General features: G+C 55.8%; 55 protein-coding genes and 1 pseudogene. 17 read left to right on the top strand and 39 right to left on the bottom strand.

Going from position 1 to position 57,306, the window contains the following annotated elements:
* The first annotated feature begins 273 nt into the window (after positions 1–273).
* The gene (locus tag QQJ87_RS09610) at positions 274–1,416 is read left to right on the top strand and encodes an NAD(P)/FAD-dependent oxidoreductase (protein ID WP_284281464.1); all 1,143 of its coding nucleotides are present in this window, start codon (positions 274–276) and stop codon (positions 1,414–1,416) included.
* Between the two features lie 20 nt (positions 1,417–1,436).
* Positions 1,437–3,098 (top strand): energy-dependent translational throttle protein EttA, encoded by a 1,662-nt coding sequence (ettA, locus tag QQJ87_RS09605; protein ID WP_284281463.1) that lies wholly within the window; start codon positions 1,437–1,439, stop codon positions 3,096–3,098.
* 71 nt (positions 3,099–3,169) lie between these two features.
* Here ettA and QQJ87_RS09600 read toward each other — a convergent pair whose 3' ends face one another.
* From QQJ87_RS09600 to QQJ87_RS09560, 9 genes are all read right to left on the bottom strand, one after another.
* Positions 3,170–3,544: a hypothetical protein gene (locus tag QQJ87_RS09600; RefSeq protein WP_284281462.1), complete on the bottom strand. Its 375-nt coding sequence runs from the start codon at positions 3,542–3,544 to the stop codon at positions 3,170–3,172.
* 277 nt (positions 3,545–3,821) lie between these two features.
* Complete coding sequence (locus QQJ87_RS09595) at positions 3,822–4,229, bottom strand: cytochrome c-type biogenesis protein (protein WP_284281461.1); 408 nt, start codon at positions 4,227–4,229, stop codon at positions 3,822–3,824.
* The gene (locus QQJ87_RS09590; RefSeq protein ID WP_284281460.1) at positions 4,226–4,759 is read right to left on the bottom strand and encodes a DsbE family thiol:disulfide interchange protein; all 534 of its coding nucleotides are present in this window, start codon (positions 4,757–4,759) and stop codon (positions 4,226–4,228) included. The genes QQJ87_RS09595 and QQJ87_RS09590 overlap by 4 nt, the downstream gene beginning before the upstream one ends.
* A complete protein-coding gene (locus QQJ87_RS09585) occupies positions 4,752–6,773 on the bottom strand; it encodes a heme lyase CcmF/NrfE family subunit (protein WP_284281459.1) in 2,022 nt (673 codons plus the stop codon). Before QQJ87_RS09585 ends, QQJ87_RS09590 begins: the two co-directional genes overlap by 8 nt.
* Positions 6,770–7,177 carry a cytochrome c maturation protein CcmE gene (gene ccmE, locus QQJ87_RS09580; protein ID WP_284281458.1) on the bottom strand — a complete coding sequence of 136 codons (408 nt, stop codon included), beginning with the start codon at positions 7,175–7,177 and terminating at the stop codon, positions 6,770–6,772. The genes QQJ87_RS09585 and ccmE overlap by 4 nt, the downstream gene beginning before the upstream one ends.
* The gene (locus QQJ87_RS09575) at positions 7,174–7,347 is read right to left on the bottom strand and encodes a hypothetical protein (RefSeq protein WP_284281457.1); all 174 of its coding nucleotides are present in this window, start codon (positions 7,345–7,347) and stop codon (positions 7,174–7,176) included. Before QQJ87_RS09575 ends, ccmE begins: the two co-directional genes overlap by 4 nt.
* Positions 7,344–8,048 (bottom strand): cytochrome c biogenesis protein CcsA, encoded by a 705-nt coding sequence (ccsA, locus tag QQJ87_RS09570; RefSeq protein WP_284281456.1) that lies wholly within the window; start codon positions 8,046–8,048, stop codon positions 7,344–7,346. The genes QQJ87_RS09575 and ccsA overlap by 4 nt, the downstream gene beginning before the upstream one ends.
* Before the next feature lie 2 nt (positions 8,049–8,050).
* Positions 8,051–9,391 (bottom strand): ATP-binding cassette domain-containing protein, encoded by a 1,341-nt coding sequence (locus QQJ87_RS09565; RefSeq protein ID WP_284281455.1) that lies wholly within the window; start codon positions 9,389–9,391, stop codon positions 8,051–8,053.
* Positions 9,391–10,692 (bottom strand): tetratricopeptide repeat protein, encoded by a 1,302-nt coding sequence (locus QQJ87_RS09560; protein WP_284281454.1) that lies wholly within the window; start codon positions 10,690–10,692, stop codon positions 9,391–9,393. Before QQJ87_RS09560 ends, QQJ87_RS09565 begins: the two co-directional genes overlap by 1 nt.
* Positions 10,693–10,900: 208 nt before the next feature.
* On the opposite strand from QQJ87_RS09560, the gene QQJ87_RS09555 reads away from it, so the two are divergent.
* Genes QQJ87_RS09555 through QQJ87_RS09545 form a run of 3 tightly spaced genes read left to right on the top strand, consistent with a single transcriptional unit; the run spans position 10,901 to position 14,138 of the window.
* Complete coding sequence (locus QQJ87_RS09555; RefSeq protein WP_284281453.1) at positions 10,901–11,638, top strand: hypothetical protein; 738 nt, start codon at positions 10,901–10,903, stop codon at positions 11,636–11,638.
* 8 nt (positions 11,639–11,646) lie between these two features.
* Positions 11,647–13,122 carry a cytochrome c3 family protein gene (locus QQJ87_RS09550; RefSeq protein WP_284281452.1) on the top strand — a complete coding sequence of 492 codons (1,476 nt, stop codon included), beginning with the start codon at positions 11,647–11,649 and terminating at the stop codon, positions 13,120–13,122.
* 35 nt (positions 13,123–13,157) lie between these two features.
* A complete protein-coding gene (locus QQJ87_RS09545; protein ID WP_284281451.1) occupies positions 13,158–14,138 on the top strand; it encodes a heme-degrading domain-containing protein in 981 nt (326 codons plus the stop codon).
* On the opposite strand, the pseudogene QQJ87_RS09540 reads toward QQJ87_RS09545, so the two are convergent.
* The 9 genes and pseudogenes from QQJ87_RS09540 to QQJ87_RS09500 all read right to left on the bottom strand — a co-directional run.
* A pseudogene (locus tag QQJ87_RS09540) lies at positions 14,078–14,635 on the bottom strand (two-partner secretion domain-containing protein); the annotation flags it as partial. The gene QQJ87_RS09545 and the pseudogene QQJ87_RS09540 overlap by 61 nt on opposite strands.
* A 15-nt stretch (positions 14,636–14,650) precedes the next feature.
* Positions 14,651–14,893, bottom strand: a complete 243-nt coding sequence (locus QQJ87_RS09535; RefSeq protein ID WP_284281449.1) for a hypothetical protein — start codon at positions 14,891–14,893, stop codon at positions 14,651–14,653.
* Positions 14,894–14,903: 10 nt separating this feature from the next.
* The gene (locus QQJ87_RS09530; RefSeq protein ID WP_284281514.1) at positions 14,904–15,743 is read right to left on the bottom strand and encodes a ShlB/FhaC/HecB family hemolysin secretion/activation protein; all 840 of its coding nucleotides are present in this window, start codon (positions 15,741–15,743) and stop codon (positions 14,904–14,906) included.
* Positions 15,640–16,527, bottom strand: a complete 888-nt coding sequence (locus tag QQJ87_RS09525; protein WP_284281448.1) for a POTRA domain-containing protein — start codon at positions 16,525–16,527, stop codon at positions 15,640–15,642. Before QQJ87_RS09525 ends, QQJ87_RS09530 begins: the two co-directional genes overlap by 104 nt.
* A gap of 4 nt (positions 16,528–16,531) precedes the next feature.
* Positions 16,532–17,311, bottom strand: coding sequence for a 3',5'-cyclic-nucleotide phosphodiesterase (locus QQJ87_RS09520; RefSeq protein ID WP_284281447.1), 780 nt, complete (start codon positions 17,309–17,311; stop codon positions 16,532–16,534).
* 21 nt (positions 17,312–17,332) lie between these two features.
* Positions 17,333–19,078: a patatin-like phospholipase family protein gene (locus QQJ87_RS09515; protein WP_284281446.1), complete on the bottom strand. Its 1,746-nt coding sequence runs from the start codon at positions 19,076–19,078 to the stop codon at positions 17,333–17,335.
* A gap of 14 nt (positions 19,079–19,092) precedes the next feature.
* On the bottom strand, positions 19,093–19,809 hold the full coding sequence (dnaQ, locus tag QQJ87_RS09510; RefSeq protein WP_284281445.1) for a DNA polymerase III subunit epsilon: 717 nt from the start codon (positions 19,807–19,809) through the stop codon (positions 19,093–19,095).
* 3 nt (positions 19,810–19,812) lie between these two features.
* Complete coding sequence (gene rnhA / locus QQJ87_RS09505; protein WP_284281513.1) at positions 19,813–20,262, bottom strand: ribonuclease HI; 450 nt, start codon at positions 20,260–20,262, stop codon at positions 19,813–19,815.
* 26 nt (positions 20,263–20,288) lie between these two features.
* Positions 20,289–21,071: a class I SAM-dependent methyltransferase gene (locus QQJ87_RS09500; RefSeq protein WP_414674880.1), complete on the bottom strand. Its 783-nt coding sequence runs from the start codon at positions 21,069–21,071 to the stop codon at positions 20,289–20,291.
* A 38-nt stretch (positions 21,072–21,109) separates the two neighbouring features.
* Here QQJ87_RS09500 and gloB point away from each other — a divergent pair, with 38 nt between their 5' ends.
* Complete coding sequence (gene gloB, locus QQJ87_RS09495; RefSeq protein ID WP_284281443.1) at positions 21,110–21,889, top strand: hydroxyacylglutathione hydrolase; 780 nt, start codon at positions 21,110–21,112, stop codon at positions 21,887–21,889.
* A gap of 134 nt (positions 21,890–22,023) precedes the next feature.
* The gene (locus QQJ87_RS09490; protein ID WP_284281442.1) at positions 22,024–23,286 is read left to right on the top strand and encodes a transglycosylase SLT domain-containing protein; all 1,263 of its coding nucleotides are present in this window, start codon (positions 22,024–22,026) and stop codon (positions 23,284–23,286) included.
* Between the two features lie 6 nt (positions 23,287–23,292).
* Here the strand turns inward: QQJ87_RS09490 and QQJ87_RS09485 are convergent, their stop codons facing one another.
* The 5 genes from QQJ87_RS09485 to QQJ87_RS09465 all read right to left on the bottom strand — a co-directional run bounded on the left by QQJ87_RS09485 (position 23,293) and on the right by QQJ87_RS09465 (position 30,491).
* Positions 23,293–25,137 carry an ABC transporter ATP-binding protein gene (locus QQJ87_RS09485; RefSeq protein WP_284281441.1) on the bottom strand — a complete coding sequence of 615 codons (1,845 nt, stop codon included), beginning with the start codon at positions 25,135–25,137 and terminating at the stop codon, positions 23,293–23,295.
* Positions 25,138–25,147: 10 nt separating this feature from the next.
* Positions 25,148–26,539: an ABC transporter permease gene (locus QQJ87_RS09480; RefSeq protein ID WP_284281440.1), complete on the bottom strand. Its 1,392-nt coding sequence runs from the start codon at positions 26,537–26,539 to the stop codon at positions 25,148–25,150.
* Positions 26,540–26,554: 15 nt separating this feature from the next.
* Positions 26,555–27,532 (bottom strand): ABC transporter permease, encoded by a 978-nt coding sequence (locus tag QQJ87_RS09475; protein ID WP_284281439.1) that lies wholly within the window; start codon positions 27,530–27,532, stop codon positions 26,555–26,557.
* Positions 27,529–29,778, bottom strand: coding sequence for an ABC transporter substrate-binding protein (locus QQJ87_RS09470; RefSeq protein ID WP_431310094.1), 2,250 nt, complete (start codon positions 29,776–29,778; stop codon positions 27,529–27,531). Before QQJ87_RS09470 ends, QQJ87_RS09475 begins: the two co-directional genes overlap by 4 nt.
* A gap of 77 nt (positions 29,779–29,855) precedes the next feature.
* Positions 29,856–30,491, bottom strand: a complete 636-nt coding sequence (locus tag QQJ87_RS09465) for a YcbK family protein (RefSeq protein ID WP_284281436.1) — start codon at positions 30,489–30,491, stop codon at positions 29,856–29,858.
* A 64-nt stretch (positions 30,492–30,555) separates the two neighbouring features.
* Here QQJ87_RS09465 and gltX point away from each other — a divergent pair, with 64 nt between their 5' ends.
* Both gltX and QQJ87_RS09455 read left to right on the top strand, forming a co-directional pair.
* Positions 30,556–31,983 carry a glutamate--tRNA ligase gene (gene gltX / locus QQJ87_RS09460; RefSeq protein WP_284281434.1) on the top strand — a complete coding sequence of 476 codons (1,428 nt, stop codon included), beginning with the start codon at positions 30,556–30,558 and terminating at the stop codon, positions 31,981–31,983.
* A gap of 32 nt (positions 31,984–32,015) precedes the next feature.
* Positions 32,016–33,221 carry an O-succinylhomoserine sulfhydrylase gene (locus QQJ87_RS09455; protein ID WP_284281432.1) on the top strand — a complete coding sequence of 402 codons (1,206 nt, stop codon included), beginning with the start codon at positions 32,016–32,018 and terminating at the stop codon, positions 33,219–33,221.
* Between the two features lie 70 nt (positions 33,222–33,291).
* Here the strand turns inward: QQJ87_RS09455 and QQJ87_RS09450 are convergent, their stop codons facing one another.
* The 5 genes from QQJ87_RS09450 to QQJ87_RS09430 form a co-directional block, all read right to left on the bottom strand.
* A complete protein-coding gene (locus QQJ87_RS09450; RefSeq protein WP_284281431.1) occupies positions 33,292–33,624 on the bottom strand; it encodes an H-NS histone family protein in 333 nt (110 codons plus the stop codon).
* Between the two features lie 81 nt (positions 33,625–33,705).
* Positions 33,706–34,299 carry an isochorismatase family protein gene (locus tag QQJ87_RS09445; RefSeq protein WP_284281430.1) on the bottom strand — a complete coding sequence of 198 codons (594 nt, stop codon included), beginning with the start codon at positions 34,297–34,299 and terminating at the stop codon, positions 33,706–33,708.
* A 64-nt stretch (positions 34,300–34,363) separates the two neighbouring features.
* Complete coding sequence (locus QQJ87_RS09440) at positions 34,364–35,071, bottom strand: anti-sigma factor (RefSeq protein ID WP_284281429.1); 708 nt, start codon at positions 35,069–35,071, stop codon at positions 34,364–34,366.
* On the bottom strand, positions 35,068–35,679 hold the full coding sequence (locus QQJ87_RS09435) for a sigma-70 family RNA polymerase sigma factor (protein ID WP_284281428.1): 612 nt from the start codon (positions 35,677–35,679) through the stop codon (positions 35,068–35,070). Before QQJ87_RS09435 ends, QQJ87_RS09440 begins: the two co-directional genes overlap by 4 nt.
* 117 nt (positions 35,680–35,796) lie before the next feature.
* Entirely contained in the window at positions 35,797–36,168 is a 372-nt protein-coding gene (locus tag QQJ87_RS09430) for a VOC family protein (protein WP_284281427.1), read from the bottom strand.
* 184 nt (positions 36,169–36,352) lie between these two features.
* Here QQJ87_RS09430 and QQJ87_RS09425 point away from each other — a divergent pair, with 184 nt between their 5' ends.
* Entirely contained in the window at positions 36,353–37,318 is a 966-nt protein-coding gene (locus QQJ87_RS09425) for a metal-dependent hydrolase (RefSeq protein ID WP_284281426.1), read from the top strand.
* 108 nt (positions 37,319–37,426) lie between these two features.
* Complete coding sequence (locus QQJ87_RS09420; protein ID WP_284281425.1) at positions 37,427–37,702, top strand: hypothetical protein; 276 nt, start codon at positions 37,427–37,429, stop codon at positions 37,700–37,702.
* A gap of 44 nt (positions 37,703–37,746) precedes the next feature.
* On the opposite strand, the gene QQJ87_RS09415 is transcribed toward QQJ87_RS09420, so the two are convergent.
* Both QQJ87_RS09415 and QQJ87_RS09410 read right to left on the bottom strand, forming a co-directional pair.
* On the bottom strand, positions 37,747–39,417 hold the full coding sequence (locus QQJ87_RS09415; protein ID WP_431310092.1) for a GMC family oxidoreductase: 1,671 nt from the start codon (positions 39,415–39,417) through the stop codon (positions 37,747–37,749).
* Between the two features lie 9 nt (positions 39,418–39,426).
* On the bottom strand, positions 39,427–40,932 hold the full coding sequence (locus QQJ87_RS09410) for a CoA-acylating methylmalonate-semialdehyde dehydrogenase (protein ID WP_284281423.1): 1,506 nt from the start codon (positions 40,930–40,932) through the stop codon (positions 39,427–39,429).
* A gap of 123 nt (positions 40,933–41,055) precedes the next feature.
* Between QQJ87_RS09410 and QQJ87_RS09405 the strand changes: the two genes are divergently transcribed.
* Positions 41,056–41,994 carry a LysR family transcriptional regulator gene (locus QQJ87_RS09405; RefSeq protein ID WP_284281422.1) on the top strand — a complete coding sequence of 313 codons (939 nt, stop codon included), beginning with the start codon at positions 41,056–41,058 and terminating at the stop codon, positions 41,992–41,994.
* A 16-nt stretch (positions 41,995–42,010) separates the two neighbouring features.
* On the opposite strand, the gene feoB is transcribed toward QQJ87_RS09405, so the two are convergent.
* Together feoB and QQJ87_RS09395 are read right to left on the bottom strand one after the other, a co-directional pair.
* Positions 42,011–43,897, bottom strand: a complete 1,887-nt coding sequence (gene feoB, locus QQJ87_RS09400; RefSeq protein WP_284281420.1) for a ferrous iron transporter B — start codon at positions 43,895–43,897, stop codon at positions 42,011–42,013.
* Entirely contained in the window at positions 43,894–44,205 is a 312-nt protein-coding gene (locus QQJ87_RS09395; protein WP_284281419.1) for a FeoA family protein, read from the bottom strand. The genes feoB and QQJ87_RS09395 overlap by 4 nt, the downstream gene beginning before the upstream one ends.
* A gap of 153 nt (positions 44,206–44,358) precedes the next feature.
* Between QQJ87_RS09395 and QQJ87_RS09390 the strand changes: the two genes are divergently transcribed.
* The gene (locus QQJ87_RS09390) at positions 44,359–46,050 is read left to right on the top strand and encodes an acyl-CoA dehydrogenase family protein (protein WP_284281418.1); all 1,692 of its coding nucleotides are present in this window, start codon (positions 44,359–44,361) and stop codon (positions 46,048–46,050) included.
* A gap of 2 nt (positions 46,051–46,052) precedes the next feature.
* Here the strand turns inward: QQJ87_RS09390 and QQJ87_RS09385 are convergent, their stop codons facing one another.
* From QQJ87_RS09385 to soxC, 6 genes are all read right to left on the bottom strand, one after another.
* Positions 46,053–46,487 carry an OsmC family protein gene (locus tag QQJ87_RS09385; RefSeq protein WP_284281416.1) on the bottom strand — a complete coding sequence of 145 codons (435 nt, stop codon included), beginning with the start codon at positions 46,485–46,487 and terminating at the stop codon, positions 46,053–46,055.
* 13 nt (positions 46,488–46,500) lie between these two features.
* Positions 46,501–48,240: a bifunctional protein-serine/threonine kinase/phosphatase gene (locus QQJ87_RS09380; RefSeq protein WP_284281414.1), complete on the bottom strand. Its 1,740-nt coding sequence runs from the start codon at positions 48,238–48,240 to the stop codon at positions 46,501–46,503.
* 72 nt (positions 48,241–48,312) lie between these two features.
* Entirely contained in the window at positions 48,313–49,125 is an 813-nt protein-coding gene (locus tag QQJ87_RS09375) for a formate/nitrite transporter family protein (RefSeq protein ID WP_284281413.1), read from the bottom strand.
* Between the two features lie 127 nt (positions 49,126–49,252).
* Positions 49,253–50,161 carry an ROK family protein gene (locus QQJ87_RS09370; RefSeq protein WP_284281411.1) on the bottom strand — a complete coding sequence of 303 codons (909 nt, stop codon included), beginning with the start codon at positions 50,159–50,161 and terminating at the stop codon, positions 49,253–49,255.
* 1 nt (position 50,162) lies between these two features.
* Positions 50,163–50,747 (bottom strand): c-type cytochrome, encoded by a 585-nt coding sequence (locus tag QQJ87_RS09365; RefSeq protein ID WP_284281409.1) that lies wholly within the window; start codon positions 50,745–50,747, stop codon positions 50,163–50,165.
* A complete protein-coding gene (soxC, locus tag QQJ87_RS09360; protein WP_284281407.1) occupies positions 50,740–51,978 on the bottom strand; it encodes a sulfite dehydrogenase in 1,239 nt (412 codons plus the stop codon). Before soxC ends, QQJ87_RS09365 begins: the two co-directional genes overlap by 8 nt.
* Before the next feature lie 137 nt (positions 51,979–52,115).
* Here soxC and QQJ87_RS09355 point away from each other — a divergent pair, with 137 nt between their 5' ends.
* The 4 genes from QQJ87_RS09355 to trxC all read left to right on the top strand — a co-directional run bounded on the left by QQJ87_RS09355 (position 52,116) and on the right by trxC (position 56,676).
* A complete protein-coding gene (locus QQJ87_RS09355; protein WP_284281405.1) occupies positions 52,116–53,402 on the top strand; it encodes an MFS transporter in 1,287 nt (428 codons plus the stop codon).
* 104 nt (positions 53,403–53,506) lie between these two features.
* Positions 53,507–55,450 (top strand): hypothetical protein, encoded by a 1,944-nt coding sequence (locus QQJ87_RS09350; RefSeq protein WP_284281403.1) that lies wholly within the window; start codon positions 53,507–53,509, stop codon positions 55,448–55,450.
* A 91-nt stretch (positions 55,451–55,541) separates the two neighbouring features.
* Positions 55,542–56,186, top strand: coding sequence for an MBL fold metallo-hydrolase (locus tag QQJ87_RS09345; RefSeq protein ID WP_284281401.1), 645 nt, complete (start codon positions 55,542–55,544; stop codon positions 56,184–56,186).
* Between the two features lie 61 nt (positions 56,187–56,247).
* The gene (trxC, locus tag QQJ87_RS09340; protein WP_284281399.1) at positions 56,248–56,676 is read left to right on the top strand and encodes a thioredoxin TrxC; all 429 of its coding nucleotides are present in this window, start codon (positions 56,248–56,250) and stop codon (positions 56,674–56,676) included.
* Here the strand turns inward: trxC and QQJ87_RS09335 are convergent.
* Positions 56,673–57,188 carry a hypothetical protein gene (locus tag QQJ87_RS09335; RefSeq protein ID WP_284281398.1) on the bottom strand — a complete coding sequence of 172 codons (516 nt, stop codon included), beginning with the start codon at positions 57,186–57,188 and terminating at the stop codon, positions 56,673–56,675. The two genes, trxC and QQJ87_RS09335, sit on opposite strands and share 4 nt — an antisense overlap.
* Positions 57,189–57,306 lie beyond the last annotated feature (118 nt).

Below are 57,306 nucleotides of genomic sequence, written 5' to 3'. Positions count from 1 at the left end.
AATGAGTCTCCCATTAAGGTGTTATTGTATTTGCTTGGTCTAATAATAAAGGATTGTCGCCAAACGCAAGGCCGAATGCCCAACAATTGACCACATCGCCTACATCTTAGACAAAGCTTTTGAATTTGATAAGTGCAAAAATACAGATATTCAAGAACTGCTTTGCGTTTAAAGCGAATTCCCCATCAATTCGATAGAAATTTTGAATTGAACGCGTAGTAAAATAAAAATAAACTATCGAAAACCATTTCGACCCATAGGATTGATTTAAGTATGAACACAACAATCATCGGCAGCGGCGTTGCAGCTTGGACATTGGCCCGCGAATTGAGAAAAGCAGCGCCTGACCATGAAATTCGGCTGATTACCGCAGACAGTGGCGATTTTTATTCCAAACCCATGCTGTCGAACGCACTGGCCAGTGGCAAAACACCCGGAACGCTTGTTATGACTCCAGCAGCCAAACTGGCTGAGCAACAAAACGTCGAACTGATCAGCCAAACCACTGTGACTGCAATCGACCGTTCTGCCAAGGTAGTAAGAACAGCCACAGCCGAATACCCCTACGATCAACTGGTGCTTGCGCTGGGCGCAGACACCATCAAATTGCCCATTGAAGGATCAGGTGCGGGCGATGTGCTCAGCGTCAACGATTTGACAGACTACGACACCTTCAGACGAGAACTGGAAGATAAAAAGCATGTGGCTGTGCTGGGTGCCGGGCTGATTGGCTGTGAATTTGCCAATGACCTTTTGAAAGCTGGCATCAAAGCGACGGTGTACGATCTTGCAGATCGCGCGCTGGCCCGCTTGCTGCCAGAGCAGGCCAGCGAATTTCTCCAAAAAAAGCTTGCCGAGCAAGGGGTGCAATGGAAGCTGGGACGCAGCGTCAAGCGCATTGAGAAAATCGATGGCGCCTACAAACTGGAAGACTCGAAAGGCGAGCAGGAAACTGCGGAACTGGTGCTGTCAGCCGTTGGCTTGGTGCCGAGAACCAAGCTGGCGCAAGACAGTGGAATATCATCGGACCGGGGTGTGCTGGTGGATGAATTTGGCCGCACGAACGATGCTAGTATTTACGCACTCGGTGATTGTGCGCAATACCACGGCAAATACGTGTTGCCCTACATCATGCCCGTGATGCAGGCGGCCCGTGCCATTGCACAAACACTGACCGGCAAGGAAACGCCGATCAAGTTTCCAGCTATGCCAGTGACCATCAAAACACCCGACTGCCCTGCGGTCGTCAATCCTCCGCTTCCCCACCATGAAGGCACATGGGAGGTAATGGCCGACGACAACGGCGTTAAGGCGCTTTTCAAGGCAGCAGATGGGGCGTTGTTGGGCATGGCTCTGCTTGGCGAAGCCAGCAAGGAAAGACAAGCGCTGTCAGGCCAATTGCCCGGCGTTGCATAAACATCAACAGGACCTTTTGAATGGCTCAATACGTTTACAGCATGAATCGGGTGGGCAAGATTGTTCCCCCCAAGCGACAAATCCTTAAAGACATTTCTTTGAGCTTCTTCCCTGGGGCGAAAATTGGTGTGTTGGGCCTGAACGGCTCTGGCAAATCCACCCTGCTAAAAATAATGGCAGGCGTAGACAAGGACATCGAGGGCGAGGCCGAGCCAATGCCTGGCATCTCAATCGGCTACCTGTCCCAAGAGCCCGAATTGAACCCAGACCACACCGTCAGGCAAGCCGTGGAAGAAGGTTTGGGCGACCTCGCCGTTGCCCAACAAAAACTTGAAGAGATTTACGCAGCCTACGCCGAGCCGGACGCAGACTTCGACAAACTGGCCGAAGAACAGGCCAAGTGGGAAGCGGTCATTGCCGCAGCCGGAAATGACGTCGAGCACTTGATGGAAATCGCCGCCGATTCGCTTCGCCTTCCACCGTGGGACGCCAAAGTCGGCAACCTGTCGGGTGGTGAAAAACGGCGCGTGGCGCTGTGCCGCCTGTTGATGAGCAAACCCGACATGCTGCTGCTGGATGAGCCCACCAACCACCTGGATGCGGAGTCCGTTGATTGGCTGGAGCAATACCTGCACAAGTTCCCGGGCACAGTGGTCGCAGTCACTCACGACCGATACTTCCTCGACAATGCCGCTGAATGGATTCTTGAACTGGACCGTGGGCATGGCATTCCCTGGAAAGGAAATTACAGCTCATGGCTTGAGCAAAAAGAAGGTCGCTTGAAGCAGGAAGAAGCCTCCGAATCTGCCCGTCAGAAAGCGCTGAAGAAAGAACTGGAGTGGGTGCGTCAGAACCCGAAGGGCCGCCAAGCGAAATCAAAAGCGCGTATCGCGCGATTTGAAGAACTGTCCAGCCACGAATACCAGAAGCGAAATGAAACACAAGAAATTTTCATTCCCGTGGCTGAAAGGCTGGGCAATGAGGTCATTGAATTCAAGAATGTCAGCAAGGCATTTGGCGATCGATTGCTGATTGACAATTTGAGTTTCAAAATTCCACCCGGTGCAATCGTCGGCGTCATTGGACCCAACGGTGCAGGTAAATCAACGCTGTTCAAAATGATCGCTGGCAAAGAGCAGCCAGACTCTGGCGAAATCGTGATCGGTAGCACCGTCCGAATGGCCGTGGTCGACCAGACTCGCGACAGTTTGCCAAACGACAAAACCGTGTTTGAAGGCGTTTCTGATGGGGCCGACATTTTGACGGTCGGCAAGTTTGAAATGTCCTCCCGCGCCTATCTGGGTCGCTTCAACTTCAAAGGCGGCGACCAGCAGAAACTGATTGGCAACCTGTCAGGTGGAGAGCGTGGTCGGCTGCACATGGCCAAAACACTGATTTCTGGTGGCAACGTGTTGCTGCTTGACGAACCTTCAAACGACCTTGACGTGGAAACCCTGCGATCACTGGAAGACGCCTTGCTTGAATTCGCCGGATCTGTACTGGTTACCAGCCACGACCGCTGGTTTCTGGACCGTATTGCAACCCACATTTTGGCCTGTGAAGGCGACTCACAGTGGGTATTCTTTGACGGTAACTATCAGGAATACGAAGCCGATAAAATCAAGCGACTTGGTGAGGAAGGTGCCAAGCCCAAGCGGATTCGGTACAAGCCATTGAAGTGACGAAGTTTGACAGGCCGGCTTGGCTGTTGCTGGGCCGGCTGTTGCTTGGTCGGCTATTGCAGATGGGCATGTCACTTGCGGTTGGTTATTGCTGAGTCGGCTGTTGCAGGTGGGTATGTCACTTGCGCTTGGTTTGCCCCAAAGACGCTGATCAGAACCCTGGCTTTGGAAGCCCGAGCGACAACTCGTGGCTTTGCAAGCCACTCAAACATGTCGCAGGTCGAGCATGTTCCAAAGCTGCGGGGCTGAGCAGCCGGGCAACCCTGAATCGCGCTGCGTGACACACCCACCTGCAAAGCCTGACCACGCGGAACACTGGTAGAGGGATTCAAACCAATCTGTTGACCTGCTGACCTGCTGACCTGCTGACCTGCTGACCTGCTGACCTGCTGACCTGCTGACCTGCTGACCTGCTGACCTGCTGACCAATTCAGTTTGATCCTCATCGTACAGTTCACCAACTTTGACCGAAGCCTCGGACTGCCCCAAGCGCACTGCCCAGTCTGTCGAAGCCCGATTCAAGAATTGCCCCACTTGTGTTGACTCGCAGCCTTGGAACATGCCCGACCTGCGACTTGTCTGAGCCCCGGCTTTAGCGGGGCGAGTTGTCGCTCGGGCTTCCAAGGCCAGAGGCAATTACAAGTTGAATGGGCAATTCAAGGGCGAGATAGACAGAGCAGCGCGCTTGGGACAAGCACCAAGGCCACAGGCGAGACAGTCCGACTAATCCTGCTCTTGCCGATCTTTTTCATACAACTCGTCCGCCCACTTCGCTTCGGTCTCGGCGCTTTGCTCGGTGCGTCTTCCCTGCTTCGATTTCTGGATGGTCTTTCGGACCAAAATGGCAGCCAACACAAGCACGACAAAAGGACCAGCCCACAAAACGGCGTTGTTGGCGGTGTAGGCGGGCTTGTACAGCACGAATTCACCGTAACGATCCACCATGTACGATTTGATCTCGGCCTTGGTTTTCCCTGCATGAACCTGATCGGCAATTTCTTCTTTCAAATCAATGGCCAGCGAGGCATGCGAATCCGCGATCGACTGATTTTGACAGACCAGACATCTCAGTTCACTTGAGACATCGCGGTATTTGATGGTCTCTTGGGGTGTCAACAAATTGGGATTCATGGCTGATCCGGATCAAAGTTAGCAGGAATGGGCCCGACCTGTTTGCGTACGATGATGTTTTTGTCGTTGATGACGAAGGTTTCGGGCACGCCATAAACACCCATGTCGATGCCAAAACGACCCGACTGATCAACCAATATCAGGCTGTAAGGGTTTCCGTGTTCAGCCAGCCACTGTCGCGTGGCTTCCAGATCGTCTTTGTAGGCCAAGCCCACCAAAAAAACCTTCTTTTCTTTGGCCAGCTTGAGCAAACGGGGATGCTCTTCCAGACAACTCTGGCACCAGGAGGCAAAAACATTCAGCAACCAGGGTTTGCCTAAAAAATCCTTGTTGGTTCGAAAATCACGAATCTGATCGACACTCACGATGGACGGATCGAAGGGCAACACCGGCAAATTCATCGTTGCCACAGGTTTTCCAATTAGCGCAGAAGGCAACTTTTTGGGGTCTAGCCACAACCCACGGAACAAAAAAATCCCGAGAAAGGCAAGAACCAGCAGGGGCAAGAAGAGTTTAAGACGTTTAAGCATTCACTTCCCCCGTCACCGTTGCCCCACTCTTTTTGCGACTCTGGTATCGCTTGTCAAACACAGTCAGAAAACCACCCAAGGCCATGATGATGCAACCAATCCAGATCAAATTGACCAGTGGCTTGTAATACAGCCGAACGCCCCAGGCAGAGGCCTGTTGCCCGGATTTGTCGGACTGCACCGGCTCACCAAGAGACACGTAAACATCGCTGAACCAGTCTGTGTGAATTGCAGATTCGGTCATGGCCTGTGCTGAAGAAGCATACTGACGTTTTTCGGGTTCAAGCAGGTAGATCACATTGCCAACACCCTTGGTCAGTTCAAACACGCCTGCATCGGCGCGGTAATTGCTGCCGGTGATGTTGTCTACACCCAGAAACGTCACGCGCCAAGGCCCAACCTGCGACGTTTCGCCCGGTTTAAGCACCGCGTCTGTTTCTACTTCAAAGGTCTTTGTCCAACCCACACCAATCACAAAAACCGCAACGCCAAGGTGGGCGATAATCATGCCCCAATACGACAATGACAAGCGATTAATACGGAACCACAACCCGCTGTTGGGTTGGCTTTCTCCGATTTTGCGAATGGACTGTACCGCGTGGTGAACAGTGCCGCCCGCCAAAAATGCAGCTGCAACCAAGCCGAATGCCCACACCCAGCTGAAGTGTGAGTAAAGCACCACCGAACTCAACAAGGCCAGCCCCGCAAAGCCCAATGCCCAAACACCTGGCTTTGCATATTTGGCCAGCCGTGTGTCTTTCCAGCGGCTCTCTGGGCCAAAGGCCATCAAGATCAAAGCGGGAAGCAGAATGGGCACAAACAGCAATTCAAAATAAGGCTGGCCCACTGACATTTTTCGCTGGCTTAGCACTTCAACCGCCAGGGGATACAGCGTACCCAGCATGACGGTCACCAGTGCCGCCGACATCATGACATTGTTGGACAACAAGAGCGCTTCACGACTGGTGGCAGTGAATTCGCCGCCAGAGCCCACCTCACGGGTGCGAAGCGCGTAAAGCACATAGCTGCCGCCCACCACTGCAAACAACAAAGCAAGAATGAAGACGCCACGCCTTGGGTCGGTTGCAAAGGCATGAACGGATGTCAGAACGCCCGACCTGACGAGAAAAGTGCCGAGAAGTGACAGTGCAAAGGCAGTCAATGCAAGCAGAAGCGTCCAGCTGCGAAGCGCACCCCGTTTTTCACTGACAGCCAATGAGTGGATGAGTGCCGTGCCAGCCAGCCAGGGCATTAGGGATGCATTTTCAACGGGATCCCAGAACCACCAGCCCCCCCAGCCCAACTCACGGTAGGCCCACCAGCTGCCCAACATAATGCCAAGCGTCAGGAACCCCCATGCGGTGTTGGCCCAAGGACGGCTCCACCGTGCCCAGGTCATGTCAAATCGACCCTCAAGCAAACCGGCAATTGCAAAGGCAAATGACACACCAAAGCCCACGTAACCCATGTACAGCATGGGTGGGTGGATGATCATCACAATGTCCTGCAACAATGGGTTCAAGTCACGCCCTTCAACGGGTGCAGGGTTCAGGTACTCAAACGGATTGGAGGCAATCAGCAGGTAAAGCAAAAAGCCGATCATGACCAGCTGCAAAGTGGCCAGCACACGCACCTTGAAACAGGCGGTCACTTCAAACCGAGACAGCGCCAAGGCCATCATCCAGCCGGAAAACATCAGGATCCACAACAGGAATGAACCCTCATGGGAGCCCCATGTGGCGGCAATCTTGAAAGGCAAAGGCAAAATACTGTTGGAGTTTTCAGCCACATTTCGAATTGAAAAATCACTGATCGCAAACGAGTAGGCAAGGCCTGCAAACGCCAACAGCACCAAAGCAAAAATCAGTACCGCGTTGCGCTCCATGGCCTTGAGCAAAGGCACCGCAGGTCCGTGGCTGAACACCCCCCTGATTTTGTAAAAGCCAAGGCCGGAACCCATCAAACAAAGCATCAAGGCAAGGGAGAGAAAAAACTGCGACAGAAACGCGATCACTTCGGTACTCCAGGAGGCATGTATTTTTCGTCGTGCTTGGCCAGCACCTCTTTGGCGGTAAACAATTGTCCGTTCCACCCGCCGTCGGCCACCACACCGGCCCCTTCTTTAAACAAGTCGGGCAAGATGCCAGTGAAGGTTACAGGCACCGTCATTTTCTGATCGGTTACATTGAAATGGACAGTCAAAGTATTGGGTTCTCGCTGAAGGCTGCCCTGAACCACCATGCCGCCAAGACGATAACTTTTCAGGCCTGTGGGTGTGTCGCCATGCAAAATTTGTGTGGGCGTGTAAAAAAACACCAGGTTGTCATTGAACACTTTGTAAAGTGAAACGCCAAACCCTGTGGCCACCACAACAATGGCCGCCAGCCAGGCGATGCGTTTGGATCTTGCAGTTGTCATTGCCCTTTGTCCGCCAATTCAGATTCAAGTCTGGCCTGGCGCGCAGCCCGGCCCTTGTCAAGTTTGTCAGAGTTTGGCTGCCTTGCAGACCGCATGGCCATGCAGGCATCCAGAATCATTACAACAAGGGTAAGCGCCACACAAACCGCCACCGTGGTCCAAGGGTTCATCGAAATGCCCCCCTGCGCAGCACCAGTAAATGCCTTGCCCTGTTGAGCACCGTTCCTGCACACCAAAACCAGACGCCCAACACAGACAACCACATGCCCCAGGCAATTGAAGTGTCGAGATGGCTGCCCGACAGTGACACGCTGTAGCCTTGATGCAGCGTGTTCCAGAAAATCACTGAGAAGTAAATCAATGGAATGTTGACCGCCGCAAGCAGCAAACCAATCGACAACAGTCGGTCTGATTTCGAGGGATCAGCGGCCAGTTGACCCAGTGCGATCAGACCCAAATAAATGAACAGGAGCAACAATTCCGAGGTCATTCGGGCGTCCCACACCCAATAGGTTCCCCAGGTGGGCTTGCCCCACAGCGCGCCCGTGACCAGCGCTACCAGGGTCATCCAGCCGCCTGTGGGCAATATGGCCCGCATCATGACCGCGGACACATTGGTGCGGTAAACCCAATGCAGCACTGCGTATCCACACGCCACGAGGTAGAGGAACATGGACATCCAAGCAGTGGCCACGTGTACGTAGATTGCACGATAAACCTCGCCTTGCACTGCGTCTGCTGGCGCAACCAACAGCCCCACGATCAAACCTGCCAACAGAATCAAGCCCCCCAGGCCCGTGAGCCAGGGCCACACACTGCTTGCAAAGGCGTAAAACTTCGGCGGAGAGGCCAATTGCTTCAACACAATCATCACTATTCCTGAATCATTGCAATCAAACGCCGGGCCACCGGCGGGGCAACCATAAACGACAAGCCAGCCAAACACAGCAGCACCGCAAAGGCGGCCCATGGAGAGCGCCCCAAGGCCGCCGCTTGACTGCACTCAAGCCCGAATATCAACACAGGCACAAGCACTGGCAAGGCCAGCAAATACACCAAAATGGCACCACCGCGGGTCATCATCACCATCAAACTGACCAGACCCAGCAGGGGCGTCATGGCGAAAATACCGCACAGCAGCGCCAGTTCAAGCCAGAACACCTGCCCCACCGGCAGGGCAAACTGCAAACCCGCCATGAGCACCACCGGCATTGTAGAAGCAGATTGGGTCACCACTCCACTGGCACAGCGGGCCAGCCAGTATTTGTCAGTACCGACGGCACTGGTGTGCTGCAGAAAGGACAACCAGCCCGTGCGGTGATCCTCCGAAAACCAGTCTTTGGCTGTCAGCAACACGGCCAGGATTGCGCTGACCCACACCACCGCCAAGGCGAAGGGTGAATCCGACTTCAACACGGCAAGCCCGAAGAATGAGATCACCATCCAGTGAAAAAGTGCCATCCACCCCAATTGTTGGGGATTGGCCTTCAACAGCAGCCATTCTCTGCGCCAGCAAGACAACAAGGCCAGCCTGAATGACATGGCTTGAGCGGGACGCGAGGATTCAGCAGGAGATGCAGCCGCGGTGGCCTCGCCTCCATTCAATCGACCTTTTTCAAACATCCAGACCACGGGTTCGATTGCGCCAGTTTTGCCGAACATCTCGCCAATCGACTGATGAGACGCCAACACAACCACGCCCCCCCGGCGAACATGGTCGGACACCAGCGCACCCAGCATTTGCAAACCATCCTGATCCAGTGCATTCAAGGGTTCGTCCAGTAGCCAGACCTTTTTGTCGGCGGCCGACAACACGGCCAAGGCCAACCTGGCTTGCTGGCCGGAGGACAAGGTTTGGATTCGTTCCTCGGCCCAATCCAGCAGGCCGACCTGCTGCAACAAGGCCTCCACCAACGCAGAAGACTGCCCCAAAGCCGCCAAAGAAGCATTCATGTGCTGCGCAACAGTCATTTCCAAGCGAAGCCCAAAAGGAAACTTCAAAAGGTGACATTGGCCGCACACCCCACCTGCCAGGGTTCTAAGAAGCGTTGATTTGCCCACACCGTTGCCACCGCGCACCCAATGCAACTGACCGGCGGACAGGGTGGCCCGTAGATCACGCCCTAGCAATACCCCACCCGCCTGCAGCTCGGGCAAATCGAAGTGCAAACCGTCGCTTTGGAGATCAATCCGACTGGACACAACGACACCCATCAGCGCGTCAATGAGAGCTCAATTAACTGGCCCAGCGCAGATTTGCTCAGTGACATCCAGGCGCTGCTGAGGTCATCTGGACTGGGCGCTGGCGTACCCGACATTGCAAGCCGGGCCTGAATGAAGACTTTGTCGGGCAAAGAGGCCAGACTGCCACCTTGAATAAAATCGCCTGAAGAAATTCGCACCGGATTGACACCAGACCTGATTTCAGAGGCGGGCACCCTTACAACAGCCAGCGGCATGCCCGGACCAGGCTGCCCTTTGATGAAGACAAACAGGGCTGCGTTGGGGTGTTGGGCATTGGAAAAGCTGCTGGGCACAGACACTTGGGCGCGAACCTGCAAATCGCCCTGCTCTGTTGCAGTGCTCTCGGTGTTCTGGGCCTGATTGACCCCCGCGTTGGTCTGATTCATTTGCTGTTGGCGTGCCAGCGCTTGCTGTTGAACTTCCTCAAGTCGCTTCCAGTAGGCAGCGGCACGGGCTTTGTCGCCAGCTTGCTCGGCTGCGGTGGCTGCCAAAGCAATGGCCTTTTCGTTGGAGGGATCGTTCTTCAGGGCCTCCTGAATGTATTTTTCAGGTTCACCCAACAAATTCTTGTTGTTGTTCATGGCCACCATGTCGGCCAAATCGGCCAGCAGGACCGGATGCCCAGGAGACAATTGCAGAGCCCGCTTCAGAGATGCCGCGCTGTCCCCGTACCGACCCAAAGCCGCTTGAGACCTCGCCAGCAACACCCAACCATCCAGATCTTGGGGATCAGACTTCAGTTTCGTTTCAAGCTCGGCAATCCGCGCTTTCATGGAGGTGTTGTCACCTGGATGCCCCTTGCTTGCAGCAACGGCCTGGTCCACGTTTTCAACCTGAGCAGGGGCACTTTGACCCAGGCCCCGGGGCCAGTGGGTGAAATCAAACTGAAAGCCGCCCACAAACCAAGTGAAGCCGATTGCACCCAAAAGGACAAAAGCCGCAACAATATTCAGAATAGACAGTGAATAACCAGAAATTACAGATTCGTCATTGCGCGCTTTCAGCACACTTGCGCGGCTTTTGATTTCAGACGCCATTTGGCGCCAGTTGCCCAGCAGCACCTCCCGAGACTCCGTTTCCAACAGAGGATCGGAATCAATTTCAGCACGCGTGTTGTAAAGTGCAGCCCACTCCGGTGAGTTGGCAAGGCCCTCACCGCCGGGGGTCTGCCCTGAAGGGTTAGGGACGAAAAACAGCGACCAAACCTGCCGAACCACAAATCCAATAAGAAACAAGAAGATAAGCGAAAAAAACGCAAAAGATAAGGTCACAGCAGGGTCCTCAGAGCGAAACTGGATATATGCACGGCGTCAAACCTCACGTAATATACCAGCTGTATTACATTATCCTGCTGCTAGTTTGCCGTACATACCTTACTGACTCGACCAAGGCAAAGGCCAGATGATTCAGGACAATCTCTTTAACTATAAAAACTTTCTATATTTACGCTGGTCCGTCTGCCTGATTTTGGTTGTCTCTTTGGCCTACTCGCTAGACCAACCCAAAATTGTCGCAAATGGCGGAACCTGGCTGGGATATACCCTCGGAACCATCGGTGCCGCCCTTATTCTATGGCTGATCTGGTTTGGTGTGCGAAAGCGTCAATACGCCAGCACCACGGGCCAGCTGCGTGGATGGGTGTCTGCGCACGTCTATCTGGGCCTTGCTCTGGTCGTGGTCGGTACGCTGCACACCGGCTTTCAGATTGGCTGGAACGTTCATTCGCTTGCCTATGTGTTGATGATGGCCACCATTGTGTCTGGCCTCTGGGGTTTGGTGCTGTATGTGCGCTACCCCCGCGAGATGTCTGACACCCTGAACCGAAAAGACCCGAAAGCGATTGTTGAAGACATCGAAACGCTCGACAAGGAGGTGCTTCGGCTGCTCAAAAGCTGCCCGGAGCACGTCACCAAAGCAGTCAATCTGTCAAGCGAACAACTCATATTCAATCAATTGTCGGAACGACGCTCGGGCTTGGTTAAGAATTGCGCAACTGAGAAGGCGATAGAACTGATCGAAAAGGAGCTTGCGCGTGATGACTCGCTGGCGGACCTTTACAAAAATCAGGTTGAACGACTCAAGAACCTGAGGCAATTACGCCGATATTACAAAATGCGCTATTGGCTTGATCTTTGGCTTGCTTTCCACGTTCCGCTGTCAGTGGGTTTGCTGGCAGCCCTGACCGCGCACATTGTGTCCGTGTTCTATTACTGGTAAAGCAATCGATGGCCGCAAAGAAACCTCAAACAAAACTGCAAACCCAGCTAGATAAACTGCAGAAGCCATTGGGCCTCAGAAGACCACTCGCCTGGTTGCTTTTTCTTCCAATCCTGCTGGGGTTTTTGATTGTTCCAATATTGGCGTCCGAATGGGCAACACCCGCCAAAGTGCCCAGTGCAAACAAGGCTGTTGCACAAACGGTCAAGGGCCAGATTGTCCCCTCCGTGCTGAACACGCAGGGCAACCCCCACACACTGCTCGCGCTCGACAAATCCTGGAACCCAGGGCCCTTGGACGCTGTTCACCAGGCCTGGCAAGGTGACTGCCAGGCTTGCCACACCGGCAATTTCAGCCGTGTGAAGGATGAAAGCTGCGAGAGCTGTCATCAACACATGGGCCTTCATGTGGCGAAAGCAGATCTTCCCAAAACCCACTTCACTGAAGGTCGCTGTGCGAGCTGCCACCACGATCACAAAGGCCTGAACAGTCTTGCCGAGCAAAACAGGCACTTCAGCGGCAGCGATTGTGCCGCCTGTCATTCGCACATCAAAGACACTGCACCCGAGACAAAAACCCTACCGGTTGCGGACTTTGCAAAAGAACACCCGGCGTTTCGCCTGACTCTGGCCACCAGGCCAGACCAAGGTGATCTCACCCGCGTCCGCACGGAACCAGGCCATGCGCTCAGTGAAAAAACGAGTTTCAAGTTCCCGCACGACGTGCATCTGGACCCTAAGGGCGTCGATGGCCCCAACAAAAAGGTGGTGATGGTCTGTTCCGACTGCCACACCCCTGCGGACACGCCATCCGGGTTCTTGTCCGTCACCATGGAAAAGAATTGCCAAAGCTGCCACACCCTGAACTTTGAACCCGCATTGCCTGACCGACAGGTTCCGCATGGCCCAGTGCAAGCGGTCTTGAGCACAGTCGACGAATTTTACAGCTACCTCGCGGTGCACCCTGAAGAGCGTAATCGGATCAACGCACTGCGGGGCCAATTGCGGACCCGCCCTGGCGAAAAGGATCCCCAGCGATCCATGCTTCAAAACCTGAGCGGCAATCCGCGCGCTCAGGCCACATTGGCGACGCGTGAGCTATTCGAGAAAACCGCTTGCGTCGTTTGCCACACTGTTGAAAAAGTTCCGGGCACGGGAAACACCAAGACTTCAGGTGCTTATTTACCCCAATACAAAATTGATCCCATGCCAGTTCAGCACAGCTGGATGCCCATGGCCAAATTCAGTCACAAGGCCCATGCCTTTGACAAATGCGAATCATGTCATGCAGCCACCACATCCAAAAAGGCAAGTGACGTGTTGATGCCCGACATCAACAGCTGCCGCACTTGCCATGCAGGCGCAAAGGCAGAAACCAACAAAGTCAAATCCGACTGCGGTCTGTGCCATGGTTACCATTTGCACAAGCCGCTCGAAACTGCGGGCATCACAGGCATACAGGAAGCAGAGACCAGCAACAAGTGAGCAGTTCCTCAAAACAACACAACAATGAAACACACATGCTGAATTTTGATACAAACAGAGTGACTGCCAAGCTGCCGATTACCCTTGGGGTGGGCATGGCTGTTTGCCTGTCCGCACTCCTGATGTCCTGCGGTGGTGGTGGAGGCGGCTCCGACGGCAGCCTTTCCACACTGAATTTTTATGTGGCTCCGCTTGGCACACAAAGCTTGTCGGTCAACGATGTCAATGAAATCGTCTCCAGAGCGGTCCAGGCTTCCAAAGATCGAAACGTAGAGGCGACGATTGCGGTTACTGATCGCGTGGGCAACGTGCTGGCCGTCTACCAAACCACCAACGCTGCGCCAAACACCACCATCACAAGTGGCCTGGCTGGCGCCAATGGTCAGGGTCTGGACGGTACGGTGGTGCCCAGTACTCTGGCGGCCATTTCCAAAGCCATCACAGGTGCGTACCTGTCCTCAACCGGGAACGCGTTCAGCAGCCGAACCGCCAGTCAAATTGTGCAGGAGCACTTCCAGCCCGGTGAGGCCAACAAAGAGTCAGGGCCTTTGTACGGCGTTCAATTCAGCCAACTGCCCTGCTCAGACCTGAATGTGTGGTTTTCCCAAAGCCCGACCCTCGGGCCCAAACGCGCGCCTCTGGGGCTCTCTGCGGATCCGGGTGGATTTCCGATTTACAAAAATGGCCGCGTAGTAGGGGGTATTGGCGTGATCACCTCTGCAAACGTCGCCACCAACGGGGTGTACAGTCTTGACAGGGACATTCAGACTGTCGAGACCGACCTGGATGAAGAGGTTGCTTTTGCCGCCCTCAGCGACACATTCCGTGCCCCTGAACAAATACGCGCGGACCGCATTACAGCGGGTGGCCAAACCTTTCAATTTTCAAACTCCATTCCAGCGGTTGCCGGCATGGCGAACCTGGCCACAGCGGGGGCATACACCACGGTAACCGGCTACACCAGCACCGTGTTGTCTTGCGCCACAAAGCGGATGACGCCACCTGCGCCCTGCTGAACACCCGTCGCCTCAACCACACCACTGTTTTTGATCAGACTGGCAAACACGGACGCGTTTTTGCCCACGATGTCGCCCAAATTAACCGCCTGACCACCCACTTGTGCTTCAACACTCAAGCCTACGGTGGGGTGGTTCAAGTCGACAATCGTGACCTTGTGCCCAGCCGCAAGCAACACCTCGCCGTCGGCGCGAATAATACCGCTGTTTTGAATATTGGGCGCAATCAGGACGATGGAGCCGCCACTGTGCGTGGTCAGCGTACCCAGGTTTTGAATGCTGGCGTTTGAAGCAGGGTCACCCTCGAATTTCAAATGCCCGTTGACGAGATCAGCCGGGGAGGCGGCCAGCGCACTGGCCACAAAACCCGCTGTGTCGATGACAGCACCCTGACCAAAAATAACCCCGGCCGGGTTGATCAAAAACACCTGCCCATTGCTTTTCAGTGAACCCAGAATTTGCGACACGTCGCCACCAACCACCTTGTTGAACACTTGGCTGGCTGCGTTTTGCTAGATGAACTGGGTGGTCTGGTTGGCGTCAATGTTGAATTGCTGCCACTGGATGACTGCACCCGGCGAGTTGGTGACCTTCAACAGGTCGCCCAGAGCCTGGGATGTGGCCTGGCCAGCCACGACGTTCATCCCGGTCGGATTTGCATACGCCATGGAGGACAGCGCCACACCGACGGCCAAGGCAAGGGTTTTTCGCTTGAATTGTTGGGTAGACATCAAAGGGCTTCGGTTCTGTTTCATGGTGCTGGTCTCACAGTGCGACAGCAATGGACAGGTGCAACTTCATGTCACCGTGGGGTTCAACCACGGTGCCGGATATGACGCGCGCCAGGTCAAGGCAGATTTGGTCACGATCGGTCAAAGCAAATCGCAGCCCGACACCCGCCGCCAAAATCCGTGTTTCAGACAACGTAGGGGCTGTGACAGCATTGCTGCGCAACTGGGCCCCTTCTACAAAAGCAGCATATTGAAGTCGCTTCAGGTAGGGCGACTTGTCGGGCAGCACATTGGGGCTAAGCAGCTCGAACGATTCACGCAAACCAGAGTCGCCAGACACCGCGCGCTCTTCAAAACCGCGAACGGAATACACGCCACCCGCGCCAAACTGCTCGCCCGAGATCAGCGAATAGCTGGAGTATTGGCCATCGAGTGCGGCAGTGAACCGATATCGACTGAAAATTTGGTCAGACCAGGAACTGCTTAAACGAAAAACATCGAAATCGGCCTTGGATTGCGGATTGGACTTGGCGTACTGCGTTGTTGAGTTCTGGCCGCCCATGACGTAGTTTTTGGAGTAACTCAACTGAAACTGACGGCTTAAAGCATTGCGCTGGTCTATCAGGGTATAGCCGAGGGTGTAGGGGTCGGATTGCAAATCGGGCGTCAAGCTGCTGCCGGTGTTGTTCAACAAGACCTGACTGGTGAATTGCTTGTGCTCAAATGAAAAAAACACGCGCTGATCCATGCCGTTCAGGCGATTGAGGAATTCAGTCCATTTGACGCCTGTTGTGGTACCAGCGCCCGGCACATTCAAACTGGAAGAGCCAATACTGAAGGTGCCCGCATTTACATTGGAATCGTTGTAGGTCAGGTCGAGAATTCCGTTTTGCGCGTAGAAAGGCACCCGGTAGGTCAGGCCGTACACCTGCACATCTGACTACCACCCCGGTGGTGTGACTGTTTGTGCAGTCAGCATGTGCCCCTTTGCCAAACACGTTGTTGTCGATCACGACCAAGCCCAGTCGGAAGCGGCCTGTGGACGACGTGCCCGTGTTGTCAAAAGTGACGTATGCACCCAACGGGTTTTGGTCCTGCACTTTCACCTGGGCATCCACCAGCGCAGGCTTGTCGCTCGGTTCAAGGGTGACCCGGGCGTTGATGGCGGGGTTGTCGTTCAAAACCCGCAGGTTCCGATCCATGTCCATGGTGTTGATCAGCGCACCAGGGCTTAGCACCACCAGGCCTTTGCGAATTTGATCGGACGAAAAGTGCGCGTTGCCACCGACTTTGACTTCGTCAAGCCTGGCATCCACAATCTGGATAGTCAGCGTGCCGCCGGGGGTAAGGTCCTGCTCAGGAATGATGGCGCGCACCACCTCGAAACCTGCATCGGCATGCAGCTTTTCCACGCGGACGGTGGCCTCGCGCAAATCGGAGAATGTCAGTGGTCGATTGGCGTACAAAGCCAACACTTTGTCAATTTCAGCCCGTGGAATCAGCACCGGACCCTCCACCTTGAAGGCCGACACAACGAAGGTTGGGTCTTTTTCAGCAGCGTCTGCGGTGGCTGCATGTACAGGGTTTACATAGGAAATAACAGGCAAAACCAAGCCAACGGCCAGCAGTGTGCTGCACGCGTATTCTTTATAGTTCATATAGTTAGATCTGAAATTTCATGCCTGCCGACAATACCTTCAGCTGCTGAAGGCCCTGATACTGCTTCAACTCCCGTTGAATCAGATCATGCTCGCGTGGCTTAAGATGACTGATCCATATTTCACAAGTATTGCGTAATTTGTCCAGTTCTGCAAAAAGTAAATCGGGACACAGATGCTTGGCCAGGTCGGCAAGCCACTTTTCGCGGTCAGGAAAGGCCGATTCAATGAAGAAATACCGGATGTCGGGCATTTGATTGATCACCTGGTACAGGCGATCGGTTTGGTGGGTGTCTCCCGAAAAACACCACGCGCCTGTGGGCGTTTTCAAGAACACACCGACCGCCGGAACGGTGTGTTCGACCGCCACGGTGAACAGGGTTCGGTCGCCCAGCACAAGATGGTCTTCCGGTTCCAGTGGCACAAATTCCATCACAGGGTTGGTTTCGTTGGGAATGCGGGTGAAATCGGGCCAGATGTCGTCGTTGAAAATGTGTTTGTGCAGTGAATCCAGCACAGATTGCATGGCATAGACCCGCAACGGCCTTGGTCTTCCGACGCCAACGGTGTCGACCAGAAACGGCAGGGAACAAATGTGATCAAGATGGGTGTGCGTGATCAGCACGTGTTCTATTTTCTCGAGCCGGGCGAAATCGAGTTCGCAAACACCGGTGCCCGCATCAATCAAAATGTCATCATCAATCAGAAAGCTGGTCGTACCCTGCCTGGGTATTCCGATGCTTCCGCTGCAACCCAACACTTCAACAATGGAGTGTTTTTGCATGTCGGCCTCTTTTAATTGTTATTACTGCTCTGGATACAGGGAACGTATATTCTGGACTGCTTTCAGGCCTGCTTCGTAGCCAAGCGCAATGACCTCATCCCTGCGCTCAAACTCCAGCAAGCCGATTTTTTCGATCGGCGGCTGCACATAGACATCCGACATGGATCTTGCCTGCCGGGACTTTGCGATACCACCCAGTTCAATGACTCGCATCAACGACTTCATGACCGTCGGCAATTGTGCCCTGTCAGCGGGCTGATCACCAGCGGTAACCGCCAAATCGGCCTCCATGCCGACATCCACAGACACAATGCGCCGAACACCGCGGGCCCGCATGAAATCAACCGGCACGTTGTTCAGAAGTGCGCCGTCCACAAGAATGTGATTGTTGACGACACAGGGTTCGAAAAACACCGGAATGGATGTACTTGCCCTGACAGCCTGCCACAACTCACCTTGATCGAACAGGTGCTGATTGCCGGTGGTCAGATTACAGCTAACGGCATAAAACGGAATAAGTTGATCCTCAATGGTCGATTGCCCGAAGGCACGCCGGTACATATTGTCCACTGAAGCGGACCGTATCAGGCCATGCCGGGGCAGCAGGTAATCACGCAGGCCAAAAGGCAGGCCTTTGCGAAAGGACAATGCCAAAGCCTTGTCGACCTCGTCGGGCCCAAGCCCCGAGGCGATCAACGCGCCCACCAGCGCGCCCATGGAGGTGCCCCCAATTGAATCAATCACGACGCCATGCTCATGCAAGGCGCGATAAAAGCCCGCGTGGGCAAACCCGCGCGCTCCGCCGCCACCCAACACAAGACCCAGCGTGTCGCCCAGAATGTGGCGGGCAACGCGAACAAGGTCCTGATCGTGACCTGTGCGCAAGTGCAGCACAGTCACTCTGTCGGACACGATGGCCCTGATTCTGGATGCCAATTGGGGTTGTACCCGCTTCAAACGGTGCAACAGCACCACGCGAAGATCGATTTGGGCATCAGGGCAGATGTGATAACGCCTGAGTTGGGACACCACTGCGGGGTCTTCAAGCGATTGGGCATCCAGAAAAAGCACAACGCCATCGAGGTCATCCAGCAAGGCTTCACCGGGAAAGTCCTGTTCATCGGCGGACTCAATCCATTCCATGTGGGTCAAGGCGCCGCTGACTTGCTGCGAAGGTGTGAACCCCTCAGACCCCGTCCAGGTGTTTAATTTGCAGCGTTTGCCCAACTGGCCAGTCAACCTGCCCTTTAGTTGAAGCACATCGCCAGACAGACCTGCCAGATTTTGAAACCACACAAACTGATGCTGATTGCTGGATGCGCTGTAACCCAATTCGCGCTTGAAACGTGACACCAACACGCGGATGAGGTGGTTGTACACCGAACGGCTGCGCTTGCCGTATTCTTCGAAGGCCTTGCCATCGATTTCAAGCAAATGACTGTCACGCCGGGCGTGAACAGACAAGGTGCGGGGGGAGTGATCGAAAAAGCCCAGTTCCCCAATGATTTCACCAGGAAAGAAGCTCAGGGTCAGATCAATGAAGCCATCGGGCCTGCTGCGTTGCCCCAGCAATTGCCCTTTCAGGACGATGTAAAACGATTCACTGTGGTCGCCCTGCTCAAAAAGACGCTGCCCGCGTTCCAGTGTGATCAACTTGGAGGCCGCCAGCAAATGCCCCGCATCTTCAGTTTTTAAATCCAGACGGTTGGCCAGCAACTCGATGGCTGCCTGCATACTGTCAACGGGGTGGGCGTTCAAATTGGACAATGTCGCAGTCGCCTTCAGGCTGTTTCAGGGGCATCTTGAAGGGCGTTCCAGACGCATTTGCCCTTGACCTCACGATCCAGTGTGGCCAGGTACTCGGCATGCAAGGCCGCCTCGTCGTCGGTCACAACCACATCCGGCAATTCGAGTTCAGCCAGATTGACCCACTGCCCTCCTTCGCCACCGCCACCAGCGCCCAAATCGATGACCAGGCTATCCTGCCCACGCGTCATGGCGAGGTACACCTCGGCCAGAATCTGGGCGTCCAACAAGGCGCCGTGCAAGGTGCGATGGCCATTGTTTACGCCCAACCTGTCGCACAGGGCGTCCAGGTTGTTGCGCTTGCCGGGAAACATTTCACGGGCCATGGCCAGCGAATCGATTACGTCTTCAACATGATCCCGAACGCGCCCCATATTCAGGCGCTCCAGCTCCATGTCCAGAAAACCCACGTCGAATGAGGCATTGTGGATGATGAGGGTTGAACCCCGAATGAAATCAAGGAAAGACTGGGCCACTTTGGCAAACACCGGTTTGTCGGCCAGCATGTCATCCGAAATGCCGTGCACCTGAAAGGCGCCCTCATCCACCGCCCGTTCAGGGTTGATGTATTGGTGCCAGGTGTTGTCGGTGACCTGCCTTCCAGCCACCTCAATGCAGCCCACTTCGATCAGCCGGTGACCAAGGCGCACTTCAAGACCCGTGGTTTCAGTGTCCAGTACGATGTATTTCATGACTTATTGAACCCCTTCTGCAAGCACTTTTTCAACACCCAGATTGGCCAGTTGATCGGCTTTTTCATTGCCGGGTACACCCGAATGACCTTTCACCCAGTGCCAGCGAATCAGGTGCCGCACGCTGGCTTCATCCAGCGTTTGCCACAAGTCCGCATTTTTGACGGGCTTTTTGTCCGCGGTGCGCCATCCATTCAGCTTCCATTTGGGCATCCACTCGGTGATGCCCTTTCGGACATACTGTGAATCCAGATAGACATCCACACTGCAACGCTTTTTCAAGCTATTCAGGCCAGCAATCACGGCCATCAGTTCCATGCGGTTGTTGGTGGTGTGAGCTTCGCCGCCACACAGTTCCTTCACGTGTTGGCCCGACTGCAGGTAAGCACCCCAGCCACCAGGCCCAGGGTTGCCCTTGCAGGCGCCGTCCGCGTACATCACCACTGAAGGCATGGCATGGTCTGACAAATCAAAACTCCTCAAGAACAGGGGGTGTGCCCATCGTCGGGCTTTTGGTTGATCAATTGTTGGCTGGCGGCCGGCTTCAGGTTTTTAACGCTCAATCGCTTTTGTTTGAACGCAGGCCCGACCAGGCGCATGCCACGCACGCGTTTGACCGCGCAGACAAAGTACACGGCACCACACACGGGCCACCATCGATCACCTGCTTTTTCCATAAAATCCATTCTTTCAAGCTTCTTTTCAGAGGCGAAAGGCAGGCGATAGCACCCGAACCGACCCAGCTCGGGTTCGAAGGACAGCAATTTTAACCAATCTTTCAAGCGACTGATGTGCAGAGGCTGACAACCATCAGGCCAAATTTTTCCCCAGCGTTTGAACAGGCCGTGATGCAAACCCCAAGCCGACATGGGGTTAAAGCCAGTGATGATAACGCGCCCTTCGGGCATCAACACACGCTCCACTTCCCGCAGCAGCTGGTGGGGGTCTTCTGAAAACTCAAGCACATGCGGCATGACAATGAGATCCAGAGACTGTGACTCAAAGGGCAACTCAAGAAAGTTGGCCACACAGTCCGGTGGACTCAAAGGCGTTGCGTCAAGCGGATGACTGGCGGCCAAACCCTGGGTAAGGTAAGCCCGATGTGGAATCCGGTTTTCGCGCAAACCGTCCAGCATGCGAGTGCCCAGTTGCACGGCCCGAAAGCCAAACAAATCCGGTACGGTGGCGTCCATCCATTGCTGCTCCCTGCGCACGATGTAGCGCCCGCGCGGGCCAGACAACCAGGCGTCGAGTGTTAACATCTGAAGCTGTAACTCATTCAGATCGTCAAGAGGCTCAGATGGAATCATTTCTTGCTACCCAACATGGGGATTGGTCCGTTCATGGCATTCCTGCATTCAATGACAATTATCTGTGGGCCATTGTTCACCAGCCTAGCGGGCAAACCTTGCTGGTGGACCCAGGGTGTGCTGACAGCGTTCAAGGCTTTTTGACAGCCACAGGTTACCATCTTAGCGGCATTCTGGTGACGCATCACCACCCGGATCACACTGGCGGAGTTGCGGCGCTGCTGAAGGCGTCCGGGCAACCCGAACTACCTGTGTATGGCCCTGACAATCCGCGCATACCCACCGTGACGCAAACTGCAGCGCACGAGGACACCTTGCAGTGGGCCGGCCTGACCTTGCAAACTCTCGCTGTGCCTGGGCACACACTCGACCACCTTGCCTTTGTGATCGACTTCCGAACGACAGAGCGTCCCGATGCGCCTTGCTGGTTGTTTTGCGGTGACACCCTTTTTTCCGGTGGCTGTGGTCGATTGTTCGAAGGCACGGCCCAACAGATGTTCGATTCGCTTCAGTTGTTAAACCGCCTGCCCGCACACACCCTTGTTTTTTGCGCACACGAGTACACGATGTCCAACATGAATTTCGCACTTCACGAATTCCCGGACGATCCCGACATTCAGGCCAGGCACGCCGAGGTGAAAGACATGCGTGGGCGGGGCATCAGTACAATACCGACACGCCTGAAAACTGAACGTCTGGGCAATGTCTTTCTGCGCGCGAACACTGTGGCGGAGTTTGCGCGCTTGAGGTCTGCAAAAGACACATTTTGAACCCCTTGAACTGGCAAAAATTCGGGCATCCACACAAGGAGGGAGTCGGGAATTCTCGGTTGACTCAAAGGTCGTTCTCGACTTAGGATCGAACCCTAACTTGAAACGAGCCAAGTCGAATCGACTTTAAGTCATTGAAAAAATACAACAATTACGAAAAGCCAACTTGCTGGCGCACAACGACCGCACGGGGCCTTGCGGGCTTGATGGTGCTGTTTTCATGTGGCTGCACCACCGCTCAGGAAGGTGTTTCTGCAACGCCAAACATCGAGCAAGCTCCGGCCACAACCGCCGCACTTGAACCCACCCGGGAAGTGGAAGTGCAACCGGCACCACCCATCGAGGGCGTTGAGCTGAAGGCGCCTGCCAGCAGCAAACTGGTGTCGGTGGATCTGACGCGCGACGATGGGGAAGTGTGGGGTGCCATTCGACGAGGATTTGCCATTCCGGATGTCAATGGCGCAGCTGTCAAAAGCCAGACGAATATCTGGCTGCGACATCGAGGGTCATTGGAAGCCATGCTTCAGGATTCAGAGCCCTACATTTACTACATCGCCAAGGAATGTGAAAAGCGCAGCTTGCCCACCGAACTCGCTTTAATTCCGTTCATCGAAAGCAAATTCAATCCCCACGCGCGCTCCAGCTCATCAGCCGCTGGTCTTTGGCAATTCATTCCCAGTACGGGGCAGCACTTCAAACTGAAACAGAACGAATGGGTTGACGAGCGGCGCGATCTGGTGGCCTCCACCCGAGCCGCTCTGGACTATTTCACGTATCTCTATGAAATGTACGGCGACTGGCAGCTGGCCCTGATCTCATTCAATTGGGGTGAAGGTTCAGTGGCCAAGGCCATTCAAAAGGCCCAGGATGCGGGGCGTGAACCGATACTTCGTAATCTTGACCTGCCAGCAGAGACAGCCGCCTACGTACCGAAGTTGCAAGCCTTGAAAAACATCATCAGTGCGCCAAAACAATACCGGGTCAGCCTGCCAGATGTGCCCAATGCGCCCTACTTTGTGGCGATCAAGCGCAAAAGCGATCTGGATTTGCGCGAACTGGCCAAAATGACGGGGCTGAAGCTTGAAGAATTCAGGCAATTAAACCCAGGGCTGAAGCAACCGGTGCTTGTCGCCTCTCAGAGCCAAACCTTGCTGGTGCCCATCGACAAAGCCGATGAAATCAAATCCAGCCTGAAAAACTACAAGCCACCCACCCGCAAACCCGGGCGCAGCTACAAAGTGCGCAAAGGCGACACCATAGGTGGCATTGCGCACAAGCTGAAAGTGTCAGTGCACAGCTTGATGGCTGCCAATGGACTGAAAACACACAGTGTTTTGCACGTTGGCATGGACCTGACCGTACCTGGCTCGGCCAGCAGGACAGACTGGAACGGCTAAAGGCCCTTACAATCGGGGGGCTGCAGCCAACAAACCTTTTGTGTAGTCGTGTACGGGGTTTGCAAACAATTCGGTGGCATTGCCTTGCTCGACCACCTCGCCCGTTTTCAAGACAATCACCTCGTCCGCCAAATATTCAACCACGGCCAGGTTGTGGGTAATGAACAGCATGGCCACGCCAGTTTGGCGCTGAAGGTCCCCGAGCAAGTTTAGAATTTGCGCTTGCACTGACACGTCCAGTGCGGAAGTTGGTTCATCGCAGATCAACACAGCCGGACGGGACACCAAGGCCCTGGCAATTGCAATTCTCTGGCGTTGACCGCCTGAAAACTCATGCGGAAAGCGCGTCAGGTTTTCAACGGGCAGATTGACTTGCTCAAGCACCTCAGCCACACGGGCCTTACGCTGTTCTGCCGTTAGGTCCGGGCACAAGGCCAACAATGGCTCTTCCAGGATTTCTGCGATGCGGTGTCTTGGGTTCAAAGACGCAAAGGGATCCTGAAATACAAACTGAATCGTTCGTCGCCACTGCAAGCTGGAATCTGCGCCTGCCCCCCACAATGCCTGACCATCCAGCAGGGCCTGCCCTTCAATTCGGGCGGAATCTGCCAGCAATCCAAGCAACGCGCGGGCTGCCGTGGTTTTTCCAGAGCCGGATTCGCCCACCAGTGCCACAGTTTGCCCCTGACGCAACTGAAAACTCAGCCCCTTCAGCACAGGCTTGTACCGCGTGCTGAACAGGCCACTCTTTTGTGCGTAGGCGACTTTCAAGTCGCGCACTTCAAGTCGAACGCGACCGGCCGTTTTCGGCTTCAGTTCAGCGCCAACTACATTGGAAGGGGCCACAAGCTGCACGATCTCGTTCACACGGATGCACCGCACCGAGTGATCGCTGTTGCCCAGTGCGGCCAATTCGACCGGCCCCTCCGAGCAGGCGGATCGTGCGTGTTCACACCGCGAGGCAAACCGACAACCCGCTGGCGGATTGACCAAGGGTGGCACCCGTCCCGGCAAGGCATACAGCGCCTGCCCACGCTGATCGGCACGAGGCAATGCACGCATCAGCGCACGCGCATAGGGGTGACTGGGCTGTGCAAAAAAGGTGTCCACCGAGGCCGATTCCACCAGTTGGCCGGCGTACATCAGCCCCACGTGATCGGCCATGCTTTTCACAATGGCCAGATCATGCGTAATCAACAACATGGCCATGCCCTGCTCTTTTTGCAATTGGCTCAGCAAATCCAGCACCTGGGCCTGAATGGACACGTCCAGCGCAGTGGTGGGCTCATCGGCAATCAACAGGTCTGGCTTGACAGCCAAAGCCATTGCAATCATGACACGCTGCTTTTGACCGCCCGACATTTCGAATGGATATTGGGCAAGGCGCGCCACCGGATCAGGTATACCGACTTTTTCAAGCCAATTGGCGGCCTCAGCACGCGCTTGTTGAGGGCTTACACCGGTGTGCAGGCCGATGACCTCGGTCAGTTGATCGCCCACCGTCATCACGGGATTGAGGCTGGTGCCGGGCTCCTGGAAAATCATGGAGATGCGTTTGCCACGCACCCCGCGCATGGCCGACTCGCTGATGCGCAAAAGGTCTTGCCCCGCACTTTGTGTATTGTGCCCCGCAAGTTCCACGCTGCCTGCAACAATGGCCCCGCAGTCTGGCAACAGGCGGGCAATGCTGAGTGCCGTCATGGATTTACCGCAACCGGATTCGCCCACCAGCGCAAAAGTCTGACCCCGTTCAATACACAAAGCCAGGTCTTCAATGGCCTGAACCCAACCCGCCTCAGAAGCCAATCGGGTGGTTAGGTTTTGAATGTCCAGCAGAGTTTGTGCACTCATGGTTTTCTCCTCAGACCCTGACCAGCGACAATTTCAACTGGCGGGCCCTGGGGTCAAAGGCGTCCCTGACTGCATCGGCAAACAGGTTGGCAGACAACACCAGGCTCAACATGAACACGAAGGCAGCGGCCAGACTCCACCACACCAAGGGTTCGCGGCTCAGCTCCAAACGCGCAGCGTTAATCATGGTGCCGTAGGAAAAGGTGGAGGGGTCTACCCCCACACCCACATAGGACAACACCGCCTCGGCCAGAACCAGACTTGAAAAATCCATGACCAGGCCGATTAACACCAAGTGCATCAAATTGGGCAGCAAATGGCGATACAGAATTTTGGCGTGGGAAACCCCGCAGGCGCGCGCAGCAAGCACGTAGTCCTGCTCTCGCATTTTCAAAACCTCGCCACGCAGCAGCCGGGCCAAGCCCGTCCAACTGGTCAGCCCAAGAATGAGGCACAAAAAGAACAAGCGCAGGTCTCCCTTCTCAATCGAGCTGGCGAAGGCGTCGGGGTGATTGTCAAGCGCAACCTGCAGAATCAACACTGCAGCAGCAATCAACAGCACAGAGGGAATGGAATTCAATGTGGTGTAAATGTACTGCACCAGGTCATCCACCCAACCCTTGAAATAGCCAGCCACCAGGCCCAGCGAGATGCCCAAAGGCAGGGTTAACAGCGTGCTTAACAGACCGATCAACATGGCGGTGCGCAAGCTTTTCAGGGCACTGTAGAACACATCCAGACCCACCTTGTCGGTGCCGAACACATGATAGGCGCTGGCGAACTGCCACAACAGCCCCGCCAGCAGACACATCACCAGCAGGGTCCACAGGGCCGCCCGATACGCCGGATTGGACGACATCCAACTGACGTGTTGTAGGGTAGCACTGGCGTGCCTGCGCACCAGCCAGCCTGCCATACCAACCAAACTCCACACCATGGCACCCGCCAGCAGGCCCTTGTAGGCGCGTACCCACAAGTCTCTGGATTGATCGGCGGCGCTGGTCAGATGGGCTCCACCAAATTTCAGACGTGGATATACCCGTTCCGGCTTTCCATTGACGAGTTCCACTTCCTTGCTCAAGCCCGTCAATGCGAAGGGCGCAGAATACGACTTTTCACGTTGCCAGGCCAAGGGCCCCAAGGCAAGGTCAAGGCCCGACACAATGGGGGAGGTATAGCGCGCCTGATCTTTGACGGATACGCGAAAGTGCACGCTGTCCATCAAGGTGATTCCGACGGCAAACAAAAGCACAATCACGCTGGCACTGGCCAGGCGCGACTGAAACACCAAATGCCATGAGGCACGTGACAAAGGATTTTTAACAACCTGCCGCACATAGAACAACACGCCCAGCACCAGTAACCAAATCAACCAATCCGTCAGCAACAAATGAAGAACCATGTAAACGTGCGCTCCTCAACTCAGACGGACGCGAGGGTCCGCCAACGTGTAGGCCACATCGGTCAAAACCAGACCGACCATGTACAACACGGAACCAATAAAGACCATGGACCGCACGATGGAAAAGTCTTGCGCCTGAATGGCATCAATCGTGTAGCTGCCCAAACCGGGAATGCCAAAAAAGGATTCCGTGATGAGCGAGCCCATGAACAACAGTGGAATGACCGTGACCGAGCCCGTCAGAATCGGAATGAGCCCATTGCGCAGCACATGCCTGCGCAGCACCTGCAGCTCTGACAAACCCTTTGATCGTGCCGTGCGTACATAGTCTTTGTTGGCCTCTTCAAGGAAAATCGTGCGGTACCAGCGTGTGCCACTGCCGATGCCGCCGACCACGCCGATGAACACCGGAAGCACCAGAAAACGCCAAGCCTGCAAGCCGGGCTGGAACCCCGAGATCGGCACCAGGCTTAGCATTTTTGCAAACAGGTATTGCCCACCGATGATGTAAAACAGACCAGAGATGGACATGGCAACCACGCAAATCACCACGCCCCCCACATCCAGGTAAGTGCCCCGGAAAAACACCAGCAACAGGGACAAGGCAATGTTGAGCAGAATGCCCAGAATGAACACCGGCACGGCCAGTGCAAGGCTGGGGCCTGCGCGGGTCTTGATTTCGTTGGCAATGTTTCGCCCGTCATCCGATTCACCAAAATCGCCAACGAACATGGGCACCGATTTCTGGTAAAAAATGGTGTGGGTCAGGCTGCCGGTGCCCTGCTCTGCACTGTTGTACAAGAGCGGCAGGTTGTAGCCGTGTTCAGCCTTCCAGCGGTCTATGGATTCCTGGGTGACCCGTTTGCCACCCAGCGCCATGCGCGCCATGTCATCGGGGGTGTTGACCTTGAAAAACAGAGCAAAGGTGATCAGGTTGACACCCAACAGCACCAACAGCCCATACACCACTCGACGAAGCAAATACGAGGTCATTGACCGCCCCCTTTGCTGTATTCAGCCAGGTCGGTGCGAAGGCCTGTCGCTTGCTCGCGTTTGCGCCATGCCAGCCAGGCGGGCAACACCAACACCACGAAGATCAGGCCACCTACGGGAATGGGCCACCAGTGCGGCTGGTTCCAGGCCAGACGGTCCTTTTCACGCAGTGCAGTGTCAACGCGTTCATATTTCAGGTTGTTTCTTGCCAGTGCATTGGGTTTGACGTTGCCCATCCACTGGTGGATCAGCCCAAAATTCTGTGGCGTGAAGGCGAACAGCCAAGGCACGTCTTCTTGCACCAGCGCTGTCATTTTCTCGATCAAGGCGGCGCGCTCGGGGCTGTTCGGCATGGTCTTGACCTGCTCAAACAGGGCGTCGAACTGCGGGTTGGCGTAGTTGGACGCGTTTTCGCCACCCGCTTTGGTTCGGCTGTTGGGGCCATAGAGCAAAAACAGGAAATTTTCCGGGTCTGGGTAATCGGCATTCCAGCCCAAAAAGAACATTTGCGTGTTGCCCTTCTTGACCTTGTCCTGAAAGCGGTTCCAGTCGGTGGCGCGAATTTCAAGATCAATGTTCAATTTGGCAAACTGCTTTCGATACCAATCAAAGCGGGCTTTGTCGCCGGGCCCGCCACCCGTGGTGTCAAGGGCCAGTTGCAATGGGCGCTTGGTGGCCGGGTCTATGCCATTGGGGTAGCCGGCCTGCGCCATCAAAGCCATGGCCTGAGCAATGGGTTTGCGAACTGGCTTGCCGTTGACCACGTCGTACACCACGTGGTTAATGCCCTTCTCGCTGGGGTCGTAGCCAAAAATGCCCGGTGGAATGGGGCCTTGGGCTGGCAGCGCCCTGCCATTGGTGAATATTTGGGAATACTCCTCCCAATCCATCGCGATCGAGATGGCCTGCCTGAGCTTTCTGGCCCGCTGGGCGTCTTGGGCATTTTTGCCCTGCCCCACCACGGGGTCTAGCCAGTTAAAGCCCAGGTAGTAAATGCTGGGGGCCAGGCTTTTCTCCAACCGAATGCCCTTGTCCTGCATTTCAGGGGTCAGGGTTGAATCGCCGTTGGCCGACGATTTGATGGCCTGGTCAAACGTGTCAGAACTCAAGCCTGAACTGTCGTAGTAGCCCTGCAAGAACTTGTTCCAATAAGGGATGCTTTCCTGCTCGCGGGTAAAAACGGCTCTGTCAATAAAAGGCATGGTTTTGCCTGCATCGGCCAGAAGGCCCTGCTCTCGGTCACCCGGCGCGCCCTCGGAAGGATAAGGTTCACCCCGAAAATTCGGATTTCGGCTGAGCACCATCCGGCTGTTGGGGTTGTTTTCGGTCAGCATGTAAGCCCCGGTGCCCACGGGCCACCAGTCAAGGTTCAAATTGTGCTTCTCGAAACCTTTCTGGCTGTAGAAGGCGTCCACCTCCCAGGGCACAGGCGCGAAAAACGGCATGGACAACCAATACAAAAACTGGGGGTATTTGCCATGCACGCGGATTTGCAAAGTGTAAGGGTCAAGTGCCTTGACGCCTGAAAGATCGAATTGGCGCAAATCGAGCCAGGGCAGATCATCGGTGCCAACAGTTAAACCGGCGCCCGCTTGGCTTTGCAGTGCCTGAAGCTGTGCTTTGTCATGCGCTTGCAGGGCCTTGGCCAGATCGGACAGACCGACGATGTATTCGCTCATGTGGCCAAAGATCGGCGAAACAAACCGGGAACTGGCCAAGCGCTTGATTTCATACACATAGTCATCCGCGGTCAATTCACGCGTGCCCTGCACCTTGAATTGCAGGGGCGAATCGTAATTGGCTGCACTTGCGCCCAGATTCAAATAGAGGCTGTGACCTTGTGCGTCTTTGGCAAAAGCGGGGTGCGGCTGGTACATCACCCCTTTTTTCAAATGAATGGTGTACACACTGGTGGCAACCTGCGCAGCAGGTGCTGCTTCTGGCAATACATGCCCAGACTTGTCCAGGTACTGCGGCACAGGCATTTCAGTGGCCACCAGCGGTTCAAGCGTGTAGGGTCGCTTCAGGTAGTGATACTGAAACAGCGGTTCGTAGATCTGATAGGTAAACTCGGCCTCGTCCGAGGCGTAACTCAAAGCAGGGTCGAGGTGTTTGGGCCGAGAAGAGAATGCGGAATAGAGCGTGGATGCGTTGGAATCGTTTCCGCTTCTGGGGTATGGGTTATTTCCGCCCTGCGTACAGGCCAGCAGCAAGGCCGAAGCCAGCAGGCCAAGTGTGCCGTTCAGTAAACAGCGCCCCAAGCGCGAACTGGTGCTTAGTACTGCCAACAACCCACCCTCGTCAAATTATGCGGATTGCTTATTTAACCATGCCATTCACGTTCAGGGCCCGTGTCAGCGTGAATCCAGCCACCTTTTGCACCCACTCGAAAGTAAAAACCAACGCCGCCTGCGCGAAAGCCCTGAACGAGCTCTCCGAGCACACGGGTGTTCAAGCCATTCAGCCGAAAATCAGCAGCCTGGCCGCGCATGTGCAATGAATTGCGTGCAGCGGGCAAGCCACGCTCAATCAGCTTTGCATTGGTGGCCGGGCACCGGTATCCCGAGGTGATTTCAATCGGCGCGTCAATGCCATAGCGGCGAACAAAAGCCTGCGCAGCCCACAGGGTGTCAATCAGTTGGGTGTCCATGCGATATACAATACTGGCTTGAACGTCGCGCAGCAGTTCGCAGATTTGCGCATAAGCGTCGTGATTGATGTTGCCGTCTTTCCAGTAGGTCAGCTTCAGGCGTTCACCCGACTGCGGACGCACCATGTACAGCGTTCTGGGCTGAAGCCAGAAGGTCAGGTCCACCAGCGACGGATCAAACAAATCCGGGGGCGGTGTCATGTCTGCACCTGCGGCCAAAACACCTTTGGTCAGGAACAACTCGGAAGAACCGATGACAGCCAGCGTGCTGACTGCCCTTAAAAAAGACCGACGATCGAACGAGCTCATAACGTTACTTAACAATTTACTTGAACTTATAATAAAAGTTCTTTGAAAAAAAGTCACTAATCAAATGCCAACAAACAGCACTAATCCGAACATCCGTACGCGTTTTGCACCCAGCCCGACCGGTTACCTGCACCTGGGCGGGGCCAGAACTGCGCTGTACAGCTGGGCATTTGCCCGCCACCACGGTGGTCAGTTCATTTTGCGCATCGAAGACACCGACCTTGAACGGTCCACCCCACAGGCTGTGCAAGCCATTCTGGACGGCATGCACTGGCTGGGGCTGGACTACGACGAAGGCCCTTTCTATCAAATGCAGCGCATGGACCGCTACACCGCAATGATTGAAAAATTGCTGGCCGAGGGACATGCCTACCCTTGTTATTGTAGTCAGGACGATTTGCATCAAATGCGCGAACAGCAGCGTAAAAATGGACAGCGCATGCGTTATGACGGCACTTGGCGACCCGAGCCCGGAAAAGTACTTCCCACTCCGCCAGAGGGGGTAAAGCCCGTTATTCGCTTCAAAAACCCGCTGACGGGTGCCGTCAGCTGGGATGATTTGGTGAAGGGCCCCATTTCGATCAACAACGAAGAACTGGACGATCTGATCATCGCCCGGCAAGACGGCACGCCAACCTACAACTTCTGCGTGGTGGTTGACGACTGGGAAATGAAGATCACCCACGTGATTCGTGGCGACGACCACATCAACAACACGCCCCGGCAGATCAACATTCTACGGGCGATTGGCGGCGATCAACCTGTGTACGGCCACATCCCGATGATTCTAGGCCCCGATGGCGAAAAGCTGTCCAAGCGGCACGGCGCGGTGGCTGTTACCCAATACGACGACGAGGGCTTTTTGCCCGACGCCATGATCAACTACCTGGCGCGCCTCGGCTGGAGCCACGGCGACGACGAAATTTTCAGTCGCGACCAGCTGGTTCAATGGTTTGATTCCACAAGCCTGTCCAAATCGGCCGCACAGTTCGATCCCGAAAAGCTGGCCTGGGTCAATGCCCATTACATGAAGCAGGCCGACCCAGCCTATCTGTTGTCGGAAACACAGAAACGGCTTGCGCAGGCGGGCCATTCAACCGAAAGCGGGCCAGCCCTTCAGGATGTGTTGGCCTTGGTGCTTGAACGCGCCTCTACCCTTGTGCAACTTCGCGACGAAGCGGCCCTGTTTTACCGCCCGGTTGGCGATGTGAAGGAAACACTTCTGCCCATGCTGGAAGAAGCTGGAGTCAAAGAGGCCCTGCTGGAGTTTCAGAGTGCGCTGGAAAGCGCAGAGTGGTCTCACGAGGCCATCAGCGGGCTGATCAAGTCCACCATCAAAGCCCACAACCTGAAAATGCCCAAACTGGCCATGCCGTTGCGCGTGTTGCTGACCGGCATTACACACACCCCTTCAATCGACAAGGTGATCGTGTTGTTTGGCCGCGAAGAGACCCGCCGACGCCTTGCGCAAGGCCTTGGGGCTGTTGCATAGTTAAACCGCTGAACACAGGACAATAAGTCAATATGAGCAAGCAAGACCACACCGCCCCAAGCCAGTGGGACACCTCGACCCAGGCCATTCGCAGCGGCACCAAGCGCACGCCTTTTGGTGAGCATTCCGAGGCGATGTTCCTGACGTCCAGTTTCGTCTTCGATTCTGCAGCACAAGCCGCAGCGCGCTTTGCCGGCACCGAAGAAGGCAACGTGTACGCGCGCTTTACCAACCCCAGCGTGCAGATGTTTGAAGAGCGCCTGGCGGTGCTGGAAGGCACTGAATACTGCCTGGCAACTGCCTCTGGCATGGCAGCCATTACCACCGCCTGCATGGGCTTGATGAGCCAAGGCGACCACATGGTCACCTCCAAAAGCCTGTTTGGGGCAACGGTTCAACTGTTTGTGAATATTCTGGCGCGTTTTGGCATTGAGACCACGTTTGTAGAGGGCACCGACCTTGCAGCCTGGGAAAAGGCCATTCGCCCCAACACCAAACTGTTTTATGTGGAAACACCCTCAAACCCGCTGACTGAAGTCATTGATATTCAGGCTTTGAGTGACTTGGCGCACAAACACAATATATTGAGTGTGGTGGACAACTGCTTTTGTACGCCCGCTTTGCAAAAACCAGTTGAATTTGGCGCAGACATTATTATTCATTCAGCCACCAAATACCTGGACGGCCAAGGCCGGGTATTGGGCGGCGCCATTTGCGGCAAAAAAGACCTGCTCAAAGACAAGGTATTGCCTGTATTAAGAACTGCGGGGCCTACGCTGTCTGCGTTTAACGCGTGGGTTTTGTTGAAGGGGCTTGAAACGCTGAAAATCAGAATGATGGCTCAGTCTGAAACAGCCCTGCAAATTGCCAAATGGCTGGAAGCCAGCCCGGCCGTAGAGCGGGTTTATTATCCCGGCCTTGAAAGCCATCCACAACACGCCCTGGCCATGAAGCAGCAGAAAACTGGGGGCGCCATTGTGTCTTTCGACCTGAAAGCCGAATCGGAAGAAAAGGCGCGAGAGGCAGCCTGGAAATTGATTGACTCAACGCAAATGATTTCAATCACTGCCAACTTGGGCGACACCCGGACCACGATTACCCACCCCGGTACCACCACACACGGTCGATTAAGCCCCGAAGCCAGACAGGCAGCCGGTATTAAGCAAGGTCTTATTCGATTGGCAATTGGTCTGGAAGATTTTAAAGATCTTCAAAACGACCTGGCGCGTGGCTTGTAAATCGCTTAAAAAGTCGAGCATAAAAAAAGCCTGTCAAATGACAGGCTTTTTTCATGAACCCAAGAAGGGCTTAGACAGCCATTTGTGCCTCAGTAATGCCCTTGGCCAGTGCATCTTTCATCCAGTTGGGGCGCTTGCCACGGCCAGACCATGTCAATGAGGCGTCGTGTGGATGACGGAAGCGAATGGGGGCTGGACCCAATTCACGCTTGCCTTTTGGAGCAGCCTTTCCGCCCAGCTCAGCAATCAAATCGTCCAGCTTGATGCCTTTGTCTGCGGCCAGTTTTTTGACCTCTTCAATGGCTTTCAATTTGGAAGAGCGATCTGCCAATTCTTTGTCGATGTCTGCTTTCAATGCGTTCAGTTCTGCGCTGCTCAGTGCTGACAGATTTACTTTTTTCATTTTGACCTTTAATGGATATGAATTCGGTGTTTCCGATTGTAATCGGATTATTATCGAATTACAAATTTTAAAAATTAAGTATTATTTAACCAGTTCAAGTGCGTATTTAAAATGTTCATTTTCTGCACTTTCTAACCATTCGTAGATCACCATTTCGGTGGTAATTAATTCAGCGCCATTGCCGGCAAGGCGGTCAAATGCAGCGTCGCGGTTTCTTTCTGTTCGTGAACCACATGCGTCGGTTACCACCCACACCTCAAATTCCTGATCCAGCAAATCAAGCGCGGTTTGCATCAAACAGATGTGGGCTTCAACACCTGCGATTAAAACACTCGGCCTTTGAATATCGGATTCGTTTTTCTGAAGGTGTTTGGGCAGACTACGGGCGTTGCCACTTTTTGCCTTGGGCTTGAGTAAATCAACCAACCCGTCTGCACAAGCATTAAATGACGATTTAACCAAGGTGCCTTTACACAAACCCAAAAGCGTTGAATCGAGCCTACCCAGCTTTTCGGGCATTTGCTCTGTTGCATGCGCCGGCACTCCCATTTTTTTGGCGAGCTTGGCCAGCTTAATCGCGTTGGACAGCACAAAATCACCGTCCGAAATGGCGGGCATCAACTTTTCTTGATAGTCGATGAATACAAGTTGAGATTCTTCGTGGTTTAACAGCATGAATTCCGTCCTTTGATCGAATTCGCCAAGGATAGCGTCTTTCGATCAAGGACAGCGCATGCGATCAAGCTTTCTGCAAAATAGTCACGGGCCCGGTGGGTCCACTTGAAGGTGATCCACCAGCAGGTTCCACCGACACAGCCAGGGTTGCCCCTTCAATGAGGGCAGGCATCAGATTGTCCGCTTGCACGGCAATTGAAGAACCCTGCTTAAGCACACCGACGGCCACGGGAGTGGTTTGTCCGTGCGGAATCAGCCAAAGCTCCAGCACCTGGTTGCCACTGGCCTGTGCAACCAGAACCGAACTGAATTGCATGGCATGGTCATGCCCCTGCACTTTCAGGCTCAACCTACCAGCGTCCACTTGCGCAAACACCAGCGCTGGTTCGGTGCCCAGATGACCTGGCCCATACAAAAACAGGCCCGTACCCACGATCATCAGGAAGGTGCTGAGGTAAAGCGCAGGCACCCAGCGCGGCATTTGAACAAACCATTGAACCAACTGTGCAAACAAGCCAGGTTTTGTAGATGGCGCGCGGCTTTCCAACCCCAGGGAGTGATTGATGCGTGCCCAAACCCTGGGGCTAGGCTGTTCTGGATCAATATTGCCATAGCTTGGCGTGACGGTTTGCTCCATTGAATGAAGATAACGAAGCAGATCCGGATCGCGGTGCAAAGCTTGGGTAAACCGTGCTCGCACTCTCGGGGACATCAGTCCCGACAGGTACTCCATGCACAGGGCATCCAGCTTGGGGTGATTTTTCAAATTCATCGTGCACCTCCACTTGTGCACTGCTCAACACATTCTTTCAATCGGGCCATGGCCCGTCTGCACACAGTCTTCACGGTACCCAACGGCCGATCAAGGTGATCGGAAAGCGCCTGATGGCTCATCCCGTGATAATAAGCAAGCGCCACCATCTGCTTTTCCTCAGGCTTTAAAGCCTCGATACAGTGTCTTAGATGGCCAATGGATTGACGAGCCTCTTCAGCGTCCAGCGGATTGTCGGATCGATCCGACAAGTCAGCCTGACTCAGGCAAACATCCAGGGCGGTTTGCACGGCTTCATCGGTGGTGTCCACCAAATTCATTTTTGACACATTGGCACTCGCTACCAAATCCAGAGCCCGATTTCGGGTCATCGCAATCAGCCAGGCGGTTACCTGCGTAACCTTGGGGTCAAATTCTCTGGACTTGTGCCACACCTTGACAAAAACGTCATGGAGCACTTCTTCGCCCAGCTCTTTTCGGCCCACGATTCGATTGGCCACAGACAACAACACCGGCGCTGATTTTTCATACAGGGCAGAAAAAGCAGCCTGGTCCCCACGGGCGGTTCGCACCAGCAGGCCTTTTAATTCATTGTCGTTAAGCATCATCGGCTAAGCGCATTGCTTGGTTATAAAACGGTGCAGATCATCAAACAGATGTTCATATCAAAAAAAAGGGCACCAAGACAGCGCCCTGGGTGAGCTTACAAGCGTAACACCTCGGGATCAACCCATTTTGAAGATGTTGAACTTGTGCCCCTCGGGTGTGCGGAAGTAAGCGGCATAAAACCCGGGCATGCGTTCGCCGGGTGCGCCCTCACAAGTGCACCCCAATTGTTCGATGGCCAGTTTGTAGACTTCATCAACCTGGTCGCGGCTGGCACCCGCCAAACCCACCATGGTGCCGTTGCCACACTGTGCCGCATCCCCATTGTAGGGCTTCATGACACCCAAAAAAGCCTGATTTAAAGCAGTGCCGTACATCACGCCACGTGGCATTTCCATCAAACGCTTCGCGCCCAAGGGTGCCAAAAGCTGGTCAAAAAATGCCTTGCTGCCATCCAGATCATTGGTGCCCAACACTGTGTAACCGATCATGCCTACCTCCATAAGTTAGCGTAATTAGTGTACGGCCATTTGACTGTGCTTGCGGGCTGTCAGGTGCAGTGAAAACACAGTTTGAACAGAAATTTCCGCGTTCTGTTGCAGCGCACATTTACATTACAAACTGTAACGGTTAGATTGCTTGAGAACAAAATTCCACTATGACTCTGGAGACCCCATGACTACGCTGCTGGACAAACTCGGTCGCACCACCAAGCGCCCCGCCTCTCGCACCGACACCGCGCTTGAGCAGCGTAAAGTTCAGTTTGACTGGGAACACACGGAGTTGGACTGGATTCCGGGCGAACCTTTCGCAAGCCACTTCATCAACGAAATCAACATGATTTTGCCGGCCGGTGAATTCTGGTTTTGTCGCCTGTACAACAAGGCGCTGCCCATGATTACCGACGCCAAGTTGAAAGAGGACGTGCGCGGCTTCATCAAACAAGAAGCGATGCACGCGCGCGGCCACAGCGACGCCATTTCCAATTACCTGGAAGAACGCGGAATCAACTCAAGCCGCAACCAGGCTGTGATGAATTTTTTATTTGAACAGGTGCTGGCCGACTCGCCATTTGGCAAGCCTGTACCCAAGTGGTTTGAAAAGCGCTGGCTGCTGTTGCGCCTGGGCTTGGTGGCCACCATTGAACACATGACCTGCGTGTTGGGCAAGTACGCGCTTGAAAACGACCAGTGGGACAAGGCAGGTGCCGACGCCATGCTGCTGGATCTGATCCGCTGGCATGGCGCAGAGGAAATTGAACATCGCAATGTGGCTTTCGATCTGTACCAGCACCTGGGGGGTGACTACCTGTCGCGTTATTACCTGGCGGCCATCGTGGTGCCGATGATTTTCGGACTGTGGGTCGACGGCGCTGCACACGTCATGGGGCAAGACCCCCGGTTTGCGGCCAAAAAACCCTCTGTCTTCAAGCCTTGGGTGTGGTTGCAATGGCAAAAAACGGCCAAAAAGGGTTTGCTGCCCAAGCCACTTTGGCTGGCCTTGTCGAACCTGTCTTACTTCGGCCCTTGGTACAACCCCGCCAAAGAAGGGTCCACCGAGCAGGCGCAGGCTTACCTCAAGAGGTCACCGGCAGCGCAGGCCGCCCGATCAATCGCAGACACCCTGGCGCGCGCGGTGTAGGGCTGAGCCTGTCAACGGTTAGATTGTTAAGCGCGTTTTAAGCTACACAAACGCCCTGCTTTCTGACACACTGCAGGTTCCATTTCTTGTCCCGATGAGGAAGAATTCATGAAAAAAATCGCATTGATCGCAGCACTGTTGTTCGCCACTCCGGTGTTCGCTCAAACTGCTGCGCCAGCCGCTTCGCAGTCCACCTGTGAAGCCAAAGCGGTCAGCAAAACAGGCAAACCTTTGACTGGTGCAGCTAAGGCCTCGTCCATCAAGAAGTGTGAAGCCATGGAAAAGAAAACATCATGCGCCGAGAAGGCCGTGGACAAAAACGGCAAGAAGCTGGCAGGCGCCGCCAAAAATTCATTCATGAAGAAGTGTGAAAAGCAGGGTTAATTGGCTTGCACGATCAAAAAAAGGGGCTTTAGAAGCCCCTTTTTTTATTCCCCCGCCAGAATCCAGCGCCAGGCCTTTTCAGCGATCATCACGGTTGGGCTGTTGGTGTTGCCACTGGTAATGGTCGGCATCACACTGGCGTCCACCACACGCAAACCGCGCATGCCTATCACGCGCAAATGTGAATCCACCACCGCCATCGGGTCACTCGCCTTGCCCATTTTCGCGGTGCCAACCGGGTGAAAAATGGTGGTGGCAATGTCGCCAGCCAAACGCACCAACTCCTCATCCGTCTGGAACTCGATACCGGGCTTGTACTCGACCGGCCTGTAGGGTGCCATGGCGGGCTGATCCACAATGCGACGGGTCACCCGCAATGAATCGGCCGCCACCTTGCGATCTTCATCGGTCGACAAATAGTTGGGCGAAATCGCGGGCGCTTGCAGAAAGTCTGCACTCTTGATTTCAACAGATCCACGGCTGGTTGGGCTGAGGTTGCACACACTGGCCGTGAACGCCGGGAAGGTGTGCAAAGGCTGACCAAACGCAGGCAAGCTCAGTGGTTGCACGTGGTATTGAATGTTCGGGTAAGGCTGATCGGGCGAGCTGCGCGTGAATGCCCCCAACTGCGAAGGCGCCATGCTCATTGGGCCGCTGCGCTTGAACACGTATTCCATGCCGATACGCATTTTGCCAAACCAGGAATTGGCCAACGTGTTCAGGGTTTTAACCCCTTGAACCCGGTAGACAGAGCGGATCTGCAGGTGATCTTGCAGGTTTTGCCCCACTCCCGGCAATTCATGCTGCACGGCAATGCCATGTTTTTGAAGCAATGATGCACCACCGATGCCCGACAACTGAAGAATCTGCGGGCTGCCGATTGCGCCGGCCGACAAAATGACTTCCTTTCGGGCCTTGACAGTCACCAGTTGCCCTTCGTGCAGCAGCTCCACGCCGGTGCACACCTTCACACCGTCTGCACCTGTTTCCACAATCAGGCGTTTGGCCTGGGCGTGCGTCCACAGGGTCAAGTTCGGGCGTTTGCCCAAAACGGGCCTCAAAAAGGCCTTGGAGGTGTTCCAGCGCCAACCCTTGCGTTGGTTCACTTCGAAATAACCCACCCCTTCATTGGTGCCACGGTTGAAATCGGGAGTGGCTGGAATACCGGCTTGCACAGCCGCCTGCGCGAATGCGTCCAGCACTTCCCAACGCAAGCGCTGGCGCTCAACCCGCCACTCACCTTGTTCACCATGAAAATGGATCAGTTCTTTGTCTGCTTGCGCCTGCCCCGCTTCGCGCAACTCGTCAAAGCGGAAATTGCTTTCGTGCGCCACGAAGTCTTTCAGACAGTTGTCCCAGTTCCAGGCGTCGTCACCAGTTGCCTTGGCCCACCCGTCGTAATTGTTGGACTGCCCACGCATGTAAATCATGCCGTTGATGCTAGAGCAACCGCCCAGGGTTTTGCCCCGGGGGTACAACAGCTGTCGACCGTTCAAACCCTGGTCGGGCTCGGTCTTGAAGCGCCAGTCGGTTTTGGGATTGTCGATGCAGTACAAATACCCCACCGGGATGTGAATCCAGGGGTAGTTGTCTTTGCCACCCGCCTCCAGCAGCAACACCTGGTGCTTGCCGTTGGCGCTGAGTCGGTTGGCAAGCAGTGCACCCGCACTGCCCGCACCCACAACGACAAAGTCGAATGCAGCTTGAGTTGTCATGGCCATTCTTTACTTGGCAACAGGCATTGAGAACTCGGCGCCCTTGTCAATGGTGTTGGACCAACGCTGCATCACGCTCTTCTGCTTGGTGTAGAAGCGAACACCTTCGGTGCCGTAGGCGTGCATGTCGCCAAACAGACTCTTCTTCCAGCCGCCAAAGCCGTGCCAGGCCATTGGAACGGGAATGGGCACGTTAATACCGACCATGCCCACTTGCACTTGACGTGAGAATTCACGAGCCACTGCACCGTCGCTGGTGAAGCAGCTGACGCCATTGCCGAACTCGTGATCGTTGATCAGCTTGAGCGCTTGCTCGAAGGTGTCCACGCGCACGCAGGCCAGAACGGGGCCAAAAATCTCTTCTTTGTAGATGACCATTTCAGGCTTGACGTGGTCAAAAATGGTGGCGCCCATGTAGAAACCATTGTCGAAACCGGGCACGGCGTATTCCCGACCGTCCACCAGCAATTCCGCGCCTTCCGCGATGCCTTTGTTGATGTAACCGCGAATGCGATCACGGGCAGCCGCAGTCACGATGGGGCCCATTTCATTGGTGATATCCATACCGGTGCCCACGCGCAGGTTGCGTGCACGCTCGGTCAATGTCGGCATGATCTTGTCGGCGGCTTCGCCCACCAGAACAGCCACAGAAATGGCCATACAGCGCTCACCGGCAGAACCGAATGCAGCGCCCATCAAGGCGTCGACGGTTTTGTCCATGTCAGCGTCGGGCATCACCACCAAGTGATTTTTTGCACCGCCCAGGGCCTGCACACGCTTGCCGTGGTGCGCGCCAGTTTCATAGATGTAGTTGGCAATCGGTGTGCTGCCCACAAAAGAAACAGCGGTTACGTCCGGGTGCTCCAGCAGTGCATCCACAGACTCTTTGTCGCCCTGCACCACGTTGAATACGCCATCCGGGAAACCGGCTTTCTTCATCAGGTCTGCGATCAACAACGAGGCAGAAGGATCGGTAGGGCTGGGCTTGAGCACGAAAGTGTTACCCGCAGCAATGGCCACGGGGTACATCCAGGCGGGCACCATCACAGGGAAGTTGAACGGGGTGATACCGGCGACCACGCCCAGCGGCTGGCGCATGGTCCAGTTGTCGATACCGGTAGAAACCTGTTCGGTGTACTCACCCTTCAGAAGCTGGGGAATGCCACATGAGAATTCAATGACGTCGATTGCGCGATCCACTTCACCTTGCGCGTCGTTGAACACCTTGCCATGTTCCAGGGTAATGGCTTTGGCGAGTTCATCGCGGTATTCGTTCACAAGCGCCAGAAAACGGTTCATCAGGCGGGCACGCTTGATGGGTGGCATGTTGGACCAGGCGGGAAAGGCTGCTTTGGCGGCGGCCACGGCTTTGTCCACATCGGCTCGGGTGCTCATGCCAACCGCACCACGCACTTCACCAGTGGCGGGGTTGTACACCTGCATGCTGCGACCGCTGCTTGTCTCCAGTAACTGGCCATTCACATAGTTTTGAATTGAAATCTGGCTTGTCGACATTTTTTTGCTTCTCAGGTTAGGTTAAAACGCCTTTAGTGTCGCTTTTGGTGCATTGCAAGTCCAATCAGATCGACTGAAGCGTGGTATAAGTATTTTTTATATCTAAAAGCCTGCGTGAAAAAGATGGAAAGACCGGTAGACCCCCGCCTTATGCAGGCATTCGTGACCGTGGCCAGAGAGGGCAATGTCTCCCGCGCGGCGGAACGCCTGCACCTTACCCAGCCTGCAATCAGTCAAAAAATCAAAGAGTTGTCTGAACTGGTCCAACTGGAGTTGTTCCAGCGCAGCCCACGGGGTCTAGTGCTCACTGCCGAGGGCAGCGCGCTGCTGGAATCGGCCGAAAAAGCCCTGAACGGACTATTGGATTTCACTTATACCGCGGCACGCCTCAAAGGGGGCATTCACGGCAAACTGCGCATCGGCACCATTCTTGATCCGGAATTTACCCGCCTGGGCGCATTTTTGAATGAACTGGTCAAAGTCGCCCCCAGCCTGGAGCCTGCGCTTGAACATGGCATGAGCGGCGAGGTGCTGACCAAGCTGGTAGAAGACAAACTGGATGTGGGTTTTTACGTGGGCGCCGTGCAGGAAAACTGGTCGGTGATGGGGCTGGACCCGGCTCACATGGCGCGCTTTGAGATGCGCACCCTGACCCGTTTCAGCTACAAGGTGATCGCCCCACCCGGCTGGGGCAACCGCGTCAATGGCAAAAATTGGGCAGATCTCATGAAGCTGCCTTGGGTGGTAACACCCCCGGTCTCGGTGCATCATCGCTTGATACAAGCCGCATTGGGCAACAAACCGATTCCTCAAAACATGGTGGCCATGGTGGATCAGGAAAGCTCGATGCTGGCGCTGGTGCGTTCTGGTGTGGGTTTGTCGCTTGCGCGAGACTCAATCGCCATTCATGAAAGTCAAACCAACGGTGTGGCCATCGCAAACTCGGTGTCTATTAACGCCAACCTGTACTTTGTGTACCCCAAAGCGATGATGAACAACCCGGTGCTGGAGGCAGCGCTGCTGGCACTGGACCGGGTCTGGAGCAAAACAGACAACGCGTGATGCGCTGAAGTGCCTCTTACCAGCCCAGCCAGACTGTGAGGTGATAGGTGATGAAAGACGCGGTGTAAGCCAAGGCAAACAGATACGAGGCTGCCACCAAGGGCATTTTGTACCCACCCGTTTCACGTTTGATGGTGGCCAGCGTGCTCAAACACATGGGCGCAAACACATACCACACCAACAGCGACAAAGCCGTTGGCAAGGTCCAGCCGTGGCTGATCAACGGGGTCAGGGCCTGTGCGGTGTCGTCACCCGTGGCTGACAAGGCATACACCGTACCCAAGGCGCTGACCGCCACTTCACGGGCAGCCAGGCCCGGCACCAGCGCGATGCTGATCTGCCAGTTAAATCCGATGGGCGCAAACAGCACAGCCAGGCCCTTGCCCAACATGCCTGCAAAACTGTATTCAATGGCTGCGCCCGCAGCACCCAGCGGCGGCGCAGGAAAGCTGGCAAGGAACCAGAGAATGATGGTCAGGCCCAGAATGATGCCACCCACGCGGCGCAGGAAAATCATGACCCGCTGCCACAAACCGATTGCAATGTTGCGCGCGCGGGGCCAGTGATAGGCGGGCAATTCCATCATCAGCGAACGCACCTGCCCTTTGGTTGTGAACTGCTTGAGCACCCAAGCCACCGCCATGGCACTGAAGATACCGGCGATGTACAAACCGAACAGCACCAAACCCTGCTGGTTGATACCACCCCACAATTCACGCTGTGGCACAAAAGCGCCAATCAACAAGGCGTACACCGGCAAGCGCGCCGAGCAAGTCATCAGCGGGGCGATCATGATGGTCACCAGGCGATCACGCGGGTTGTTGATGGTGCGCGCCGCCATAATGCCGGGAATGGCACAGGCAAAACTCGACAACAAGGGAATGAATGAACGGCCCGACAGGCCAACGCTGCCCATGATTCGGTCCAGCAAAAACGCGGCACGCGGCAAATAGCCCGATTCTTCAAGCATCAGGATGAAGAAAAACAGAATCAGAATTTGCGGTAGAAACACAAAAACACCGCCCACACCGGCAATCAATCCGTCAACCACCAGGCTCTTGATCCAGCCATCTGGCAACAAGGCGCCCACGCCGTTGCCCAGCCAGGTGGTGGCCGATTCGATCCAGCCCATGGGGGTTTCAGCCCATGAAAACACCGCCTGAAACACAAAGAACAGCAACACAGCCAGCAAAATGGGCCCGAAGACCGGATGAAGCACCACGCGGTCAATTTGATCGCTGGTGTGATGCGGCACGACCTCGTCTAACCCAAGGCGGGCCAGCATGCTGCGCACGGCTTCGTGATCGCCGCGGGGGTCTGCCTCTGGCGCGGCCCCATTGTTTTGCAAATCACTTGCGTGTTTCCAGATATCGGGCTGATCGATGACCTGCTTCAAGGCTTCGGCACCGTCGCCGGCAATGGCCACGGTTTTCACAACAGGTACGCCCAATTCACGGGCCAGTGCATCCATGTCAATTTTGACGCCATGCTTTTCGGCCAAATCCGCCATGTTCAAGGCCACCACACAAGGCAGGCCGAGGCGCTTGACCGCCAACACCAGGCGCAAATTTCGACGAAGGTGCGTGGCATCCACCACACACACCACCAGGTCGGGCCGCTTTTCACCCGCAGCGCGACCGTACAACACATTCACGGTGACTGATTCATCGGGCGATCTTGGGTGCAGGCTGTAAGCACCAGGCAGGTCCAGAATGCGCAAAGTTTTACCGCTTGGGCTGACCATTCGCCCTTCTTTGCGTTCAACAGTGACGCCGGCGTAATTGGCAACCTTTTGGTTGCTGCCAGTCAGCCTGTTGAACAAGGCTGTTTTACCGCAATTGGGATTGCCCACCAGGGCAACCAGCGGGCCACGCTTGAACACATGGACGACGGCTTCGGTCATGCTGCTGCCTTCAGCCTTCCTTGTGCAATTTGACTGGCCAATTGAATGCAGGCCGCTTCAGCGCGGCGCAATGCGAAAGTGGAATCACCCACCCTGACCACCAATGGATCAGAGCCCGGCATACCCTTGGCCAGCACCTCCACGGGTTCGCCGGGGATAAAACCGATTTCGGTGAGCCACTGCGCCCATTCGGGGCTGTCAGCGGGTGCTGCAACCGCCGACACCACGGCGGATTGCCGCAATGGCAGCTTGTCGAGCGACAAGCCTAGCGATTGACTGAAATCGAACTGTGGTGGGTTGTGAGTCATGTTGAATGCGAACTTAGGGTAAAACGCAAATAAGAATATTTCTCATTCTATTGAACTCCATTGCCCAAAGCAAGCCATTCAATTCAGATTACAATAAAATATTATATTGTGATAAATTTGTAACTATTCAAACTGCAGTAAAGACAACCCATCATGAAATCAGGCAATGAATTCAGACAGGCTCCCATTCAGGGGGAAACGCACACCGTCAGCAACGTGGCCACCGAGTTGTGCGACTACAACCTGTATGCCGCAGACACTGCCCTGCAAGAGGCTGTACACCGCGAGGGCGGGCAATGGGGCGACGCTGACCTGAGACGATTTGGAAACCGTTGCGGACAGGCCCGCTACATTGAATTGGGGCATTTGGCCAACAAATACACGCCTGAACTGGACACGCACGACCGGTTTGGAAACCGGGTGGATCTGGTGCGCTACCACGACGCCTACCACACCCTGATGCAAAGCGCACTGGAAGAAGGCCTGCACAGCAGCCCCTGGACCGATCCCGCAGCTGGAGCGCACGTGGTGCGTGCAGGCAAATCATTCATGCAATCGCAAATTGAAGCCGGGCACGGCTGCCCGGTCACCATGACTTTTGCGTCGATTCCGAGTATTCGTCAGCAGCCCGAAGTGGCGGCCATGTTTGAAGACAAAATCCTGGCCCGGCACTACGACCCACGCAATGTGCCCATTGATGACAAATTGGGCATCACGGTGGGCATGGGCATGACCGAGAAGCAAGGTGGTTCAGACGTGCGCGCCAACACCACCCAAGCACACCCCATTGCCCAGGCCGGCCCCGGTCAGTTGTACAGCCTGGTTGGGCACAAGTGGTTTTTGTCTGCACCCATGTGCGACCTGTTTTTGGTGCTGGCGCAAACCGGTCAGGGCCTGTCTTGCTTCGCGGTGTCACGCTGGTTGCCCGACGGCAGCAAAAATGCGCTGAACGTCATTCGCCTGAAAGACAAGATGGGAAACCGCTCCAACGCATCAAGCGAGGTGGAGTTCCGCGGGGCACAAGGCTGGCTGATCGGTGAGGAAGGCCGAGGCGTACCCACTATCATTGAAATGGTCAGCCTGACCCGGTTTGACTGCATGGTGGGCTCGGCCGCGCTGATGCGCGCAGGGTTGGCCAACGTGATGCACCATTGCCGCCAGCGCTCGGCATTTGGCGCCAAATTGATCGATCAGCCCTTGATGAAAAACGTGCTGGCTGACCTCAGCCTGGAACACGAGGCCTCGATCGCTTTTTGCATGCGCATGGCGCGTGCATTGGACCAGAAGGACCAGGACGAACACGAGGCCAATTTGGCACGACTGGCCACAGCCGTCGGCAAATACTGGATCTGCAAGCGTGGCCCCCAACACAGCTATGAGTTGATGGAGTGTGTCGGTGGAAGTGGCGTCATGGAAAACTCGCTATACCCCCGCTTGTTCAGAGAATCCGTCATCAACCCGATTTGGGAAGGCAGTGGCAACGTACAGTGTCTGGACGTGCTGCGCGCCATCGGCAAAACACCGGCTGTTTTGAGGAGTTTCATGGCTGAAATCGGCAGGGCCAAAGGCGGAAACCGCCTGCTTGACCACGCCATGGCTGAGTTGGGCAAACAATTTGCCGCCATCAAACCCAGCGACGCACACAGCCTGCAGTTTCAGGCCCGTACGCTGGTGGACCAAATGGCTGTGGCGTTTGAAGCGGCGCTGCTGGTTCAACATGCACCCCATGCCGTGGCGGATGCATTTTGTGCAAGCCGACTGGGCGCCCAGCAGGTGCACAATTACGGTGCCCTGCCCGCCGGTGCTGACGTAGACGCCATACTGGCCAGGGCCTGGCAGATCTAAGCCTATTTCAGTTTGTTGCCGTTTGGATCAAACACCGAAACCACCACCGGAATGCCCGCAGCCACGCTGCGGGTGACGGTGCAGAATTCTTCAAACTGTCCAAGAATGCGGTCCAGCTGGGCCAGGCTTTCGGGCGCGTCCGCCAAATGAATGTTGGCCGTAATGCCGAGCACACGGGTTTTGCCCTCGGCGTTTTTGCCCTGCTCGGCCGACACCTCGCAACGCATGGGCGCAGGCGCATTTTTGAACTTGGTCAAGGCAAAATACAGAGAGGCCAACAAACAATTGCCCACTGCACTGGCCAACAGGTCGATGGGGGAAGGGCCTGTGCCAGTGCCAATCGGCGCGGGTTCATCGGCCGTCAACACGGGCAGGTTGCCCGCAAAATGCACTTCAGTTTGATAGGCGTGCTTCTGGACTACAGTGACCTGCGTCATGGCTTTGCTCTCCTCAGGGCTTCATCGAATTCATGGCCAACAGAAGTACGATGATAACGCCCAACAGCAGCGAAAGACCACGCCAGAAGGCAACCGGGTTGCGTTCAATCAAGGCGGGTGCAGTGTGTCTTAAATAGTGGGCACTGGGCTGACGCAGCTCGTGAACAAACTCGGACACTTCGTGGTGTCGCCTTGCCGGATCAGGGTGCACAGCCTTGCGGAGCACCCCATCCACCCAGGCCGGTATAGGGCTTTTTTCACTCAACACCGATTCGTAATGCAGCTTTTTTTGCGCGGCCAGTGAACGGGCACGCGGCACTTCGGCCCCGTAAGGAAGCCGACCGCCAGCCAGCATCTGATAGGTCAACACGCCCAGCGAAAACACCTCGGAGCGCACAGTGCCATCCAGCCCTAAAAAATACTCAGGGGCCAGGTATTGGGCCGAGCCCATGTGCTCGTCACTGGCGGTTGCAGCGGCTGTTTCACGTAGCCCGGCCACCCGCACCGCACCAAAATCGATCAGTTTCACCGTGCCCGTGGTGTCGATCAAAATATTTTCAGGGCGCAGGTCTTGGTGAAGCATGTCGCTGCGATGAAAGGCCTGCAAGCCACGGGCAATTTGCTCAACGATTTGCCGCACCGATTCCAGGGTGGGCCGAGGGTGGTCAATCATCCACTGCGCCAGCGTTTGCCCCTGCACAAATTCCATAACCACGTACAGAAAATGCCGTTTGCGACCCAAATTGCAGGTCTTCAAAACATGGGGGCTGTTCACACGCCGGGCGATCCATTCCTCCATGACAAACCGTTCCAGATAACCCGGCAATTCAACCAATTCGCTGGCAGGCACTTTCACCACCAATTGCTTGCCGCTGACCTCATCCACCGCGAGGTGAATCTGACTGCGGCCGCTGCGGTGCAGTTCACGCACCACGCGCAGACCATCGACGAGCGCGCCCGGTCTCCAGTCCATGCACAGGGGCAAATCCATCCATTCGCTCTGCAATTCCTGGGCGGTTTCGGGGGGCAGGCTTTCAATGCGCACCACTTGCGCGGTTAAGTTGTCTGGACTCCCAGCGGCCTTGGCCTGTTGAACCAATGCCTTCGCAAGGCCAGGCGTGTCTTCCAGATGCTGAAGTGTCACAGCCCGCAGTTGTGCAAGGCCGAGGGGCTCGTACACACCATCGGTCAATAACAAATAAATGTCACCAAGCTCCATGGGAAAGGCCTGATAGTCCAGTTCCAGGTGCCTGCTGGCGCCCATGGCCCGCGCCAACACCGAATTGTCTCGTGACAGAACCACACGATGATCCTCGGTGAGTTGCTCCAGAACGGTGCCTCTGAACCGATACACCCGGGTGTCGCCAATGTGCAGCAAATGCGCGGTGTTGGATTTAAAAACCAGCGCACTGAAGGTGCACACATACCCGCGCTCGTGGTTGTGTTCATACCCGCTTTGCCGGGTTTGCGCGCACAACCAGGAATTGATGGCGGACAACACCTTGTGCGCCGCCGTTTTGACGGACCAGGCCTCGGAGGTGCAGTAGTAATCTTCCAGAAAGGTTTTGACGACGGTTTCCGCCGCCACCTGAGACACCGGGCTGCTGCTGATGCCATCGGCCAGCGCCACAGCAATGCCTTTGCTGGTCAGCAAAGGTTGTTGGGGCACCAGTGCACCGTGAAAATCCTGATTCAGGGGTTTCAAACCGGCGTCTGAGAATTGCCCAAGGGAAACGGTGAGTTGTGCAGGCATGCGTGTTGTGAAAAAAGCCCGGCCGCCTTTTGAAAGCGCCGGGCTTGGTTGGACTTCCGAGAACGCTTACATTCAGGCGGCTACGCGCTTTGCGCCTGTTCGTACGTGTGTTGCGTACAAGGTCAAACCGGTGAATGAAATGCCGCCGATCAGGTTGCCCAAAGCGGTTGGAATTTCGTTCCAGATGAAGTAGTCAGCAATTGAGAAGTTGCCACCCATCAGCAAGGCTGAAGGGAACAGGAACATGTTCACCACGGAGTGCTCAAAGGCCATCGCGAAAAACAGCATGATGGGCATCCACATGGCGATCACTTTGCCGCCCAGGGTGGTTGACATCATCGCGCCGACCACGCCAGTTGACACCATCCAGTTACACAAAATACCGCGGATGAACAGGGTCAGCATGCCCATCGCGCCGTGTGCTTCATAACCCAGGGTGCGCGCTTCGCCTATGCCGGCGATGACGTGTCCCACCTTGTCTGGCGCTTGTGTAAAACCGAATGTGAACACAATCGACATCAACACGGCCACCGTCAACGCGCCTGCGAAGTTGCCCAAAAAGACCAGGCCCCAGTTGCGCAGCACGCCTTTGAGCGTCACGCCGGGGCGCTTGTCGATCAAGGCCAGCGGCGTCAGCATGAACACGCCGGTCAACAGGTCAAAGCCCATCAGGTAAAGCATGCAAAAGCCCACCGGAAACAGAACAGCTCCAATGATGGGATATCCGGTTTGAACGTTCACGCTGACGGCGAACACGGCGGCCAAGGCCAGAATGGCACCCGCCATGAAGCCGCGAATCAGCGTGTCGCGGGTGGACATGAAAATTTTCGATTCGCCTGCGTCAACCATCTTGGTGACAAATTCCTGCGGCACTAAATAAGCCATGGTATTTCCCCTTTCCAACTTTGAAAAACTGCCGGGCCCGACATGGCCCCGTTGTCAAGGGTGTTAGCAGTTAGCGTGCCAGCTTAAAAAATGATTAAACCGTAAGATTTGCCCCATCAAGGTGCATTCAAGACCGCCACAGCCAGGCTGCACCCCGCACACCCGACGAATCGCCGTGCAGTGCCGGCCTGACGGGCGTGTCCACCGCCCTGGAAAAGGTGTGTCGTGAAATCAGCTCGGTCAAGCCGTCGTAGAGCAGGTGAATTTGACTAATTCCGCCCCCCAGCACAATCACATCGGGATCGAGCAGATTCACCACCTGCGCCAGTGCGCGGGCCAGTCGATCCTTAAGTCGGCTCAAGGTATTGAAGGCCGCAACATCGCCCTGCCCGGCCCGTTCGACCAGTTGCGGGGCGGTGCAGTGCTCGCCAGTTACACGGTAGTGATCAGCCGCCACGGCAGGGCCGGAAAGCCAGCTTTCAAGGCAGCCTGTTTGACCGCACCAGCAGCGCGGCACGGCCAATTCATCCTGGCTCGGCCAGGGCAAGGGGTTGTGGCCCCATTCGCCTGCCAGTGCGTTTCTGCCAGACCACACCTTTTGATGAATCGCCAAACCGCCCCCACAGCCCGTGCCGGCAATCACCGCGAATGCAAGCGCGCTGCCCCTTGCCGCCCCATCTACGGCTTCGCTCAGCGCCAGGCAATTGGCGTCATTCTCAATGCGAACCCCGCACTTCAAGTGGGTCTCAAGGTCTTTTAAAAACGGCTTGCCATTCAGCACCTGGGTGTTGGCCCCTCGCACCAGCCCGGTGCGGGCATCCACACAACCCGGTATTCCCAAGCCGACGGGTGTGCTTGTGGCAAGCCCCACGGACTGCCGGGCCTGCTGAACCAGCGTGGCGATGGTCTCCAGTATTGCTGGGTAAGTATTCGCGGGTGTGGGCAAGCGGTGCCGAAACAGCATTTCACTATCCGCATTCAACACCGCCACCTCTGTTTTGGTGCCACCCAAATCGATGCCCAAGTAGTGATGCATGTCAGTGCCCTGCTGCCGGCACTTGGGGGTTGCGCACAAACCCGTCCCGATTGGGCATGTTGACCGCAGGCAGGGTTTGCGGGTTCATTTCCTGGTCGCTTTGAATCACGCCCTGCTCGGCCAGCAAATAGGCGGTCAGGGCATACACCTCGTTATTGCTCAGCGTGCCCGGTGCATTGGCAGGCATGGCTCGGCGAATGTAATCAAACACAGTAGTTGCGTAGGGCCAATACTGGCCTGTGGTGTGCGCAGGGCGGGTGGATTTGATCCATTCAGCGCGCGGCAACACTGGCCCCGCGACAGCCCCCGCCACGCCACCCTTGCCCGCGGCACCATGGCATTGCACGCATTGATTGCCATACACCTGTGCACCTTGGGCGGCGGTGCCATGCCCTTGTGGCAGACCGGTGCCGTCTGCAAACACGGTGTAAGCCGTCCATGCGGGCAATTGCGCCACGTTCATGGGCTGGCCCAGGGCAGGGCTTTGCAAAACCAGGGCCGGGCTTGGCGCTTGCACCTTGTTCTGACTGGCACACGCAGTGGCCAGCAGGGCAACGCACCCCACAATCAACAGGCGCTTACACATACACATGACTCACCAATCCGAATGAATTCACTTCCCAAGAGACAATCGCATTGTAGTGGTAGAACCCCTTGTCACCTCGCTCAGCCACCAAGGCCTGCCGTGTGGGTTGTACATGGCCACGTTCATCGGTGGCCCGGCTTTGCAAAATATGGTCTTCGCCATCCCATTTCCAGCTGGTGCGAAATCGCGTCAAAGCCATGGGCCGAGGTGGCTCGCACAGTTCGGCGTCAGCCCAGCTTTGCCCGCCATCGGTGGACACCTCAACCCGCGCAATTTTGCCGTGGCCACTCCAGGCCAGTCCCGTGATTTCCTTCACCCCCGGCCCCGCCAAAGTCATGCCATGCGAGGGCGAGGTAATTAGCGATTTTACCGCCATGGTGGTGGTAAATTGCCGCGACAGGCCGTTGGGTAAAATTTCGGTGTAGTGGGCGGTTTCGTTTCGGCTCATGGCAGGTTGGCTGCTTAATTGCAAGCCACCAAGCCACTTCACGCTAAGCACCCCTTTCCACCCGGGCACCAGCAGTCGCATGGGGTAGCCATTTTCAGGGCGAAGGCGCTCGCCATTCTGGTACAGGGCAATGATGCAGTCGTCCATGATTTTTTCCAGCGGAATGCTCATGTCAAATGCGCCAGAGTCATTACCAGTGGCCACCACCCACTGAGCGGAAGCTTGAACGCCCGCCTCCTCAAGCAGCAGGCGCACGGGAACGCCCGTCCATTCGCTGGCCGACACCAGTCCATGGGTGAGGCCCGCTGTGCGCTGCACCGGGTATTCTGACCACCCTGCACTGCTGTTGCCACCGCATTCGATGAACAACTGGCGTGACACCTGTGGGTAGCGCAGCAAATTGGACACCGAGAATTGCAATGGCCTTTGCACCTCACCGTGAATGTAAAGGCGATGCTGCTCAGGTTGAATGGCCGGGGTGCCAACGTGGTTGCGCACAAAATGCAGACCGTTGGGTGTGATTGAACCCTGCAATTGCTCCAGTGGACACCACGCCGCGCCATTGTCGTCGATGCCCCGGTAATTCAGGCCGACACGGCGAATCACATGCGATTCTTGGGGTGCAGGTTGACCGTAAGCCGCGAACGGCTGACCGGGCCCATTCATCCACTTCGGGTTGTTGGTTTCAGTGGCCGACGCAGGCAGCACTTTGCCCGCACTTGCCGCCACACCCGCTTGCAAACCCGCCCGCAAAAAGGCGCGGCGCTTTGAAATTGCTGCCACTGTCTCACATCCTGAACTTGTTGTTGTGCTGGCAGTCTATCGCACGCGCCAGTGAGTGGACAAGATCACCTTTGGTGCATAATCTGTCCAGTTGGCCGAGCGGATTTGGCCAATTCTCTTTCGCGGTTTTTTATTCCATGCGCAGCAAATCGTTTCTGTCCACCTTCAGGTCACTGTCAAACCGCAATTTCAAGATATGGTCGATTGGTGCCTTGGTGTCGAACGTGGGCACCTGGATGCAACGCACCGCCCAAGACTGGATCGTTCTGACCGCCCTCACCCAAGAAAACGCCACCGCCGTGGGCATCGTGATGGGCCTGCAATTCGGCCCCCAATTGCTGATGCTGCCAGTCACGGGTTTTGCAGCCGACTATTTTGACCGACGCAAATTGTTGATTGCCACACAGGCAAGCATGGGGCTGCTGGCATTGGGCCTGGGTGTGTTGTGCATCACGGGTGCCGTTCAGCTTTGGCACGTTTATCTGTTTGCCCTGTGCCTTGGCTGCGTAGCCGCCTTTGATGCACCTGCGCGGCAGGCCTTTGTGTCTGAAATTGTGGGCGACGATTTGTTGTCCAATGCCGTGGCGCTGAACTCGACCTCATTTCACGCTGCACGCATGATCGGCCCTGCCATGGCGGGTTTGCTGATCAGCGGGATTGGCGCGGGCTGGGTGTTCATATTGAACGCCTTCACTTATCTGGCAGTGATTTTGTCCTTGCTGAAAATCAACCCGATCGAATCGATCCAGCGTGACTTTTCCAAACGTGCAGCCGGCGGGCTGACCGAGGGCTTCTCTTACATTCGCAAGCGCCCCGACATTTTCTGCGTGCTGGTCATGTTTTTCCTGATTGGCACATTCGGCATCAACTTTCCGATTTTCATCTCGACCATGTCGGTGACAGCCTTCCACTTGGGGGCAGGCCAGTACGGCGTGCTCAGTTCGATGATGGCCATTGGTTCAGTGGCTGGGGCGCTGATTTCAGCCCGGCAAGACAGGCCACGGTTTACGCTGCTGATCGGTGGTGCTGCCGCGTTCGGCCTGACCTTGCTAGCCTCGGCTCTGGCACCCAGTTACTGGGTGTTTGGCGCCACATTGGTGGCTGTGGGTATCTCGGCGCAGATGTTCACCACCACGGCCAACAGTTCTGTGCAGATGTGGACAGAACCCACCCGACGCGGCCGGGTCATGGCGATTTTCATGGCAGTGGCGCTGGGTGGTACGCCGCTGGGTGCCCCCGTGGCCGGATGGATGGCCGATGTGTTTGGCCCCCGGGTGGCCATCGCGGTGTGCGCCATGTCGGGCTTTATGGGCATGGCAGTGGCTTTGATGTACTTGCGCAAACACCGTGAATTGAAGGTGTGGCGTGAAGGCTTGCGGGTGCGCTACAGCATCAGCAACCCAGTTGCACATGCCTCAAACTGAGCGACTTCGTTACGGTTGATTGCGAATTTCAAGCAACTGAAATCATTCAAGATATTCTCCAGCCATCCCAATATTAAGCGCCCGAATACGGCAGGAGAAACCCCATGAGCCATGCCCCAGTCGCCATCGTTAAAACCTCCAACGCCACCGTCAACGTGCAACGTGCAGGTCAGGTGCTAGAGGCCAACCCACAAGACCAACTGAAGTGGGGCGATGTACTGACCAACAATTCACGCGCACCCCTTGAAATTCGCATTCCCGCGCGCGGTGCGGGCCAAGGTGAAACCCTTCTGGTGCTGCAGCCTGGTGCGTCTGCCCGCCTGGAAGAGTCTGGCAGCGACGTGCAAGGTGCAGAATCACGAACCAAAGTGGTTGCACTCAGCGATGGCGTGCAACTGTTCGACGTGGACGACGATGTTTCATCCGCCTACCTGGAACAAGGCAATGGCGCCATGGCCGGGCTGGTCGGCGCAGGCTTGCTGGCTGGCGGCAGCGGCGGTGGACTACTGCTTGGCGGACTGGCCGCTTTGGGTCTGGCCGCATCAGGCGGTGGCGACTCTGGCAACAACACAGACACCACCAACACCGGCAGCAACGGCAGCAACGGCGGTGGCCTGCTGGGCGGCCTTACCGGTGGTGGCACTGCAGGCGGCACCAATGGTGGAACAAGTGCCGGCACCGGCTCTACAAGCACCTCGGGTGGTTTGGCTGGCGGCGTGGGTGCGCTCAGCGACAGCGTGAATCAAACACCACTGGCCCCAGTCAGCGCAGCCACAGATGGGGTTTCAAGCGGCTTGACCACCTTGGGCGATGGCCTGGCAGGGGTTTCCGCACAAGACCCCACTGGCACAGCCAACTTGCTGGCGACCGTAATCGGCACCAGCACAGGTGGCACCCCGGTTACCAACGACGGTTTGGTGGGCGTTGTGAATGCGGTGTCCAGCGGCCTGGCCGATGGCGCGGCAGGCACGCCTTTGGCCCCCGTGATTGATCCACTGACTCAAACACTGGGATCCACCGACGGCATGGTCAGCGGCGTGGCCGCAGCACTGGGCGAAATTGGCAATGTGTTGGCAGGCGACCAAAGTGCGCTAGCGCCCATCACCGCCGGTTTGCTGGCCCCCATCGTGGGCACCATGGCCGACAGCGGCACCAACAATGGCATTCCCGGCGCAGTGCTGGATGTTGGCCAGGGCTTGACCGACCTCACCAACCCCACTTCGGCCCTGGCCCCGCTAAGCCCTGTGACCGATGCGGTCAGCAACAGCTTGCTGAGCCCTGTTGCCAGCGGCGTAGAAACAATCGGACAAACACTGGTGGACAATTCAGCGTCTGACCCAAGTGGTCTGTTAAACACCGTAGGCACCCTGCTGGGTGGCGACAGCACGGGCGGCACCGTTTCAGCCGGCGAATTTTCCAATCCTCTGGACAGCCTGCTGGGCGGCACATCGGGTGGATTGTTAAGCGGTTCAATGGCAGGCTCTGACGGCCTGGTGGGTGTGCTGCACGACACCGGCGCAGCCCTAAGCTCAGCCAGTGCAGGCACTCCACTCGCTTCTGTGGTTGAACCGGTCTCCATGCTGGTGGGCTCCAGCAATGGCGCAATCAGCGGTTTGGCCGCTGGCGTGGGCGACATCGGCAACGTGCTGGCGGGCGACCACAGTGCGCTGGCCCCCGTCACCAATGGCCTTCTGGCCCCTGTGGTGGGAACCACCGCCGACACCAGCACTGCCAACGGCATACCCGGCACCTTGCTGGAAGTCGGCCACGGCCTGACCGACCTGACCAACCCCAACTCGGCCCTGGCCCCCCTGAACCCCGTGACCGAAGCTGTTAGCACCAACGTGTTGAGCCCGGTGGCAGGCGGCATTGAAGCAGTGGGACAAGCCGTGGTGGACAACTCGGCCGCAGACCCCAGCGGCCTGACCAAAACAGTGGGCACATTGCTGGGTGGCGACCTTACGGCAGTGCACACCAGTTCGTCCATTAGTACAGCGCCAGACCCCACACACCTGATTCAAACGAATGTGCTGAATCATCTGGGATAAGCAAGCCACACCGGCCAGTGGATCGAATTGATCTGCTGGCCGATATTCAATACCATGAGCGGGCGTTTCAAAGTCACGACAGGCCCGACACATGCTTCAGTATCAAACCGTTCCAGTTACTCCATTTGCACAGAATTGCTCCATCGTGTGGTGCAGCAGCACGCTGAAAGCGGCTGTGATCGACCCCGGTGGCGAACTCGACAAGCTGTTGAAAGTGGTGGAACAGAAAGGCCTGCAGCTTGAACAAATCTGGCTGACCCACGCGCACATCGACCACGCAGGTGGCACTGCCGCACTGGCTGAACAACTCAAGCTGCCCATCATCGGCCCGCACACGGGCGACCAGTTCTGGATCGACCGGCTGGCTGAGCAAAGCCGCATGTTCAACTTTCCGGAATCAAAGCCGTTCACACCCACGCGCTGGCTGAACGATGGCGACACCGTTCAAATTGGCGAATGCACCCTGCAAGTTCGCCACTGCCCGGGCCACACGCCGGGGCACGTGGTGTTTTACTCAGAAGACGCCAAACGCGCCTTTGTGGGCGACGTGCTGTTTGCCGGCAGCATTGGCCGCACCGACTTTCCAGGGGGCGACCACGACACCCTGATCGACAGCATTCGCCAGCGTTTGTGGCCCATGGGCAACGACACCGTGTTCATTCCCGGCCACGGCCCTGAAAGCAATTTTGGGGAAGAACGAAGACGCAACCCTTACGTGCGCGACCTTCAATTCTGAAGGGGTCTTGAAATTGGCGTGAAGCAGCCCAACTAAGGTGCATGCCTGAACGGAGAACACCATGCACCTTGTTTGCCCCAACTGCAACGCCATCAACCGCGTGCCCGACAGCCGACTGACCGACCACCCGGTGTGCGGGCGATGCGGTGCCGATGTTGCGCCTGCCAAACCGGTACCCCTAAACGACAGCACACTTGCGCGCTTCCTTGAAAAAACCGATGCACCTGTGCTGGTGGACTTTTGGGCAGACTGGTGCGGCCCCTGCAAAATGTATGGTCCGCAGTTTGAATCGCTGGCCGCCAACCGCCGCGACATTCGATTCGTCAAAGTGGACAGCGACGCCAGCCCGCAAGCCTCCATGCGGTTTGGCGTGCGCAGCATACCCACGACCATCCTGTTTCAAGGCGGCCGTGAAGTGGGCCGGGTTTCAGGCGCGTTGAGTGCCGCGCAGTTGAATCAGTGGCTGGATGGGCAGTTGAACAAGGGCTAAGGCTGGCGATGCGCGTTTTGATTGGCTTGAACAAGCTGTAACAAATAATCAAACGCCTCCTCAACCTTACCCACAGGGCGGCCGTAGGAATTGATGTATTTCAACCCAGTTGGAGTGCGTATCGTCATCGTTAAATTGAAACTTGAATTCTGGGGAGGAAACCGAGAAAACGATTGCCTGGAATTCAAGATTTGCTCGACCATCTCACGCAGCTTGTTTCTTTCATTGGGTTTCAAATTGATTGTTCCGACTGGCAGCGCATTCGATAAAACAGGTTCGCCTTTGCCAGTTCCCTGAAAAAGTTTGACCACCCAGCCATCCAAATTCACGACATACAACGCGGTGCTGCTCTGGGTGCCGCCAGTGGATATCAAAAAGCCGTCATCTGGAAGATTCACTTTTTCAATATCAGAGAGCTGGTCGTAGCCCCTATTGAAAAGCTGCTGATCTACCTCCCCAGCGAAAACGGTTGAAAGCATGGCTACAAATAAAATACTTGTGAGAATACGCACTAACCGAGAGCAACTAACCTCGATCTCCGACCCAGCCAAGCAAGAGCACACCTAGGGACACACTGATTTATTCCCCCGACTCCCTTGGGTCTACGCGGAGTTGAGTAAACTTGAGAAT

Source organism: Limnobacter litoralis (genome assembly GCF_030160455.1).
Classification (GTDB): Bacteria; Pseudomonadota; Gammaproteobacteria; order Burkholderiales; family Burkholderiaceae_B; genus Limnobacter; species Limnobacter litoralis.
Note: the sequence above shows the minus strand (reverse complement) of the source record. Positions and strands in the feature narration are given on the sequence as shown.

Bases quoted from the DNA above. Each gene is read 5' to 3' on its own strand.
- ccmE (WP_284281458.1), bottom strand. From the start codon at position 7,177: ATGACAACTGCAAGATCCAAACGCATCGCCTGGCTGGCGGCCATTGTT.
- trxC (WP_284281399.1), top strand. From the start codon at position 56,248: ATGCACCTTGTTTGCCCCAACTGCAACGCCATCAACCGCGTGCCCGAC.
- QQJ87_RS09365 (WP_284281409.1), bottom strand. From the start codon at position 50,747: ATGTGTAAGCGCCTGTTGATTGTGGGGTGCGTTGCCCTGCTGGCCACT.
- QQJ87_RS09375 (WP_284281413.1), bottom strand. From the start codon at position 49,125: ATGGCTTATTTAGTGCCGCAGGAATTTGTCACCAAGATGGTTGACGCA.
- QQJ87_RS09425 (WP_284281426.1), top strand. From the start codon at position 36,353: ATGACTACGCTGCTGGACAAACTCGGTCGCACCACCAAGCGCCCCGCC.
- QQJ87_RS09435 (WP_284281428.1), bottom strand. From the start codon at position 35,679: ATGATGCTTAACGACAATGAATTAAAAGGCCTGCTGGTGCGAACCGCC.
- QQJ87_RS09385 (WP_284281416.1), bottom strand. From the start codon at position 46,487: ATGACGCAGGTCACTGTAGTCCAGAAGCACGCCTATCAAACTGAAGTG.
- QQJ87_RS09520 (WP_284281447.1), bottom strand. From the start codon at position 17,311: ATGCAAAAACACTCCATTGTTGAAGTGTTGGGTTGCAGCGGAAGCATC.
- gloB (WP_284281443.1), top strand. From the start codon at position 21,110: ATGGAATCATTTCTTGCTACCCAACATGGGGATTGGTCCGTTCATGGC.
- gltX (WP_284281434.1), top strand. From the start codon at position 30,556: ATGCCAACAAACAGCACTAATCCGAACATCCGTACGCGTTTTGCACCC.
- QQJ87_RS09525 (WP_284281448.1), bottom strand. From the start codon at position 16,527: ATGAACTATAAAGAATACGCGTGCAGCACACTGCTGGCCGTTGGCTTG.
- QQJ87_RS09535 (WP_284281449.1), bottom strand. From the start codon at position 14,893: ATGAAACAGAACCGAAGCCCTTTGATGTCTACCCAACAATTCAAGCGA.
- QQJ87_RS09350 (WP_284281403.1), top strand. From the start codon at position 53,507: ATGAGCCATGCCCCAGTCGCCATCGTTAAAACCTCCAACGCCACCGTC.
- QQJ87_RS09445 (WP_284281430.1), bottom strand. From the start codon at position 34,299: ATGCTGTTAAACCACGAAGAATCTCAACTTGTATTCATCGACTATCAA.
- QQJ87_RS09440 (WP_284281429.1), bottom strand. From the start codon at position 35,071: ATGAATTTGAAAAATCACCCCAAGCTGGATGCCCTGTGCATGGAGTAC.
- QQJ87_RS09590 (WP_284281460.1), bottom strand. From the start codon at position 4,759: ATGCTTAAACGTCTTAAACTCTTCTTGCCCCTGCTGGTTCTTGCCTTT.
- ccsA (WP_284281456.1), bottom strand. From the start codon at position 8,048: ATGATTGTGTTGAAGCAATTGGCCTCTCCGCCGAAGTTTTACGCCTTT.
- QQJ87_RS09390 (WP_284281418.1), top strand. From the start codon at position 44,359: ATGAAATCAGGCAATGAATTCAGACAGGCTCCCATTCAGGGGGAAACG.
- QQJ87_RS09410 (WP_284281423.1), bottom strand. From the start codon at position 40,932: ATGTCGACAAGCCAGATTTCAATTCAAAACTATGTGAATGGCCAGTTA.
- QQJ87_RS09370 (WP_284281411.1), bottom strand. From the start codon at position 50,161: ATGCATCACTACTTGGGCATCGATTTGGGTGGCACCAAAACAGAGGTG.
- QQJ87_RS09380 (WP_284281414.1), bottom strand. From the start codon at position 48,240: ATGCCTGCACAACTCACCGTTTCCCTTGGGCAATTCTCAGACGCCGGT.
- feoB (WP_284281420.1), bottom strand. From the start codon at position 43,897: ATGACCGAAGCCGTCGTCCATGTGTTCAAGCGTGGCCCGCTGGTTGCC.
- QQJ87_RS09395 (WP_284281419.1), bottom strand. From the start codon at position 44,205: ATGACTCACAACCCACCACAGTTCGATTTCAGTCAATCGCTAGGCTTG.
- ettA (WP_284281463.1), top strand. From the start codon at position 1,437: ATGGCTCAATACGTTTACAGCATGAATCGGGTGGGCAAGATTGTTCCC.
- QQJ87_RS09405 (WP_284281422.1), top strand. From the start codon at position 41,056: ATGGAAAGACCGGTAGACCCCCGCCTTATGCAGGCATTCGTGACCGTG.
- QQJ87_RS09500 (WP_414674880.1), bottom strand. From the start codon at position 21,071: ATGTTAACACTCGACGCCTGGTTGTCTGGCCCGCGCGGGCGCTACATC.
- rnhA (WP_284281513.1), bottom strand. From the start codon at position 20,262: ATGCCTTCAGTGGTGATGTACGCGGACGGCGCCTGCAAGGGCAACCCT.
- QQJ87_RS09480 (WP_284281440.1), bottom strand. From the start codon at position 26,539: ATGGTTCTTCATTTGTTGCTGACGGATTGGTTGATTTGGTTACTGGTG.
- QQJ87_RS09550 (WP_284281452.1), top strand. From the start codon at position 11,647: ATGGCCGCAAAGAAACCTCAAACAAAACTGCAAACCCAGCTAGATAAA.
- QQJ87_RS09610 (WP_284281464.1), top strand. From the start codon at position 274: ATGAACACAACAATCATCGGCAGCGGCGTTGCAGCTTGGACATTGGCC.
- QQJ87_RS09475 (WP_284281439.1), bottom strand. From the start codon at position 27,532: ATGACCTCGTATTTGCTTCGTCGAGTGGTGTATGGGCTGTTGGTGCTG.
- QQJ87_RS09420 (WP_284281425.1), top strand. From the start codon at position 37,427: ATGAAAAAAATCGCATTGATCGCAGCACTGTTGTTCGCCACTCCGGTG.
- QQJ87_RS09465 (WP_284281436.1), bottom strand. From the start codon at position 30,491: ATGAGCTCGTTCGATCGTCGGTCTTTTTTAAGGGCAGTCAGCACGCTG.
- QQJ87_RS09485 (WP_284281441.1), bottom strand. From the start codon at position 25,137: ATGAGTGCACAAACTCTGCTGGACATTCAAAACCTAACCACCCGATTG.
- QQJ87_RS09345 (WP_284281401.1), top strand. From the start codon at position 55,542: ATGCTTCAGTATCAAACCGTTCCAGTTACTCCATTTGCACAGAATTGC.
- QQJ87_RS09565 (WP_284281455.1), bottom strand. From the start codon at position 9,391: ATGGGTGTCGTTGTGTCCAGTCGGATTGATCTCCAAAGCGACGGTTTG.
- QQJ87_RS09575 (WP_284281457.1), bottom strand. From the start codon at position 7,347: ATGAACCCTTGGACCACGGTGGCGGTTTGTGTGGCGCTTACCCTTGTT.
- QQJ87_RS09430 (WP_284281427.1), bottom strand. From the start codon at position 36,168: ATGATCGGTTACACAGTGTTGGGCACCAATGATCTGGATGGCAGCAAG.
- QQJ87_RS09355 (WP_284281405.1), top strand. From the start codon at position 52,116: ATGCGCAGCAAATCGTTTCTGTCCACCTTCAGGTCACTGTCAAACCGC.
- QQJ87_RS09450 (WP_284281431.1), bottom strand. From the start codon at position 33,624: ATGAAAAAAGTAAATCTGTCAGCACTGAGCAGCGCAGAACTGAACGCA.
- QQJ87_RS09545 (WP_284281451.1), top strand. From the start codon at position 13,158: ATGCTGAATTTTGATACAAACAGAGTGACTGCCAAGCTGCCGATTACC.
- QQJ87_RS09595 (WP_284281461.1), bottom strand. From the start codon at position 4,229: ATGAATCCCAATTTGTTGACACCCCAAGAGACCATCAAATACCGCGAT.
- dnaQ (WP_284281445.1), bottom strand. From the start codon at position 19,809: ATGAAATACATCGTACTGGACACTGAAACCACGGGTCTTGAAGTGCGC.
- QQJ87_RS09415 (WP_431310092.1), bottom strand. From the start codon at position 39,417: ATGACAACTCAAGCTGCATTCGACTTTGTCGTTGTGGGTGCGGGCAGT.
- QQJ87_RS09600 (WP_284281462.1), bottom strand. From the start codon at position 3,544: ATGAGGATCAAACTGAATTGGTCAGCAGGTCAGCAGGTCAGCAGGTCA.
- QQJ87_RS09455 (WP_284281432.1), top strand. From the start codon at position 32,016: ATGAGCAAGCAAGACCACACCGCCCCAAGCCAGTGGGACACCTCGACC.